This window comes from Anaeromyxobacter oryzae (genome assembly GCF_023169945.1).
GTDB classification, from domain to species: domain Bacteria; phylum Myxococcota; class Myxococcia; order Myxococcales; family Anaeromyxobacteraceae; genus Anaeromyxobacter; species Anaeromyxobacter oryzae.
This window is the reverse complement of record NZ_AP025591.1, coordinates 5,868,512-5,924,084: the sequence shown is the minus strand read 5'-3', so window position 1 is coordinate 5,924,084 and position 55,573 is coordinate 5,868,512. Positions and strand designations below refer to the sequence as shown.

Genomic DNA, 55,573 nt, shown 5'->3' with positions numbered 1-55,573 from the left:
CGGGCGGCCGCTCTTCCTCGAGGGGGAGGCGGGCGTGGGCAAGACGGAGGTGGCGAAGGTGCTCGCGCGCACCCTCGGTCGGCGGCTCATCCGCCTCCAGTGCTACGAGGGGCTCGACCTCGCCCAGGCCGCGTACGAGTGGAACTACCCCCGGCAGATGCTCGAGATCCGCATCGCCGAGGCGGCGCACGAGACGGACCGCGCCCGCATCGAGCACGACCTCTTCTCCGAGCGGTTCCTGGTGAAGCGGCCGCTGCTGCAGGCGCTCGAGCCGGATCCGGCGGGCGCGCCGGTCCTGCTCATCGACGAGCTCGACCGGACCGACGAGCCGTTCGAGGCGTTCCTCCTCGAGGTGCTCTCGGATTTCCAGCTCACCATCCCCGAGATCGGCACCGTCTCCGCGCCGGTCCCGCCCATCGCGATCGTCACCTCGAACCGCACCCGCGAGATCCACGACGCGCTGAAGCGCCGGTGCCTCTACGCCTGGATCGACTACCCCGACGCGGCCCGGGAGCTCGCGATCCTCCGGCGGAAGGCGCCGGACGCCGCAGACCGACTCGCGCGCGAGGTGGTCGGCTTCGTCCAGCGGCTGCGGGCGAGGGACCTCTTCAAGCTGCCCGGGGTGGCCGAGACGCTCGACTGGACCCGCGCGCTCGTGGCCCTGGACCGGACCGCGCTCGATGCGGAGACCGTCGACGCGACGCTCGGCGTCCTCCTGAAGTACCAGGACGACATCGCGCGCGTCCGCGGCGCGGAGGCGGAGGCCATCCTGCGCGAGGCGGCGGGGGCCGCGCCGCCGTGAGCGCGCGCTCGCCCGCGGTGCCGGCGGGCGGCGGCCACCTCCCGTCGCACGTCGTCCGCTTCGCCCGCGTGCTGCGGCGGGCCGGGCTCGCCGTCGGCACGGATCGCGTCGCGGTCGCGATGGCTGCGGCCGCCGAGGTCGGCCTCTCGCGAGAGGAGGACCTCTACTGGGCCCTCCACGCGGTGCTCGTGAGCCGCGCCGAGCACCGCCCGATCTTCGACGAGGCGTTCCGGCGGTGCTTCCGCGGCGTGCTCGCCGGGCCGGGGGGTCCGGACGGGGCCGGCGCCCGCGCGCCCCCGCCCGCCGCGCACCGCCGCGTCGCGGACGCGCTCGCGGCGGAGGGCGGCGGCGCGAGAGCCCTCCCGGCGGCGCCCGGCGGGGAGGAGACGGCCGCGCTCGCCTGGTCGGATCGCGAGGTGCTCCGGACGAAGGACTTCGAGCAGATGTCCGCGGCGGAGCTGCGGGAGGCGGAGGAGGCCATCGCGCGGATGCACCTTGCGATCCGCGACCTGCCGGTCCGGCGCCTGCGCCCGGACCCGCGCGGCGACCGCGTCGATCCGCGCGCGACGCTCCGGGCCGCGCTCCGCGCCGGCGGCGGCGGCATCCCGCTCCGGTGGCGCTCGGCGGCGACGCGCCCGCCCGCGATCGTCGCCCTCTGCGACGTGTCGGGGTCGATGGCGCGCTACGCCCGCATCTTCCTCCGGTTCCTGCACGCGCTCGCGCGCGACCGCCGGAGCGTGCACGTGTTCACGTTCGGGACGCGCCTCACTCCGGTGACCCGCCTGCTGCGCCACCGCGATCCCGACGAGGCGCTCGCCGCGGTCGGCCGGGCCGTGAAGGACTGGGACGGCGGGACGCGGATCGGCGCGGCGCTCCGCGAGCTGAACCTGCGCTGGGCGCGGCGACTCCTCGCGCAGGGCGGCGTCGTCCTGCTCCTCACCGATGGGCTCGACCGCGACGACGCGCGGGGGCTCGCCGCGGAGGCGGAGCGGCTCCGGCGCGCAGCGCGCCGGGTGATCTGGCTGAACCCGCTGCTCCGCTGGGCGGGGTTCGAGCCGCGCGCCGCGGGGATCCGCGCGCTCCTCCCGCACGTGGACGAGCTCCGGCCCGTCCACGACCTCGAGAGCCTCAGCCAGCTGGCGGCGGCGCTGTCCGGTCCGGCGCGGCCCGCGCCCGGCGCCCGGGCAGGAGCCGGCGCAGGAAGCGCAGCACGAGCGCGGCGAGCGCGCTGAGGACGAGCGGGATCAGGCGGACCGGCCCCGCCGGGCGGGCGAGCGGCGCCGCGCCAGGCGCACCGGGCGCGGGCGCCCCGCCGCCCACGGGAGCCGCCCGGGCCGCCTCCGCCTCGAGCGTCGCCCGCACGCAGGCGGCGAACTGCTGGAAGAGCTGGTGCGAGACCTGCTCGATCATCCCGCGCCCGAGCTGGACGACGCGCCCGACGACGTCGACGTCGGCGTGCACCGTCACCTCGACCCCGCCTCCCGGCCGCTCCACCAGCGCGCTCGACATCGCCATCTTCGCGGCGCCGGCGCCGGTGCTCTCGCGTCCCTCACCGGTCATCTTGACGGTGCGCGCCGCCTCGTCCACGTCGACGAGCCGCACCGTGCCCCGGTACGCCACGGTCATCGCGCCGACCTTCACCTTCACCGCACCGTGGAACGTGCGCGCGTCGGCGACCTCGGTGAGCTCCGCGCCCGGGAGGCACGTCACGACGCGCCGCGGATCGACGAGGTACGCCCAGACCGCGGCCGCCGGCGCCTTCACCTCGAACCGCTCCTCGATGCGGAACCCCATCGTCAGCCCCTCGCTCGAGCGAGCGCATCGCCGAGCGCCTCGAACGGGAGCAGCACGCACCCGTGCCGGCTCGGGACGTCCCGCACCGGCGTGAACACCTCGAGCTCCGCCCAGCCGGCCGCCGGGCGCGCTCCGGCGAGGAGCGCGGCGACCTGCTCGCGCGCGTCGGCGACCTCCGCGGCGGGCCGCCCCGGCGCGGTCCGGCCGAGGAGTGCCGCCGCCGCCTCGCACAGGAGGCACCCGCGGACGCGGTGGGCGAGCGCCGCGATCCGGCCGTCCTCGAGGACGACCTCGAAGGTCACCCGGTCGCCGCACATCGGGTTGTCGCGCGTCGCCGCCCCCGCCGGCGCCGCGAGGGCGCCGGCCCCGGTCCGCGCGCGCGCGAGGGCGACGAGGGCGTCGTGGTAGAGGGCGTCCGACGTCATCCGGCGGGGACGGCCGCGGTTCCGCCCGCCCTGCGCTCGTCGAAGGGCGCGCCCTCCGCCCGCGCGGCGCGGAGCGACGAGACCAGCTCGGCGAGGATGGACACCGCGATCTCGCCGGTGGAGACCGCGCCGATGCGGAGGCCGACGGGCCCGTGGATCCGGGCGAGGTCGGTGTCCCCGAAGCCCATCCCGCGCAGGCGCTCGCGCCGCGCGGCCTGGGTCTTCTTGCTGCCGAGCGCGCCGACGTAGAAGGCCTCCGACCGCAGCGCGCTCGCCAGCGCGGGATCGTCGATCTTCGAGTCGTGCGTCATCGTCACGACGGCGGTCCGGCGGTCGAGCCCGAGCTTCGCCATCGCCTCGTCGGGCCACTCGGCGACGAGGGGGAATCCCGCGAACCGCCCGGCAGTCGCGAACGCGCGCCGGGGGTCGAGCACCACCACGTCGTAGCCGGCGAGGCGCGCCATGGGCGCGAGCGCCTGGGCGACGTGGACCGCCCCGACGATCACGAGCCGCACCGGCGGGTTGTAGACGCGCAGGAAGACGCGGCGACCCCCGACCTCCACCTGGCGAGACGCATCGTCGAGCGCGGCCGCGCGGGCCGCGTCGCGCAGCGCGGGATCCCCGTCCGCGGCGGCCTCGAAGGGCCGGACGAGGCGGACGTCGCCGCGCTCGAGATCCGTGGCGAGGACGACGGCGCGGTGTGCCGCGAGCTCCGCGACGACCGCCCGGAGGAGGTCGCGCGTCATTCGAGCCTCTCCACGTACACCTGGATCGTGCCGCCGCAGGCGAGCCCGACCTCCCAGGCGCGATCGTTCGTGACGCCGTACTCGAGCAGGCGCGGCTTGCCGTCGGCGATCGCGGCGAGCGCCTCCCCGACGACCGCGCCCTCGATGCAGCCGCCGGACACCGACCCGAGGAACTCGCCCCGCTCGTTCACCGCCAGCTGGCTGCCCGACGGGCGCGGCGCCGAGCCCCAGGTGGACACCACCGTCGCGATCGCGACGCCCAGGCCGGCCTCGCTCCAGGCGTCGGCGCGCTCCAGGATCTCCTGCTCGTCGGACATGCTCGCTCCCGCGGGGCGGCTGGCGCCCGATCCGCGGCCGTCAGCTCGTCGTTAGAGGCGACACGCCCGTCGCGCGCGTCACAGCGGTGACCTCGCCCCGCCCCCCCGGTACGGGGCGATCCCGTGCGGCCGGCGACGCGGCGCGGCGGGCCGGTCCACGCCCCGATATCCGCGCGGCCGTTTTCTGGCCCGCGCGCACCGCTCCGCTACCATCCCCGTCACCCGTCATGCGCCTGTCCATCCTCTTCCTCGCGGCCGTCGTCCTCGTCGCCGTCGTCCTGTAGCCGGCGACCCGGGGTCCGGGCTTGCGGCGGCCGCGCCGTCGCGGTACAGGCCCGGCCATGTCCCTCACCTACCGCGACGCGGGCGTCGACATCGACGAGGGCGATCGCCTCGTCGAGCTGATCAAGCCCCACGCCCGCCCCACCCTGCGCCCGGAGGTCCTCGCGGGGATCGGCGGCTTCGGCGGGCTCTTCGCGATCGACGTCAAGAAGTACAAGGAGCCGGTGCTCGTCTCCGGGACGGACGGCGTCGGCACGAAGCTCAAGGTGGCGTTCGCGGCGAACCGGCACGACACCATCGGCCAGGATCTCGTGGCGATGTGCGTGAACGACATCGCCGTGGTCGGCGCCGAGCCGCTCTTCTTCCTCGACTACTTCGCGACCGGGAAGCTCTCCGCGGACCAGGGCGCGGAGGTCGTGAAGGGCATCGCGCACGGCTGCACGCTGGCCGGCTGCGCGCTCATCGGCGGCGAGACCGCGGAGCTGCCCGGGTTCTACGCGAAGGGCGAGTACGACCTCGCCGGCTTCGCCGTCGGTTGCGTCGAGCGGTCGCGGATCGTGGACGGCACCGGCGTGCGCGCGGGCGACGTCGTGATCGGCATCGCGTCCTCGGGCCTCCACTCGAACGGTTACTCGCTGGCCCGGAAGGCGCTCCTCGACAAGTACCCCCTCGGCCAGCGCTTCGACGTGCTCGGCGGGAAGACCCTCGCCGACGCGCTCCTCGAGCCGACCCGCATCTACGCGAAGGACGTGCTCGCGGTGCTGGAGACGGTGCCGGTGCGGTCGTTCGCGCACATCACCGGCGGCGGCCTGCCCGGAAACGTGCCGCGGAACATGCCGGACGGCACGAAGGCGGTCATCGAGGAGCGGCGCTGGCCCAGGCCCGCCATCTTCGATCTCGTCGAGAAGGAGGGGCAGGTCCCGCGCGAGGAGATGTACCGCACCTTCAACATGGGGCTCGGGCTCGTCGCGATCGTCGCCCCGGGCGACGAGGCCGCGACGCACGCCGCGCTGAAGGCGCGCGGCCTCGAGTCCTGGACGGTCGGCGCCGTCGAGCAGGGCGGCCCCGGGGAGGCCACCTGCGAGGTGGTGCGGTGATCCGCCTCGGCGTCCTCGCCTCCGGCGGTGGCACCAACCTGCAGGCGCTCCTCGACGCGTGCGCCGCGGGGCGGATCGACGCGCGCGTCGCGGTGGTGCTCTCGAACGTCCCCACGGCCGGCGCGCTCGAGCGCGCCCGCGGCGCCTGCGTCGCGACCGAGGTGCTCCCGTCGAAGGGCGTCTCCGACCGCGAGGCCTATGACCTCGCCGTCGTGGACGCGCTCCGCCGGCACGACGTCGACCTCGTGTGCCTGGCGGGCTACATGCGCCTCGTGACGCCCGCCTTCCTCCGGGCGTTCGGGCCGACGCCCGCGTCGCGCGGCTGCCCGCGCGTGGTGAACGTGCACCCCGGCCTCCTCCCCTCCTTTCCCGGCCTGCACGCGGCGCGGCAAGCGCTCGCCTACGGCGCGCGCGTCGCCGGCTGCACCGTCCACTTCGTCGACGAGGGCACCGACACGGGGCCCATCATCGCGCAGGCGGTGGTGCCGGTGCTGCCGGGCGACGACGAGGCCTCGCTCCAGGCGCGCATCCAGGTCGAGGAGCACCGCCTCTACCCGCAGGCCGTGCACTGGTTCGCGCAGGGGCGCCTCGCGCTCGACGGACGCGTGGTCCGCGTCGACGGCGTGCCAACCTCCCGCGGCCCCGCGCCGCTCGAGAACCCGCCGGTCGAGATCTGAGCGGCGCGCGCCGAGCGCGCGCCCGTGGTCGTTTCCGTTTCCGTCGCTCGGTGAGGGTGAAGGTGCTACCGGGTGCGGTGGCGCGAAGTCGCCGCGCGTCATAGACTCCCCGCCCACCGTGGCGCAGACCTTCAGGCCTCCAGCGACCCAGCGCATCTACGACGTCTGCATCGTCGGCTCCCAGCTCGGCGGCATCGTCGCGGGCGCCCTCCTCGCGCGGCGCGGCTTCCGCGTGCTGCACGTCGCCCATCACGACCTCGGGCCGACGTACTCCGACGCGGGCTACGTCCTCCCGTGGGGCCCCGCGGCGGTGCCGAGCCCACGCTTCATGCCCGCGGCGGAGGCGGCGCTCGCCGAGCTCGGCCTCGCCACGGACGTGGCCCGCGCCCTCGAGCCATCCGAGCCCGACCTGCAGCTCCTGCTCCCGAAGCACCGCGTGGACGTCTCCCGGGACGTGGCGATCCTCCGCACCGAGCTGCGCCGCGAATGGCCGAACGAGGCCGAGGCGCTCGAGGGCGGCTTCGCCGCGCTCACCGCGCTGTTCGAGTTCGCGGGCTTCTTCCTCAAGGCCGCGCCCCCGCTGCCGCCGGAGGGCTTCGGCGAGCGGCGCACCGTCAAGAAGGCTCTCAAGCTCGCGTCGACGGCGCCGAACGCGCCGAAGGACCCGGTGGGCGTGGCGCGCCCGTTCGTGGGGCTCGAGGAGCACGAGCTCGTCCAGAGCCTCGGCATCGCGCACCGGTTCCTCACCTACCTCGACGGCCCGCCCTCCCCGCTCTCCCAGGTCCGCCTCCTCGGCGGCGCGCTCCGCGGCACCCACCGGCTCGCGTTCGGCCAGGCCATGCTGCGGGAGCTCATCCGCAAGCGGATCGCCGAGTCCCGCGGCGAGCTGCGCGGCGGCCCCGGCGAGCCCGCCGCCGCGTCGGCGCTCGAGATCGAGGGCGGCCGCGTGGCGGCGGTCCGGCTCGCCGACTCCCCCGACGCCCACGTCGCGCGCGCCTTCATCCTCGCCACCGACGCCGAGAGCGCGCGGCGGCTCGTCCCCCCCGGCGAGGCCGACGCGAAGCCGGTCCGCGTGCTCTCCGAGATCCGCGCCCGCCGGCGGCTCTTCTCGCTGAACCTCATCGTGAAGCAGGCGGCGCTGCCGCCCGCGCTCGGCGAGAACGTCCTCGCCCTCCGGGACCCCGCGGGCGGCGACGGCATCGAGAACGCGATCTTCCTGCAGGTGCTGCCCGCCCGCCGCGACGGCAAGAAGGGCACCGCCGAGGCGGTCGCCGACGAGCGCGTGGTGTGCGCGAGCGCGTTCCTCCCGGCCGAGACCACCGCCCGGGAGGACCTGGTCCGCTCCTCGGCGCGCATCCGCGAGGCCGTGGCGGACGCGATCCCTTTCTTCGAGCGGCACCTCGTCGCCGAGTCCGCGCCGGCGCTGAACGCCCCCGCCGGCCTGGCGGAGGGCGCGCGCCTGCTCGCCCACCCGCTCTACGAGACCGAGCTCGACTCGACGCTCGGGATCACCGGCCTCCCGGTGCGCGGGCCGTGGAAGAACCTGTTCTTCGCCGGCCGCGAGGTCATCCCGGGCCTCGGCATCGAGGGCGAGTTCTTCGCGGGCATCCAGGCCGCCGCGCACGTCGCGGCCGCGCTCGGGCGCAAGGACGTCCTGAAGTGACCCCTTGCCTTTCGAGCGCGGATCGGTAATATCCCGCGCTCCTTAACGGTTTTGGAGTCCGACATGGCACGCCGCTGCGAGATCTGTGGGAAGGGCCCGCTCGTCGGGAACACCGTTTCCCACGCGAACAACAAGAACAAGACGCGCTCGCTCCCGAACCTTCGCTCGGTGCGCGCGAACCTCGCGGGTGAGGTGAAGCACATCCGCGTCTGCACGCGCTGCCTCAAGGCCGGCAAGGTCATGAAGGCGGGCCGCGGCCGGTCGACCGCCGCGCAGGCGTAGAGGGTCCCTCGCCCGGGGCCCACAGGGTGAGCCGCGCAGTGCGCGCACGCCGCGAGCGTCAGCTCCCCGTCACCGAGGCGCCCCACCCCAGAGGCTCGGATCTCGAGCGGCTCCCCGCGGGCCGCCTCCTCGCCCGGCTGCACGCCGGCGACCGGGAGGCGGTGCGCGCGGTGGGCCAGGCCCTGCCGTCGCTCGCGTCCCTCGCTCGCGCCGTCGCGGACGCGCTCCGCGCCGGCGGCCGGCTCGTGTACGCCGGCGCCGGCACGTCCGGCCGACTCGGCGCGCTCGACGCCGCGGAGTGCCCTCCCACGTTCGGAGTGTCCCCGTCCCGCGTCGTCGCCCTCGTCGCCGGCGGTCCGAGGGCGCTCCGCCGCGCCGTCGAGGGCGCGGAGGACGACGCGGCCGCGGCGCGGGCGGCCGTGCGACGGACGCGGGTCGGCCCGCGCGACGTGGTGGTCGGCATCAGCGCCTCGGGCCGGACGCCGTTCGTCGTCGCGGCGCTCGCGGAGGCGCGGCGGCGCGGCGCGCGGACGGCCCTCGTCACGTCGAGCCCGGGCGCGGGCGCGCCGGTGGATCACCGGGTCGTGCTCGCCACGGGCCCCGAGCTGGTGGCGGGGTCCACCCGGATGAAGGCGGGCACGGCGGCGAAGATGGCGCTCGGGCTGCTCTCGACAACGGTGTTCGTGTCGCTCGGCGCGGTCCGCGGTGGGCGGATGGTCGATCTGCGGCCCACGAACGCGAAGCTGCGGGACCGGGCGGTGCGGAACGTGGTGGCGCTCGCGGGAGTGGACGCGCGCGCCGCGCGGGCGCTGCTCGAGCGTTGCCGGTGGAGCGTGCGGCGGGCGGTGGAGGCTGCGGCGGGAGCGGGATCGCGGTCGAGATCGAGGGCGTCGTCGGCGAGATCGAGCGCGGAGTCGAGGGCGAGCGCGGAGTCGAGATCGAGCGCAGAGTCGAGGGCGAGGGCGGAGTCGAGATCGAGCGCGGAGTCGAGATCGAGCGCGGAGTCGAGGGCGAGGGCGAGGTCGAGGGCGTTGAAGGGATCCTCCCTCTCCCCCCGCGGAGCGGGGGGAGAGGGCCGGGGTGAGGGGGGCCGCTCGCGTTCACCGTCGGGCACGGGAACGGGCCGGGGGCCACGGGCCACGGGACGCGGGTCACGGGGACGGGCTCGGTGACGGTAACGGTAACGGTAACGGTAACGGCGACCGCATCGGTGACGCTGGGGTCGTCGCGTTGGAGGGAGGAATCACGATGGCCAAGCAAGACAAGTCGCTCGCACCCTCCGAGCTGGCCCAGGCCCGCTCCGCGCTCGCGCAGGCTCACGGCCGGAAGCGGCTCGACGTGATCCTCGGCGCCCGAGATCCGCAGGCGCTCGTCCGCGCCCTGCCGGCCGACGAGCTGTACTTCACGATCCGCGACATCGGCCTCGGCGACGCCGCGGTCCTCGCCCAGCTCGCCTCGCCGGAGCAGTTCAAGATCTTCCTCGATCTCGACGCGTGGACGGCCGACGGGTTCGCGCCCCGGAAGGCGCTGCCGTGGCTCCGCGCCGCGCGGGCCGGGGCGTACCGCGATCCGAAGGCGTCGGCCCGGTGGACACGCAAGCTCCAGGCGCTCGACCTGGAGGTGCTCTTCCTCCTCTTCCGCGACGCGCTGCGGATCCACGACCTCGAGCAGGACCCGGATCCGGAGTTCGAGAGCGATCGCTTCATGCGGACCCCGGAGGGCAAGTTCGTCGTCGAGTTCGTCGTCGAGGGCACCGAGTACGCCGCCGTCCGCGGCCTGGTCGACGACCTCTACGCCGAGGATCCCTTCAGGGCGTCGCGCCTGCTCTCCGCGATCCGGTGGGAGGCGCCGAGCGAGCTCGAGGAGACCGCGCTCCGCTGGCGGACGGGGCGCCTCGCGGACCTCGGCTTCCCGACGATGGAGGAGGCGCTCTCGTGGTTCGCGCGCCCGCCGCGCACGCCGGCGGCGCACGCGCCCGGCGCGCCCGCGCGGCCGCCCGGCTTCTTCCTCGCGACGCTCGCCACCGGCGCCCTCCTCGACGGCGCGGCCGCGGCCCTCCCGCCGGAGGAGCGCGACGTCCTCGATCAGGAGATCGTCGCCGCCGCGAACGCGGTCCTCGTCGCCGACCAGGTGGACGTCGCCGACCTGGAAGCGGTTCGCGACGCCTTCGAGCGCGCCCGCGCGCTGCTCGAGCTCGGCCTCGAGCAGCTCGCCGGCCGCGATCCGGCGCGCGCGGCCGAGGTGCTCGGCGCGACGCCGGTGAAGCGGATCTTCCAGGAGGGGTTCGGGCGCGTGCTCGCCCTCAAGTGGCGCGCGGACCGCCTCCTCGCGGGCGGCGCCGCCGGGACGCGCGAGGCGCCGCTCCTCGACGCGCCGCTCGGCGAGGCGGTGGCGGCCCTCGCCGGGAAGCGCCCCCGCTACTTCCCCGGCCTCGAGGCGCTGCGGGAGGACTGGGCCACGCCCGCCGCGGCCGCCTTCGAGCCCCGCGCGTTCCGCTCGGCCGACGACCTCGCCCGCGCGACGGCAGCGCTCGACCTCGCCGAGGGCCTCGCCGCGCTCGCGCGGACGCTCGGCCTCGCGGTCCGGACCGAGGGACCGCTCGCGCCGCGCCTCTCGACGCTGTACCTGACCGCGCTCGCGAACGAGCGGCTCGGGCGCCCCTTCGCGCCAGCTCCCCTCGCCGCGGCCGAGCTCCCGGCTGCAGCGCGGGCGCTCGCAGCGATCGACGACCCGCGCCTCGCGACCGGCGGCGACGCCGGGGCGCTCCTCCTCGCCCTCGCCCGTGCGCGGGCGGAGGAGCTCCGGCCCGCGGCCGAGGGCGGGACGGTCCGCCCGGAGCACGTGTCAGCGGTGCTCGTGCGCGACTGACGCGGCACCCCTCGACTCCGCCGCGGTTCGCGCGGCCACGCTTCCCCTACCCCGCCTCCCCGATGAACGTCGCCTCGCGGGCCCACCGGATCGCCTGATCGAGCTGCTCCTCCGAGAGCACGCCCGCCTCGCGCAGCATCCGCACCTCGGTGCGCATGTTCGTGTCGAGCAGGTAGGGACCGTCGGTGTTGATCGTGAACCGCACGCCGCGCTCCCAGAACCGCGCCAGCACCTGGCCGAGCTCGTCGAGGGACGCGACGGCGCGCGTCGCGAGGTTCGACGAGGGGCAGATCTCGAGCGTGACGCCGCGCTCCCGGAGCAGGTCCATGACCCGGTCGTCGCGGGCGGCGCAGATGCCGTGCCCGATCCGGTGTGGCTCGAGCTCCTCGACGACGGCGCGGACGCCCTCCGGGCCGGTGCCGGCGGTCTCGCCCGTGTGGACCGTCGTCTTGAGGCCGGCCTTTCGCGCCCGCGCGTACAGCTCGCGGTAGCGCTTCACCTCGGTCGGCATCAGCTCGACGGCGTGCTTCTCCGTGCCGGCGAGGTCGATCCCCACGACGCCGCGCTTCCGGTACTTGATGGCCTTCTCGACCAGGATCTCGTTGAGCGCGAGCGGGAACTCGCGCGCGAGGCAGAAGATGAGCCCCGCCTGCACGCCGTACTCGAGCACGGCGCGGTCCATCCCGCGGAGCGCCGCGTGGATGATGTGGTCGAGGTCGCGCTCCCCGCCCACGTTGCGCTTCATCGGGTTGAACCGCAGCTCGATGAGCGAGACGCGGGAGGAGCGGTACTCCTTCCCGATCACCTCGTAGACGCTCCGCTCCATCGCCTGGGGCGAGGACTGGATCTTCTCGGTCCAGGTGTGGAGGACCGCGAGGTACTCGTCGAGCGACTTCACCTTGCCTGGCCGGGCCGAGACGAGCTCCTTGAACTCCCAGTAGTCGGAGACCGGGAGCTTGAAGCCCTGGTCGTGCGCGATGGACCAGAGGATGTGCGGCGCGACGGCGCCGCCGACGTGGATGTGGAGGTCCGAGAGCTCGCGAGCCATGCGCGGGAGATACCGCGCACCTCCGACGGAAGCTCACTCTTTCGAGTCGTCCGGCGCCGCCCCGGGCACCCCGAGGCCGAGGCCGCACTCGGGGCACTCCACCTCCCCCGTCCCCCCGATGGCGAAGCGGTGCCCGCACGCGGGGCAGGTCACCTCGCCGCCCGCGTCGAGATCGATCTCCGCCTGCCCTCGCTCGGCGGCGGCGGTCGCGTCCGGATCCTCGAGCAGCCCCGCCCAGTCCTTCCGGAGCAGGTCCCGGGCGGCGCCCACCTCGTCCGCCGGGACATAGAGGTTCCAGAGCGGGTGCACCCGCTCCTCCGGGCGCGCCGGCGGCACCTTCTCCATCTCCGGCGCGAGCCCCTTGTCCTCGAGCAGCGTCATCATGTCGCGGATGGAGGCGAACGCGGAGCGGGACAGGAGCGCGAGGCCTTCGCCCGCGGCGTCGCAGGTGACGCAGCGTCCCTCCTCGTCGAGCGGGGTCGGGGGCGTGGCGCACCGATCGCACAGCTGCATGATCACCTCCAGCGCGCCGGGGGCGCGCGCGGCGGAATCATAGCCGCGGAGGACCGCGCCGCGAGGAATCAGCGGCTCGCCGGGGAACGCAGCGGCTCGGGGCGACGCGTCGCGGCGTCGGCCCGCGCTGCGGCTGGTACCGGACGGGCGGCGCGCGGCGAGGTGGCGTCGATCACCTGCACGACGGCGTCCGCGCGCGGTTCCATGGCCTGGTGCGGCCGACCGCCGCCGTGCAGGACCGCGACGGCGAGGAGGACGGGCGCGAACAGGAAGCGGTACAGGGCCATGACCGGCTCCGCGGTGCGGCGAGGGAGAGCTGCCCTGGACGGTTAGCCACGAAGCGGCGTGCTCACAAGCAGCCACGGATGGGGGACACCTGCGGCATGCTGTTCTATACTCCGCCGCCCATGATCATCGACGGCAAGCAGATCGCGGCGAAGGTGAAGGCGGAGGTCGCGGAGGGGGTGAAGGCGCTGAAGGCGAAGGGCGTCCACACCGGCCTCACCGTGGTGCGGGTGGGCGAGGACCCGGCTTCCGCCATCTACGTCCGCGGCAAGCGGAAGGACTGCGAGGAGGTCGGGATCCACTCCGACGAGCACCACCTCCCCGCGACCGTCACGCAGGCGGAGCTGCTCGCGCTCATCGCGAAGCTCAACGCCGACCCGAAGGTGCACGGCATCCTGGTCCAGCTGCCGCTCCCGAAGCACGTGGACGAGCGCGCGATCCTGGACGCCATCTCGCCCGCGAAGGACGCCGACGGCTTCCACCCGTTCAACGTCGGCGCCCTCTCCATCGGCATCCCTGGCGTCCCCCGCCCCTGCACGCCCGCCGGCGTGATGCGGATGCTCGAGGAGGCGAAGGTCGATCCGAAGGGCAAGCGCGCCATCGTCATCGGACGCTCCAACATCGTCGGGAAGCCGATGGCGGCGATGCTCCTCGAGAAGCACGCGACGGTCACCATCGCGCACTCGCGCACGCAGGACCTCGCCGGCGAGGTGGCCCGCGCGGACATCGTCGTGGCCGCCATCGGCAAGGCCGAGCTGGTGAAGGGCGACTGGATCCGCGAGGGCGCCGTGGTGATCGACGTCGGCATGAACCGGCTCGCGGACGGCAAGCTCGTCGGCGACGTCGAGTACGCGGCCGCCGCGCGCCGCGCGTCGGCGATCACTCCGGTCCCGGGCGGGGTCGGCCCGATGACGCGCGCGATGCTGCTCGTCAACACGGTCGAGCTCGCGCGGCGCACGCTGCCGTGACGCCGCGGTGGCGCGCCCTCGCCGCGGCGCTCCCCGTCGCGGCCGCGCTCGCCTTCTCCGGCCAGGCCGGCGCGCAGGGCGTCACCGTCCGCCGGGGCGCCGCGCTCCACCCCGCACCCGCGCCGCGCCCGCTCGCCGGCCCGGTCGTCCGGGTCCTGCACCTCGCCGACTTCGGCGACCGCACGCGACAGCAGGGCGCCGTCGCCGCGGCGGTCGTCCGCGCGCACCAGCGCGCGCCGTTCGATCTGGCCGTGTTCCCCGGCGACAACCTGTACGAGTGCGGCCCCGACGCCGCCCTCCCCGGCGCGGCCGCCTGTGCGTTCGCGCCCGACGGAAACACCGTCTCGCCCGGCTTCTCGCCGCCGGCGGATCCCGGGTTCGCCCGGCACGAGGCGCCGCTCGCGGCGCTCGCGGCCTCGCGGCGTGCCCCGCGGATCTGGCTCGCCCTCGGGAATCACGACGTCGCGCGATGCGGCGCCGGGGAGCCGGCCGCCGTGCAGCGCCTCAAGGCGTGCCTCGAGGTCGCGCACGCGTCGCCGCTCTGGAGCATGCCGGGGCGGCACTACGTCGTGGACGCGGGACCGGCGCGCTTCATCGTCGTCGACTCGAACCTCCTCCGCGGCGACTACGGCGGCTTCTCCTTCGAGGACGAGGTCGCCTTCGTCGCGGGGGCGGCGGCCGGCTGCGACCGCCGCGTCTGCTTCGTCGTCGGTCACCACCCGCCGGCGATCGCGGGCGTGCACCGCGACGACTCGCGCATGGCGGCCCAGGTCGAGCGGAGCCGGAGGCTCCTCGCCGCCGCGGGCGGGAACGTGCGCGCCTGGCTCGGTGGCCATGACCACGACCTGCAGCACCTCCGGACGCCCGAGGGGCTCGACGTGCTCGTGTCCGGCAACGGCGCGCGTGGCCGTCCCGAGGAGCGGTTCGAGAGCGTCTCGGTCCCCGCGGCGGAGCTCCTCTTCGGCTCGGGGGCGTGGGGCTACGGCGTGCTCGAGGTCGGTGCCGACGGGTGGCGCTACCGCTTCGAGGGCGTGGACGGGGCGCCGCTCCACTGCTGCGCCGCGACCGGCCGCGGCCCGTGCGCGCCGGTCTCCTGCCGGTGACCGCGCCGGCCGCTCCCTCGCCGCGGGCCCCTTCCGGTGCCCAGGCCGCTCCGCGCGCCAGGCCGTTGCGGCACGCCGGCCGTGCTGCTAGTGCAAGGGCGCGTCCGGACAGGGCGAAGCGCGCCGGCGGTGCTTGACCGTCGGGTCAGCCCCGATACAATCCGCCCGCCCTCCACTCCCCCACGAGGCTTCATGGCCCTCCGCACGCCTCTCCACGACATCCATGTTCGGTCCGGCGCACGGATGGTCGAGTTCGCCGGCTGGGACATGCCGGTCCAGTACGAAGGCATCCTCGCCGAGCACGCCGCGGTACGTACGCGCGTCGGGCTGTTCGATGTCTCGCACATGGGCGAGGTCGTGTTCCGCGGCCCGAAGGCGCTCGAGGCGCTGAACCGGGTGTTCACGAACGACCTCTCGAAGGTCGCCGACGGCCAGGCGCAGTACGGCTGCCTCTGCCGCGAGGACGGCGGCATCGTGGACGACGTGGTCGTCTACCGCCGCGCCGCGAACGACCTGCTCGTGTGCGTGAACGCGTCGAACCGCCAGAAGGACTTCGACTGGCTCGCGGCGCACGCGGGCGGCGCGGACGTGAAGAACGAGTCCGACGACTGGGCGCAGCTCGCGCTCCAGGGACCGAAGGCCGCGGAGCTGCTGCAGCGGCTCACGAAGGTGAACCTCTCGCAGATGAAGTCCTACCGGTTCGGCCACGGCGAGGTCGCCGGCGTCGCGTGCATCGTCGCGCGGACCGGCTACACCGGCGAGGACGGGTTCGAGCTCTTCTGCGCCTCCGCCGAGGGGCCGCGGCTCTGGGAGGCGCTCATGGCCGCGGGCAAGCCGGAGGGGATCGCGCCGTGCGGACTCGGCGCCCGCGACTCGCTCCGGCTCGAGATGGCGTACCGGCTCTACGGCTCCGACATGGACGACGGGACGACGCCGCTCGAGGCCGGCCTCGCCTGGGTCGTGAAGCTCGACAAGGGCGACTTCGTCGGCCGGGACGCGCTCCTCCGCCAGAAGGAGCAGGGGCTCACGCGGAAGCTGGTCGGCTTCCAGCTGGTCGAGCCCGGCATCGCACGCCACGGGTACCCGGTGCTGCAGGACGGCCGGAAGGTCGGCGTCGTGACGAGCGGGACGAAGAGCCCGTCGCTCGGGACGTCGATCGGGCTCGCGTACGTGCCGCCCGCCCTCGCCGCCGAGGGCTCGTCGTTCGCCGTCGAGATCCGCGGCAAGCCGGTCGCCGCGCAGGCCGTCAAGACGCCGTTCTACACGCGAAAGTGACCTGGAGGGAGTGACATGGATTTCCCGGACGAGCTCCGCTACACGCGCGAACACGAGTGGGCGAAGAAGAAGGGTGGCAACATCGTGGTCGGCATCACCGACTTCGCCCAGGACCAGCTCGGCGACGTCGTCTTCGTCGAGCTGCCCGACGTCGGCGACCCGGTGAAGAAGGGCGAGTCGTTCGGCGTCGTCGAGTCGACCAAGGCCGTCTCCGAGCTGTTCGCGCCGATCAGCGGGAAAGTGGTCGAGGTGAACGACCCGCTGTCCGACGCGCCCGAGACGATCAACGAGGACCCCTACGAGGAGGGGTGGATGATCGTCATCGAGCCGGCGGATCCGAAGGAGCTCGAGGCCCTGATGGACGCCAAGACGTACAAGGCGTTCGTCGAGGAGCAGGAGTAGGTCCACCGCTCCCGGGCGTTCCCCTGTCGGCGGCGCGGAGCTTCGCGCCGCGGAGCCATCCATTGCGCTACCACCCGCACACGCCCGAGGACATCCGGGCGATGCTCGACGCCATCGGGGCGAAGAGCGTCCCGGAGCTGTTCGACTCCATCCCGGAGAAGCTCCGGCTCGGGCGAGCCCTCGACCTGCCGCCGGCGCTCGACGAGATCGCCCTCTTCGCCGAGTTCGGCCGCCTCGCGGGCCGGAACGAGACGGCGCACCCGCCGTTCGTGGGCGCGGGCGCCTACCCGCACCACGTCCCGCCGGTGGTCGACCAGCTGCTCCTCCGGGGCGAGTTCTTCACCGCGTACACGCCGTACCAGCCGGAGATCTCGCAGGGCACGCTCCAGGCGCTGTTCGAGTGGCAGACGTTCGTGTGCCTGCTCACCGGCATGGACGTGTCGAACGCCTCCATGTACGACGGCGCCACGGCGACCGCCGAGGCGGCGCTCATGGCCGCGCGCATCACCGGCCGGAAGAAGATCGTCGTCTCCGCGGCGCTGCACCCCGAGTACCGGAAGGTCCTCGCGACGTACCTGCGCTCCACGCGCGACGAGATCGTCACCGTGCCGTTCGGTTCCGACGGCCGCACCGACCTCGCCGCTCTCGAGAAGGCGGTCGGCGCGGACACGGCCTGCGTGCTCCTCGGCTACCCGAACTTCCTCGGCGTCGTCGACGCGCTCCCCGAGGCGGCCGCCATCGCGAAGAAGGCGGGCGCCCTCACCGTCTCGGTCACGGCGGAGGCGGTCGCGCTCGGGTTGCTCCAGGCGCCGGGCGCGCTCGGCGCGGACGTCGCCGTCGGGACGTTCCAGAGCTTCGGCAACCCGCTCTCCTTCGGCGGTCCGTTCCCGGGCTTCTTCGCGACGCGCGAGGCGAACGTGCGGCAGATGCCGGGCCGGATCTGCGGCGCGACGACCGACAAGCAGGGTCGCCGCGGCTTCGTCCTCACCCTCTCGACGCGCGAGCAGCACATCCGCCGCGAGAAGGCGACCTCGAACATCTGCACCAACTCCGGCCTCTGCGCCCTCGCATCGACGATCCACCTCGGCCTCCTCGGCCGGAACGGTCTCGCCGAGCTCGCGCGGCTGAACCACGGCCGCGCCCGGATGCTCCGCGACGCGATGAAGCGGTCCGGCTTCGGGACGGTGTTCACGGGCCCGGTCTTCAACGAGCAGGTGTTCGACGTGGGCGACGCCGAGGCGGTCGTGGCGCGGCTCGCCAAGAAGGGCCTCGTCGCCGGCGCGCCGCTCGGGCGCTGGTACCCCGATCACCCGCGCGCGAAGGGCGCCCTGCTCTGCGTCGCGACCGAGCTGCACGGGCCCGAGCTCATCGAGCTCTTCGCGCAGGCGGTGAGGAGCTAGCCATGGCGAACCCCACCGGCTGGAAGCCCACGATGGAGAACGACGCGAAGCCCGGCGCCGCGGCGCCGACGGGCGCAGGGCTCGGCGGCGCGACCCGGGGCCTCGTGTACGAGGAGCCGCTCCTCTTCGAGCACGGCTCGCGCGGGCGCACCGGCGTGTCGCTCCCGCCCGCGCCGAAGGACTACGACCCGGCCCAGGAGATCCCGGCGGCGCTGCTCCGCGGCACGGTCGAGGGGCTCCCGGAGCTCTCCGAGCTCGAGATCGTCCGGCACTTCACCCGCCTGTCGGTCTGGAACCACGGCATCGACACCGGGTTCTACCCGCTCGGCTCCTGCACCATGAAGTACAACCCGAAGTCGAGCGAGGCCCTCGCGCGGCTGCCCGGGTTCGCGAACCTGCACCCGCTCGCGCCGCCCGAGCTCGCGCAGGGCGCGCTCGAGCTCATGTACCAGCTCGAGCGGGCGCTCTCCGAGATCGCGGGGTTCGACGCGACCACCCTCACGCCCGCCGCGGGCGCGCACGGCGAGCTGTGCGGCCTCATGCTCATCCGCGCCTACCACGAGGCGAAGGGGAACCCGCGGAAGAAGGTCCTCATCCCCGACACCGCCCACGGCACGAACCCGGCGTCCTCGGCGCTGAACGGCTACGCGGTCGTCCAGCTCGCCTCCGGCCCCGACGGCCGGCTGCACCCCGAGACCGTGCGCGCCGCCATGGACGAGGACGTCGCGGCGATCATGATCACGAACCCGAACACGCTCGGCGTGTTCGAGAGCAACATCGCCGAGATCGCCGAGATCGTCCACGCGAAGGGCGGCCTCGTGTACGGCGACGGCGCGAACATGAACGCGCTGCTCGGCGTGGCGCGCCCGGGCGACATGGGCTTCGACGTCATCCAGTACAACCTCCACAAGACGTTCGCGACGCCGCACGGCGGGGGCGGCCCGGGCTCCGGCCCCGTGGCGGTGAAGGCGGCGCTCGCGCCGTTCCTCCCGCTGCCCGTCGTGGTGAAGGAGGGCGAGACGTACCGCCTCGTCACCGACGTGAAGGAGCGGCCGAGGACCATCGGCCGCCTCCGCGAGTTCTGGGGCAACTTCGCGATGTTCGTCCGCGCGTGGGCGCTCGTCCGCGAGTACGGCCCGGAGGGCGTTCGCGCCACCGGCGAGCTCGCGGTCCTGAACGCGAACTACGTCCGCGCGCGGCTGAAGGACACCTTCAACCTGCCCTACGAGACCGCCTCGCTCCACGAGGTCGTCTTCGACGACAAGCACCAGCAGGCGGCCGGCGTCACGACGATGGACATCGCGAAGGCGCTCATCGACCAGGGGTTCCACCCGCCGACGATCTACTTCCCGCTCGTCGTGCACGGCGCGATCATGATCGAGCCGACGGAGACGGAGTCGAAGGAGACGCTGGACGGGTTCGTCGCCGCGATGAAGGCCATCGCGGAGGAGGCGAAGACGGACGCGGCGGCGGTCAAGGCCGCGCCGGTCCGCCCGGTGCGCGCGCGCCTGGACGAGACCCGGGCGGCCCGGAAGCCGATCCTGCGCTGGCGGCCCGGGATGAAGGTCGAGTAGGTCGGCGGCGGCCGCATTATGGGATTTCCGGGCGCCCTCACGGCGTCCGGAGGTCGTCATATGCGTACGCGATCGATCGTGCTCCTGGCCCTGCTCGCGCTGCCGGCGCTCGCCACCGCGCAGTACGATCCGAACGCCCCGCCGCCCCCGCCGCCCCCGTACGGGCCCCCGCCGTACGGTCCGCCGCGTGGCAGGCCACCGCAGCACGACACGGGCCTCGTGGTCGCTGCGCGGGTCGGCTACGCGTTCCCCGGCGGGAAGATCTCCGACGAGGGCGACCCCCGCCTCGACGACCTCCTCGAATACAAGATCCCGATCTGGTTCGAGCTGGGCTACCGCTTCAACCCGGCATTGTGGGGCGGCTTCTACTTCGAGTATGCGCCGATGTCGGTGAACCGGGACTTCTGCGTGGCGGGGCGGTCCTGCGACGGCCAGAGCTTCCGGTTCGGCGTGGACATGCAGTTCCACCTGGCCCCCCACCGTCCGGTCGATCCGTGGCTCGGGTTCGGCATCGGCTGGGAGTTCATCTCGGCCGACGCCTTCGACTCGACGGTCGGGAACATCTCGACGTTCAGCTACGACGGCCTCGAGTTCCCGCTCCTCGAGGCGGGGCTCGACCTCGCGCTGTCCCCCCGGTTCGCGCTCGGTCCGTTCATCTCGTACAGCATGGCCGAGTTCTCGAGCTTCAACATCTCGACGCCGGGGTTCGCGGACATCTCCGGCGACATCCACGGCCGGGCGTTCCACTCCTGGCTCCAGCTCGGCCTCAAGGGGACCTTCAAGCTGTAGGGAGCTCCCTCAGGGAACGGCGGGGCCGGCCGGCTCGACCGCGCCCACCCTCTCGCCGGGGTCCACGGTGTCACGCGCGGCGGCGCGGCGGGGGACGAAGCGGCGCCACATGAGCGCGAGCCCGGCCGCGAGGACCAGCGACGCGGCGAGCGCCCACGGGTTGCCGGGCGCCTCGCGGACGCGCACGAGCACCGCGGGGACCTCGCGGACGGCCCGGAGCTGGAGCGGGCGGTTCCCCGCGAGCGCCAGCTCGCCGTCGTCGCGGAGCCAGCGCGCCTCGACCGCCCCCGACGGCCCCCGCGCCCGCACGAGCGCCGCGCCGCCACCGCCCGCGATCGTCGCGACGCGGAGCGCCTCGATCCGCTCCCCGGCGACGAGGCAGCCCTGCCCTTCCGCGAGGACGCACCCGTCCCCGCCCGAGCCGAGCTCGGCGACGCGGACCTGACCGAGCTCCGAGAGGAGCGCCAGGCGCGCGCCGGCGCCCGACGAGAGCGGATCGTTGTAGCCGATGGCGTCCTCGCGCTCTCGCCCGTCGGCGCCGCGGACGAGGACCTCTGCCCGCGCGTCGCGGGGCATACCGCCTGGCAGCGTCTCGACGTCCAGCGACGCGAGCCGGACCTCGCCGAACCCCGGCACCGGCTGCCACCCCTCCGTCAGGATCACCTCGCCGCGCTCGGCGCCACGGAAACCGCCGACGGCGTGCGCCGCGAGCGCGAGGAGGAACCCGACGTGAACCACGGACGGTGCGTAGGACGACGGCGCGCGGACGCCGGCGCGCCACCGCCGGCTCACGGTGTCCCAGGTCGCGAGCACGGTGTTCAGGGCGTACAGCGCCGCGACCGGGAGCAACAGGTAGAACCAGAGGTGGACCCACGACGGCGGCGCGAAGAAGCCGCGCAGGTCGTCCATGCCGATGCCGGCCGACGCGCCGTCGCGCGTGCCGGCGAGGACGAACGAGCCCACCGCGAGGAGGACCACCGTCGCGAAGCCGCAGGCGAGCCCGAGGCCCTGCGAGCGCAGCCAGGCGAGGCGGTCCGGACGGTCGAGGCGGCTATCCGAAGGCATGCGAGGACCGCCCGAAGAAGAAGGAGGTGCCGACGTAGGCGACGAGCACGAACCCGAACCCGACCGCCGCGAGCGCCGGGCGGATCCAGGTCCGGCCCTGGAGCGAGGGCGTGAGCCGCACGTGCACGAACGCCGCGTAGTGGAACCACAGGATCACCGACCAGATCACCTTCGGATCCCACATGAACCAGGCGCCCCACGCGACGACGCCCCACACGCCCCCGGTCACCATCGAGAGCGACCACAGGCCGAAGCCCCACAGCGCGAGCCGGTCCACGAGGGCGACCCAGGCGGCGTCCCCGTCGCGCCACCACGCCGCGGCGGCGGCCGCCGCCGCCGCCCACGACGCGTAGGAGAGGAACGAGAGCGGGATGTGGAGCGGGTACCAGACCGTTCGCATGAGGGGCGGCGGCCAGCGGAGATCGCCCGGCATCGAGAGCGCCGCCGCGAGCGCGGCGCCGAGCACCGCGAGGAGCGGCACGAGGTACGCGCGCGCGGGGCGGAAGGCGACGACCGCGAGGAGCGCCGTCGCGAGGGCGGCCGCGTTGAACGACTCCATCTTGTTCGTGAGCGGGAAGAAGCCGATCGCCAGGCCCCGCCCCGCGGTCGCCGCGAGGTGGATGGCGGCCCCCGCCGCGAGCGGCCAGCGCGCGAGCGCCGGCCGGACGAGGACGGCGACGGCGGCCAGCGCGTACACCGCGGCGGCGGCCCAGAGCAGCGCCCCGAGGACGGGGTGCGCGGCGGCGGCGAGAGCGGGATCCGGAGGGCCCATGGTCGCGGCGGAGGATAGCCGAGGTGGTCGGGTGCCGAGAAGCGGGCGACCGATCGCCGGCCGCGCGGGCGCGTCGCCGCCACCATCCGTGCGCGGAGCGATCTACTCCGGGTACGGCCGCTGCCCGGAAGCGTGCGGCAGCACGACCTGCACCCGCGACGCGTGGCGCGACTCGAGCGTGTAGTAGAACGTGAGGCGGATCTCGTCGTTCTCGACCAGCCCGCCGGGCGGGTTCGGGAATGGCGCGGCGGCGCGCGTGGCGCGCACGATCTCGTTGTCCAGGAAGTCGAGGCCGCTGGGCTCGAGCACCTTCACCATCCGGAGCGCGCCGTCCGGCGCGAGCACGATCTGGATGCCGGTCGTGCGGTCGCGCTGCGGGAAGATGGTGCCGTCCGGATCCCGCGACAGATAGGCGCGGTTGGGATCCCACTCCCGGTAGATCGAGAGGCCGACGCGGTTGATGAAGGTCGCGTACTTGAACCCGCGGGTGTTCAGGGCGGTCGCGTCACCCTCCGTCACGTTCTCGAGGCGATCCGGCGACGGCCCGCCGGCGATCCGTGCGAGGCTCTGCGGATCCGGGATCAGCCGCGCGTCCATCCGGCCGGACCGCCGCTCGCCGCCGCCGTCGGGCGCGCCCGGCGGCCCCGGCACCGCGAGGCTGTCGCCGGTCCCGGGCACGCGCTGGCGATCCTCGCGCGGCACCACCGAGAGGAGCTCGCCGGAGCCGCGCTCATCCGGCTTTGGCGCGAGCGCGAGCCGCTCCTGCGCCGGCTGCTTCGGCGCGACCGGCCGCACCGCGCCGGTCCCGCCCTTCGGGCCTTCCTTGCCGGCCTTCGCCTCCGCCGTCTTCCCGCCCTCGCCCCGCTGCTCGACCGGCTGCGGCGGCTTCTTCGCGCCGTCCGACGGCATCGGGAGGGTGTTCTCGTACGCACGCGTACCGGCGAAGCGCGACCGCGTCTCCTTGTCGACGGTGTTGTCCCGATCCGAGAGGAACCTCGAGTCCTTCGGCGGCGTGTTGTTCTTCGACGGCGCGACGTCCACGATCTGCCCCGGCATCTTCTTCGGCTCCGGCGGCGGCGGCGCGGGGGGGGGCGGCGGCACGGGGACCGTGGGGGCGCGGAGAGGCTGCTGCGGCGGCTGGGCGCCGCCCGCGATGGCGCGGTTCGCCGCCCACTGCTGGGCGCTGAGCGGCGCGAGCGCGACGCGGGTCTCCCGGGGCGCCTTCGGCATCTCGAACGCGCCGACGCGAACGAGGAGCCAGATCGCGAGCGCGTTCAGCGCGAGCGAGACGACGACCGCGGCCGCAGCGCGCACGCCGGGCCGGTCCGTCACCCTCCGCCGCCGCAGGCTCGGTCCGAGAAACGCCATTCGCCGGGATGTTAACAGCGCTGCCGGCGGTTTCATCCCTCCGAGCGCCCGGCCCCTCCCCGTCGGGGAAGCGGTTGACCCCCAGAACCCGGGCAGATAATCAGCGCGCGCGTGATCTCCGAGCCCTCCACCTCCCCTTCCGTGACGTCGTGGCGGAGCCGCGCCTGGCGGGTGGCGGTCGGTTCCGTCCTCGCCGCCGGCCTGCTGTACGTGGCGGCGGTCGGGCTGGTGTCGCGGCCGGCGTTCCAGGCGGCGCTCCGGGACCGCATCGAGCGACTGCTCCGGGCGCGGGTCGGCGAGGTCGCCGTCGGCCCGGACGTGCACGTCGATCCGCTCTTTTGCGTCACGTTCGGCCCGGTGACGATCCCCGGCACGCACCCCGCCGATCCGCCGGTGATCCGGATCGCGCGCGTCCGCGTCCGGGCCCGGCTCTGGGCGCTCCTCGCGGGGCGGGCGGAGCCCGCGTCCGTGCGGCTCCAGGACGTGCGGGTCGAGGCCGGCACCGGCGGCGAGGCGCTCCGGGAGCTCGCGACGCGCCTGCCCCGGCGCGCGCCCCACCGGGTCGCGGCCGCCGCGATCGCGCGGACCCTCCCGGACGACGCCGCGGACGACCGCGGCGAGGACCCGCTCCTCTCCGTCCAGGACCTGTCCGTCCACCTCCCGGTCGGAGGCCGCGACCTCGACCTCGGCCCCGTGGACGCAACGATCCGCCGCGAGCGCGCCGACGGCGCCGAGCGCGTCGCCGGCGAGATCCTCGTCCCGGGCGGCGGGCGCGGCGTCTTCTCCGTCCGCCGGGACGGGTCCGGGTGGACCGGCGAGGCGCTCCTCGGGGGGGTCCGCCCCGCCGCGCTCCCCGCCGCGTTGCGCGACTGCGCGGTCACGCTCGAGCAGGGCTCGCTCTCGCTCGACGTGTCCGCGGAGGTGCCGCTCGATCTCTCGCGGGCTCGGGTTCGCGGGCGAGTCACCGCGACCGACCTGGTCCTCGCCGGGAAGCGGCTGGGCGCGGATCCCGTGGGGCCGCTCGCCGTCTCCGCCTCGGGCGCGGTCGACTGGGACGGCGCCGACCGCCGGGTGACGGTCCGCGACGGGACGGTCACGCTGCCCGGCGGCCTCGCGGTCGCGGTCGCGGGCGACGCCCGGCTCGGCCCCGGCGTGCCCTTCTCCCTCACCGTCCGCGCGGACGGGGTGGACTTCGCCGCCGTGGTCGCCGCATTGCCGCCGTCGCTCGCGCTGCCCGAGGACGCTCCACGCCCGGGCGGCACGCTCGACGCGCGCTTCGAGCTGGCCGGCCCGCTCCTCGCGCCCGCGGCGTGGACGGTCCAGGCGAGCCTCGACCTCGCGCGCATGCGCGAGGAGACGCGGCGCGCGCCCCCCGCCGCGCTCCGCGCGCCGTTCGTGTTCCACCCGGAGGTCGAGCGCGGGACGGCGCGCGCGATCGTGGTCGGCCCGCGCTCGCCGGACTTCGTGCCGGTCTCCGAGCTCCCGGTCCACGTGGTGCGGGCCGTGACCGCGAGCGAGGACGGCGGCTTCTTCGCGCACGAGGGGTTCGACTTCCAGGAGCTCCGGAACGCGTTCGCGGCCGGCGCGGAGAAGGGCCGCGTGGTCCGCGGCGGCTCCACGATCACCCAGCAGCTCGCGAAGAACCTCTACCTGTCGCGGGAGAAGACGCTCGCGCGGAAGGTCCGCGAGGCCGCGCTCACGATCGCCCTCGAGGCGACCGTACCGAAGCACCGGCTGCTGGAGATCTACCTGAACGTCGCCGAGTGGGGCCCCGGGATCTGGGGCATCGGCCCCGCCGCGCGCCACTGGTTCGGCAAGGACGCCCGCGAGCTCACGCCCAAGGAGGCCGCGTTCCTCGCCACCGTGATCCCGAACCCGGTCCGCTATCACGTGATGTGGGACCGCGGCACGCTCAGCGAGGCGTGGGAGCAGCGCGTCGACGAGCTGCTCCTCAAGATGCTCGAGCAGGGCGCGATCACCGACGACGCGCTCGCGACCGCGCTGCGCGAGCCCGTGGTGTTCGCCCGGCCCGACGCGCTGGCGCGCCCCTAACCCTGCCCTGGTCCCCGGTCGCGCGCGGCGCGCTCCAGCGCCGCGAGCCGCGCCTCGAGCGCCGCGACCCGCCGCGACGCCTCCCGCGCCCGCGCATACGCCGTGATGGCGAGCGCCCAGGCCCCGAGCCCGAACGGCAGCAGCACCGCGAGCGCGAAGAGGATCTCCACCGGGCCCATGCGACCGCGGGTGGGCCCCCCGGGTCAAGCCGCCCGCGCCGGACCTCGACGTCAGGCCGCCGCGGCGGGGGTGGCGCGCGGGCGCCCCTTCCGCCACGCCTGGAGCCGCTCCCACGCGACCGAGATCGCCCAGGTCAGCGCGACCATCGCGACCATGCCGCTCACCGTCGCTCCGAACGAGAGCGCCTTCCGGAGCGGCGTCGCGCCGAGGCGCACGGCGAGCCCGTCCATCAGCACGCCGTACGTCAGCTCCACGGACGCGATGTAGCCGACGAGGGACTGGCGGCCGAGCGTCGAGAGCCACGCGAGCGGTCGCTCCGCGCGGTCGGGCACGAGCTGCAGCAGCCCGGTGAACCCGGCGCAGATCCCGAGGCGCATCGCGAACCACGCGGGCGAGGTGCGCCAGAAGCTCTGGTACGCGTAGAGGTCCGGCCCGCGATCCACCGCCCACCCGAGCGCGAACAGCGCGGCGCCGAGCCCGAGCCAGCGCAGGGGGCGGCGGGGACCCGCCGCGAGCGGCGCGACCGCCGCGCCCGCGAGCAGGAACGCCACCCAGTTGAACAGGCTGAAGTTCGCGCGCGGCCAGCTCGCGTAGAGGTAGGCGAGCCCGACGTCGACGGCGCGGTTCGGCGCGACGCGCGCGGCGGCGTCAGCCGCCTGCCCGGCGCGCGGGAGGTCGTAGTGGCGGAGCACGTCGGCGATCGGCGGCGTCGCGAGCACGATCCCGAGCGCGGCGGCGCCGGCGAGGAGCGCGCCGAGCCGGCGCGGGCGCCCGACGGCGACCGCCGACAGGGCGAGCCCGACCGCGATGACGTTCAGAATGTCGACCTTGAGGAGGTCCTGCCAGCCGTCCGGCCTGCGCCACGCGCCGCCGAGCAGGTACTCGGCGAGCCGGAACCCGTAGGCGACGCCGAGGAGCCAGACCGCCCGGCGGAGCGCGCCTCGCCGGCGGTCGGCGGGCGCGACGCCCTTTCGCTCCTGCGAGGCGTCGGCGAGCGCCTGCGAGAGGCCCGCCATGTAGAGGAAGCCCGGGGCGGCGAAGCCGCCGAGCATCAGGAGGGCGGCGTACGGTCCGCCGTGGCGTGCCGCGGGCGAGAGCCACGCGTCGAGCACGTGCACCTCGACCATGAACAGCACGGCCAGGCCGCGCTGCCAGTCGAGCCAGAGCTTGCGCTGGGAAGCCGCCATGGGGGCGCGCACCTCGATGAGCGCTCGGCGCCAGGGCCCCTCGCCCCGTCGCGGCAGCTACTTGTCGCGGTAGGTGATGCGACCGCGGGTGAGATCGTAAGGGGACAGCTCGAGCTTGACGCGATCGCCGGGGATGATGCGGATGTGGAACTTCTTCATCTTCCCGGACGCGTACGCGAGGACCACCGGGCCCTGGTCGACCTTCACCCGGTACATGCCGCCGGCGAGCGCCTCCTCGACGGTGCCCTGTACCTCGATGCCAGCTTCCTTCTCGCTCATCGGACCTTTCCGAGGGGAGCCCCCAGCACGGGGCGGGCGGGCTCCTCTATAAGCGCGAGCGGCCTCGGTCGCCCGAGGCCGCCCGTTCGGTCAAACGATCGCAGGGCCTACCCGCGGCGGACGTTCGCCGCCTGGAGGCCCTTGGGGCCCTGGGTGACCTCGAACTCCACCCGCTCGCCCTCCTTGAGGGTGCGGAAGCCATCCATCTGAATGGCCGTGTGGTGAACGAAGACGTCCTCCCCGCCCTCCTGGGAGATGAACCCGTAACCCTTCGCGTCGTTGAACCACTTCACGGTGCCGTTCGCCATCGCTTCACGCTTCCTTTTGAGTCCCGGAACGGGCCGACCGCCGGCCCGCGGAGCCGTGGGGCACGGACCCTCGGCTCGGTCGCGAAATATCCCCGATACGAACGCGAACCGTCAAGCGAGGAGGCGCCAGAATTGCGCGGCAAAAGTGGACTTCCGAGGTCGGTCACGCCCGCGCGAGTTTCACTCAGGGAGAGCACCGAGGAGGACCCGGGCTCGCTCGCCGACGTCAGCGTCCGCGGCGAGCCCCTCCAGCATCCCCCGCGCCTCCCCGCGGGCATCCGGGAACGACAGGAGCGACTCCGCCCGCGCGAGCCGGATCCACGGATCCGCGGGCGCGAGCGTCGTTGCGACCTCGGCGCAGAACCGCGCCGCGAGCGGCTGCGCGAGCTTGCGGTGGGCCGCCGACAGCAACGCCCATGCTCCGGCATCCCTGTGGTTCGTCACGACCAGCCCCTCGAGGATCGCGCGGGCGATCTCGGTACGCCCGGCGGCCAGCTCCGCCTCGGCGAGGCACGCGACGGCGTCGCCCAGCTCCTGCGTGATCCCCTGCTGCTCCGCGAGCGTCGGCGCCGGCTCCGCGACGGGCGGCGCGCCCATGATCCGCTCCAGCATCTCCCGGAAGTCGTTCACGGTCGGTCTCCTCACGCGCGCACGTTGTTGATGATGGACATCCGCGTCTGGTGCATCGAGCCGAGGATGTTAGAGACGAGCCCGAACATCTCCTTCTGCTTCTCCATCACGCGCTGGAGCTCCATGATCTGGACCTGATCGATCTCGGGCGTGCCGCTCGACGACGAAGACGAGGAGGACCCGCCGCTCGACGCACCTCCGCCACTCGACGATCCGCCGAGGGCGTCGAGGGTCGTGGAGAGCTGCGACGCCGCGCCCACGATCTGCGGACCGAGCTGCATCAGGGCGGGGGCCGCCTGCGGGAACCCCAAGGCCGTGGCGCCCGCGGCGAGCGCCGGGCCGGCCACGACCTTCGCGACCGACTGCACCTCCTTGATGTCGAGGAGCGCGAGCCCGGGCGCGGCGACGGCCTTGAGGACTCCGCCCAGGTTGCCGAGCAAGCTGGACTTCTTCTTCGAGCCGCTGCTCTTGCTCGCGCTGCCCGAGGCGGGGGTGCTGGCCGCCTTCGTCTGGATCTCCTTCAGCTTCTTGTCGAGCTCCTTCTCGTACTTGTCCGAGACGTACATCATCAGGCGGAAGAGCCGCTCGTCCACGCTCAGCTTCGTGTCCGAGAGGAACCCGAGCGGGGCCTTCGCGGTGGGGGCCTTCGCGGTGGGGGCCTTCGCGGTGGAGGCCTTCACGCTGGCGGCGGTCGAGGCGCTCGGGGCGTACCCGACGCTCGCCGTCCGCCTCGCGATCGTGCGGCGGGTCGACGTCGCAGCGGCGCCCTTCCCCGACGCGGTCGTCGTCCCGAGGTCTCCCGCCTCGCCCTGCGAGAGGAGGACCCCTGCCGACGCGGAGCGCGGTGGGGCACCGGCGGACGCTCGCGCGGAGGTCGTCGCTCCCGGATCGGGTGGGGCGGCAGCGGCGGGCGCCGGGGCCGAGGTCGTGGCTGCGATCATGGCTCGAGGTCCTTTCGGTCGCGCGGGGGTCGGAGACGCCCGCGGGGTTCGACCCGCGCGAGAGCGCGCCCCGTGCCAGCGGCGCGCGCCGCGATCCCGCGGGGTTGGGCGAGCGACGGGTCCACGCCGGCACCCACGCGTCCGCGCGGCGGCCCGTTTGACGCCCGCGCGGCCGGCGCCCTAGATTGCCCGCGCATGCGCACGCTCGGCGTCGACCTCGGCCGCGTCCGGATCGGGCTCGCGGTGTCGGATGACGTGCTCCGCACGGCGCGCGCCCTCACCGTGATCACCCGGCGTGGAGAGCCGCGCGACCTCGCCGCCATCGCGGAGATCGCGCGCGACTACGAGGTGACCCGCGCGGTGCTCGGTCTGCCGCTCAACATGGACGGCACCGAGGGCGCGTCCGCCCGTCTGGCGCGGGCGTTCGCGCCGAAGCTCGCCGCCGCGCTCGGCGTCCCGGTGGAGCTCTTCGACGAGCGGCTCTCCTCGTTCGAGGCGGAAACGCGCTTGCGCGACCGGGGCGTTTCGTCGAAGGATGCGAGGTCGATGATCGACGCGGAAGCGGCGGCGGTGATCCTCCAGGGCTGGCTCGACCGGAGCGCGGCGTGAAGCGGCTCCTGCGGCTCGCGCTCGTCCTCCTCCTGCTCGCGATCGTGGCGGTCGGCGCCGCCGGCTTCGCCACCTGGCGGAAGCTCGAGGCGTTCCGCTCGACGCCGTACGGCGACCCCGACGAGAAGGTCGTGATCGTCCCGCCGGGCGCATCCGCCCGGGCGGTCGTCCGGCTCCTCGCGCACTCGGGCGTCCTCGCGGACGAGTCGCGGGCGTGGACGTATTTCCGTTGGGTGAAGCGCGATCGGCGCCCCTTTCGCGCCGGCGAGTACGCGTTCCAGGGGCCGCTCACGCCGGATCAGGTGCTCGAGCGCGTCTTCGAGGGGCAGGTGAAGCTGCACCGGTTCACGGTGCCGGAGGGGCTCCGCATCGACGAGATCGCGGACATCGTCGGGCGGAGCGGGCTCGCGCGCGCCGAGGACTTCGCCGCGGTGGCGCACGACCCCGCGGTCGCCCGTGCGCTGGGCCTGCCGTTCGACGGCCTGGAGGGCTTCCTCTTCCCGGACACGTACGCCTTCGCGAGGGGCACCTCGGCGCGGTCGATCGCGGAGGCGATGGTCGCCCGCTTCAAGGACGAGTACGCGAAGGCGGACGCGGCCCGCAAGCCCGGCGTCACGTTCGACATGGGACAGGCGGCGACGTTCGCCTCCATCGTGGAGAAGGAGACCGGACGGCCGGAGGAGCGCGCGCGGATCTCGTGCGTGTTCCGGAACCGCCTTCGCATCGGGATGCGGCTGCAGACCGATCCGACGGTGATGTACGCGACGCTGCTCCGCACCGGGCACTGGTCGAAGAACATCACCCGCGCCGACCTCGTCGCGCCGCATCCTTACAACACGTACACGACGGCCGGGCTCCCGCCCGGGCCCATCGCGAACGCCGGCGCCGCCGCGCTGCAGGCGACGCTCGCGCCCGACGACTGCGCCGACCTCTACTTCGTCTCACGGAACGACGGCACGCACGTGTTCTGCCCCGATCTCGCGTGCCACAACGCGGCGGTCCACGCCTGGCAGGTCGAGTTCTTCCGCCATCCGCGTGATCCGCGCCCCGCCTCGGCGCCTCGCGACGGCAGCGCGAGCCGCTGACGCGCCCGCTTCCCGCCACGCTCGGGACTCGACCGGGCCCGCGGACGGGGCGCGTCACACCCCGAAGGGTTTTGGAAAGATCGCGAGCGCCCCGCTCTGCAGGCCGCTCCTCCGCTCCTTATGCTCGTAGGGTCGGCGAGGTCGGCCGAGCGAGATCGAGGGACCGAGATGCGAGAGCCGAGAGAAGTGACCCAGCCCTCGGGCTGGGTTTCGAAGATCGCCAGCCTGCAGGATCGCCAGGGCTACTCCGAGCAGCACTGGGAGGGGTCCTTCGAGGACTACCTCGCCATCGTGCGGCAGAACCCGAAGGTCACGCGGACCGCGTTCCAGCGCGTCTACGACATGATCCTGTCGCACGGGAAGACGGAGTACATCGACAACAAGAAGAAGCTCATCAGCTACAACTTCTTCACCGATCCGGACTTCGGCGGGAAGGACGCGATCTACGGGCTCGACATCCCGCTCATGAAGCTCGTCAACGTCTTCAAGAGCGCGGCGCAGGGCTACGGCACCGAGAAGCGCGTCATCCTCCTGCACGGCCCGGTGGGCTCGTCCAAGTCGACCATAGCGCGGCTCCTGAAGAAGGGGCTCGAGGCGTACTCGAAGACGGCGGAGGGCGCCGTCTACACGTTCGCGTGGGACATCGAGCGGACCAACCCCGAGGGCCAGAGGCGCCGCGAGGTGATGCCCTGCCCGATGCACGAGGAGCCGCTCCACCTCATCCCGCACGAGTGGCGCAGCAAGATCTTCGCGGACCTCTCCCCCGCCGACTCCGGCTACAGCATCCCCGAGACCGGCGACCTCTGCCCCGCGTGCCGGTACGTCTTCAAGGAGCTGATGACCGAGTACAAGGGCGACTGGGAGAAGGTCATCCAGCACGTGAAGGTCCGCCGGCTCGTCCTCTCCGAGAAGGATCGCATCGGCATCGGCACGTTCCAGCCCAAGGACGAGAAGAACCAGGACTCGACCGAGCTCACGGGCGACATCAACTACCGGAAGATCGCCGAGTACGGCTCGGACTCCGACCCGCGCGCGTTCAACTTCGACGGTGAGTTCAACATCGCGAACCGCGGCATCATCGAGTTCGTCGAGATCCTCAAGCTCGACGTCGCCTTCCTCTACGACCTCCTCGGCGCGACGCAGGAGCACAAGATCAAGCCGAAGAAGTTCCCGCAGACCGACATCGACGAGGTCATCATCGGGCACACCAACGAGCCCGAGTACAAGAAGCTCCAGTCGAACGAGTTCATGGAGGCGCTGCGGGACCGCACGGTCAAGATCGACATCCCGTACATCTCTCGCCTCGACGAGGAGGTGAAGATCTACGAGCGCGACTACAACAGCCACAAGATCCGCGGCAAGCACATCGCGCCGCACACGCTCGAGATGGCCGCGATGTGGGGCGTGCTGACCCGGCTCGAGGAGCCGAAGAAGCACAACCTCACCCTCCTCCAGAAGCTGAAGCTCTACAACGGGAAGTCCCTCCCCAACTTCACCGAGGACAACATCAAGGAGCTCCGGAAGGAGGCGAACCGCGAGGGCATGGAGGGCATCAGCCCGCGGTACGTGCAGGACAAGATCTCGAACGCGCTCGTCTCGGACAAGGGCGATGGCTGCGTGAACCCGTTCATGGTGATGAACGAGCTCGAGGCGGGCCTCCGGCAGCACTCGCTCATCTCCTCCGAGGACCAGCGGAAGCGCTTCCGCGAGCTCCTCACGGACGTGAAGCGCGAGTACGAGGACGTCGTGAAGAACGAGGTCCAGCGCGCGATCAGCGCCGACGAGGACGCGATCACGAAGCTCTGCGCGAACTACATCGACAACATCAAGGCGTACACCCAGCGGGAGAAGGTCCGGAACAAGTACACCGGCCAGTACGAGGAGCCCGACGAGCGCCTGATGCGGTCGATCGAGGAGAAGATCGACATCGCGGAGAGCCGGAAGGACGACTTCCGCCGCGAGATCATGAACTACATCGGCGCGCTGGCGATCGAGGGGAAGACCTTCAACTACCGGACGAACGAGCGGCTGCACAAGGCGCTCGAGCTGAAGCTCTTCGAGGACCAGAAGGACTCGATCAAGCTGAAGAACCTCGTCGCCTCGGTCGTCGATCGCGAGACGCAGGAGAAGATCGACGTCGTGAAGCAGCGGCTCATCAAGAACTACGGCTACTGCGAGGTCTGCTCGACCGACGTCCTCAACTTCGTCGCGTCCATCTTCGCGCGCGGCGACGCGAAGGACTGACGCGCGCGGTCTCGCGAGGACGGGCGTCCACGACATGTCCCTCAAGATCAAGCAGGATCACGCCCGCTTCCGCGACATCGTGCGCGGCCGGATCAAGCGCAACCTGAAGAAGTACATCCAGAAGGGAGAGATGGTCGGGAAGAAGGGGAAGGACTTCATCACGATCCCCGTCCCGACCATCGACATCCCGCACTTCCGGTTCGGCGAGCGATCCCAGGGCGGCGTGGGCCAGGGCCAGGGCGACCCCGGCGATCCGCTCTCGCCCGCCGACGGCCAGGCCGGGAGCGGCCAGGCCGGCCAGGGCGAGGGGCAGCACATCCTCGAGGTCGACGTCTCGCTCGAGGAACTCGCGGACATCCTCGGCGAGGAGCTGTCGCTCCCGCGCATCCAGCCGAAGGGCAAGGACCGCATCGTCGCGACGAAGCTCCGGTACACCGGGATCTCGCCGTCCGGCCCCGAGTCGCTCCGGCACTTCAAGCGCACCTACAAGCAGGCGCTGCGGCGCCAGATCGCGAGCGGCTCGTACAACCCGAAGCGCCCGGTCATCGTGCCGGTGCGCGAGGACCGCCGCTACCGCACCTGGAAGCACGTCCCGCTCCCCGAGACGAACGCGGTCGTCATCTACATGATGGATGTCTCGGGGTCGATGGGCGACGAGCAGAAGGAGATCGTCCGCATCGAGTCCTTCTGGATCGATACCTGGCTCCGGAAGCACTACAAGGGCCTCGAGACCCGCTACATCATCCACGACGCGGTGGCCCGCGAGGTGGACCGGGACACGTTCTTCCACACGCGCGAGTCCGGCGGGACGATGATCTCCTCGGCGTACAAGCTCGCCCTCGAGCTCATCGAGACCGAGTACGCGCCGTCCGCCTGGAACATCTACCCGTTCCACTTCTCGGACGGCGACAACTGGAGCGCCGACGACACGCGGCTCTGCATCGAGCTGCTCCAGAACCGGATCCTCCCCTCGGTGAACCTCTTCTGCTACGGGCAGGTCGAGAGCCCGTACGGCTCGGGGCAGTTCATCAAGGATCTGAAGGAGACCATCGGCGCGCGGGAGAACGTCGCGCTCTCGGAGATCGCCGACAAGGAGGCGATCTACTCCTCGATCAAGGCCTTCCTGAGCTCGGGCAAGTAGGCGCGCCGCCATGGACAAGCACACCCAGCTCCCCGCCCGCCTCTACGACATCCGCAAGCGCGTCGAGGCCTTCGCCCACGAGTACGGGCTCGACTTCTTCGACACCGTGTTCGAGGTCCTCGGCTTCGACGAGATCAACATGGTCGCCGCCTACGGCGGCTTCCCGAACCGCTACCCGCACTGGCGCTTCGGCATGGAGTACGAGCGGCTCGCCAAGGGGTACGAGTACGGCCTCTCGAAGATCTACGAGATGGTCATCAACAACGACCCCTCGTACGCGTACCTGCTCGAGTCGAACATGGACGTGGACCAGAAGCTCGTCATGGCCCACGTGTTCGGGCACGTCGACTTCTTCAAGAACAACTTCATGTTCCGGCACACCAACCGGAAGATGATGGACCAGATGGCGAACCACGCCACGCGCGTGCGGCGCTACCAGGACAAGCTCGGCGTCGAGATGGTCGAGGACTTCATCGACCGCGCCCTCTCCGTCGAGAACCTGATCGACTACCAGTCACCGTACGTGAAGCGCCGCCCCGACCACGGGGACGCCGAGGGCGAGGAGCAGCGCCAGGTCGCGAAGGGCTTCAAGACCGACCGCGAGTACATGCGGGAGTACATCAACCCGCCCGCCTTCATGGCGGCGCAGCAGAAGAAGCTCGACGAGGACGCCGCCCGGAAGAAGAAGTTCCCCGAGCGGCCGGAGCGGGACGTCCTCCTGTTCCTCCTCGAGAACGCCCCGCTCGAGCGCTGGGAGCACGACGTCCTCTCGATCGTCCGCGAGGAGGCGTACTACTTCGCGCCGCAGGGCCAGACCAAGATCATGAACGAGGGCTGGGCGACGTACTGGCACTCGAAGATCATGACGGAGAAGGCGCTCGACGCCTCCGAGATCATCGACTACGCCGACCACCACTCCGGCACGCTCGCGACGCACCCCGGCCAGCTCAACCCCTACAAGCTCGGCGTCGAGCTCTGGCGCGACATCGAGGATCGCTGGAACAAGGGGCGCTTCGGCAAGGAGTACGACGAGTGCGACTCCTTCGTGGAGCGCAAGCACTGGGACAAGAAGCTCGGGCTCGGCCGCGGGAAGATCTTCGAGGTCCGCAAGCACTACAACGACGTCACCTTCATCGACGAGTTCCTCACCCTCGAGTTCTGTCTGGAGCAGCGGCTCTTCACCTTCGGCTACAACGAGAAGCACCAGCGCTGGGAGATCATGGAGCGCGACTTCAAGAAGGTGAAGGAGAAGCTGCTCCACATGCTGACCAACTTCGGCCAGCCGGTGATCGCGGTCGAGGACGGCAACTTCGAGAACCGCGGCGAGCTCTACCTCGTGCACAAGCACGACGGCGTGGACCTCAAGCTCGACTACGCGCGGGACACCCTGCGCAACGTGCAGTCGCTGTGGCGCCGGCCGGTGAACCTCCACTCGAAGGTGGAGGGGCGGGGCACCCTGTTCCGGTTCGACGGCAAGGAGCACTCGGATCGGCGCGCGGAGCTGTAGCCTGTAGTCGGAGGTGGGCGCGCCTCCCGGGGAATTTCGGTTTCGCCGCGGGTCCTGCTAGATTCGCGCCCGAATGTCCGACCGCCGCCCCGACGACGTCCCCCGCCGCCGCGCACCCGTCATCATCGCCGGCCTGGGCTTCCTCGCCATCCTCGGCGTCGCGCTCGCAGGCGCCGCCGGCCGGCTCCGCGCCGGCTCGACGCCCGCCGAGACCGCGCCGGCGGTCGCGGCGGCCCCCCTCGTCGCCCCGACACCGGCGAGCGCGCCCGCGATGCGGCCCGCGCCGCCGCCGGAGAAGTTCAGCGCGATCACGGTCCGGCTCGGCCGCAACCAGACGGTGGCGCAGGCCCTCATGAAGCTCGAGCTGCCGGTCGCCGAGGTGAAGGCGGTGGTGGCGTCGCTCACCGGCCTGTTCCCGTTCCACCGCGCGCGCCCCGGCGATCAGCTCCGGATCGAGCGGCGTGACGGCGACCCGGCGCTGCACCGGCTCAGCTACAGGCAGGGCGCCGCGGACGAGTGGATCGTGGAGCGGCTGCCGGACGGGACGCTCCGCGGGACGAAGCGCCCCGTCGTCCTCACGACCGAGGTCGCGCGGGTGGCCGTCCAGATCCAGGGCTCGCTCTGGGCGTCGCTCGAGCGAACCGGCGAGGATCCCGAGCTGGCCGTGCTCGCCTCGGACGTGCTCGCCTGGGACGTCGACTTCTACCAGGACGTCCGCGCCGGCGACTCGATGCGGATGGTGGTCGAGAAGGTGTACGCGGACGGCAAGCTCCTCCGGTACGGGGAGGTCCTCGCCGCGGAGTACGCCGGCTCGACGACCGGCCGGAAGCGCCTCTTCCGCTGGACGGATCCCGAGGGGCAGACGAGCTACTACGACGACGAGGGCAACAGCGTCCGTCGCGGCTTCCTCAAGTCGCCGCTCAAGTTCGCGCACGTCACCTCGGGCTTCGGGAACCGGAACCACCCGCTCCTCGGGTACATGCGCGCGCACGAGGGCGTCGACTACGGCGCGCCCATCGGCACCCCGGTGTGGGCGGTGGGCGACGGCCGGGTGGAGCAGGCGGGCTGGAACGGCGGCTGCGGGAAGTCCGTGATCCTGAAGCACCGCAACGGGCTCGAGACGGTCTACTGCCACCTCTCGCAGGTCGCGGTGTCGGCCGGCAAGCCCGTCGCGCAGAAGCAGATCATCGGCTACACCGGCTCGACCGGCCTCTCGACCGGGCCGCACCTCCACTACGGCGTGAAGCAGGGCGGGCACTACGTGAACCCGCTGCAGCTCAAGATCCCGCGCGACGCGCCGGTCCCGGCGAAGTGGCTCCCGGACTTCCACGAGAAGGTCTCGCCGGTACGGGCGCAGCTGGAAGCCGAGGACGTCACCTAGGGGGCTGCGCCCCTCTCCCCGCCTGCGGCCCTGACGATTCATCACATCTCGGACCGCCGCGACCGTCGCCGCAGGGACGCTCGTCTGTGTTGGCGAGCGGGGAAGGGGCTCTAGAAGAAGGGGGACGGCCGGGGCGTGGCCGCGGGGCGAGACGTCGCCGCGTGGATCGGCCACCAAGAAGCCTGCGTCGCGACGACGGCGATGGGGCCTGGCCAGCCGGAGGCTTCGGGAGGGCGCTCCGGCGCGCCTGACGGTCACGTCGGCCCGGTCAGGGCCGCGGCGGGAACTTCGGAGCGCGCACCCGCCGAGCCGGCGTCGCGGCGCCCCGTCGCCGCGGTGGCCTTGCGGGCCGGCGCGTACCTGTCCATCCATGCATCGCCGAAGATTTTCCGTGCGGCGAGCAAGTTGTGCCGAGCGCAGAGGAGGCGAACGTTCTCGATCGTCGGCTTCCCGCCGAGCGCCTTCGGCTGGATGTGGTCGTACTGGAGACGTTGGCGCGAGCCGCAGACGCCGCCGTTCTCGAGAGCCCACTGGCAGCAGCCGCCGTCCCGCACCCACACCGCCCGCTTCACCTCCGCCGGGATGTGGTCCGGTCTCGACGGCCGCTTCTCGCGCCGCGGCTTCTCGACCAGGCCCTTCCGCTTCTTGGCCCGGTCGAGGAGGAGGTCGAGCGCGGCCTCGAGTATCACCTCGGTGCTCGCCCCCGGGTGCGAGTGGGAGAGCGCGTCCCTGGCGTCGGCAACCTTCGCCTCGAACCGCTTCGTGACGGTGAGGTGCATCCGACGGAGGTCGGCGGTGAGCGGCTCGAAGGTCGGCGGCGTCGTCCGGGAAATCGGGGCATTCACGGTCCGTGTGGCCACTTTGGCATCGACGAGTTCTGCCGGCGAACCGGGCGCAATGACACAGGCGGTCGCCGGCGCGCCGAGCTCGAGCACTGCGGCGGGTTCCGGGTCGCGGACTGGTGGCGCCGCGGCCGCGACGCGAACAGTCGTCACGACCTCCCGACGCGGAGGCCGCTCCACCGGCTTCAGCTCAGCGACGACCGCCCGCGCCTCCTGCTTCGAGAGGTGGAGGAACCGGGGGATCACCTGGTCCCGGTTCTCCGGCGTGAGCACCTGGGCGAGCTCGCCGACGGTGGAGAGGCACAGCTTGCCGTCCTCGAGCGGCTCGACCAGCTCGGGGAAGCGCTGGATGAGCTCGGCGGCGGTCTTCCGGTAGAAGGCCGCGCTCTTCGACAGCCCGAGCTCCCGGTTCAGGTAGGTGAAGAGGCTCGGGTAGCCGAGCTCGACCCACAGCCGCTTCTCGTCGAAGCCGGCCAGGGCGACGAGGAAGGCCGCCATCGCGTGGTGCTCGCGGCGGAGGAGCTCGGAGAGGCGGTTCGAGGAGTCGCGGGCGTTCATGCGGGCATCGTCTCACGCGAATTCTCACCCTCCGCAAACGCACGGATTCGAGCACTGGCGCGAGAATTGGCGAGCCGCCTCGCGCCGCGGTTCGGACGCCGCTCGCGACGCGCAACGCGCGCGGGGCGCTGCGGGAGAGGCGTCCTCGCGTGGGCGCGACGCGCGATCCGCGAAAGCGCCGGAGACGTGTCAACCGCCCGACGCGATCGGTTGGGTTCCCCCGAACGCGCCCGCATCCGCGTCTCGCGCCAGGAGCTCGCCGTCATCGCGACGCAGGCTTCTTGGTAGCCGATCCACGCGGTCGACGTTTCCCCACCGCGGACCCGCCTCGGCCGTCCACCTTCTTCTCAGCCCGATCCCCGCCTCGACGACCGACCACCCGACGCCCGCGCGGTCACGGACGCCGACGCGCCCGGCTCGCGTGAGATCTGATGAATCATGAGGCCTGCGGCGGGGTCCGACCGCCCTGCGTTCCGCCGCTCAGCCGCGGCCCTTCAGCACCTGCGCGAGCGCCGCGCGGAGCGCGTCGAGGCGCAGCGGCTTCGAGAGGCACGGCGCCGCGCCGCCCTGGATGGCGCGGCGCGCCTCGTCGGTGAACGCGCCCGCCGTCATGAAGATCACGCGTCCGGCCAGCGCCGGGTCGAGGCGCACCGCCTCGCGCTGGAGATCGAGGCCCGTGAGGTCGGGCATGACGAGGTCCGAGAGCAGGACGTCGAACCGCTCGCCCTGCTCGAGCAGCCGGAGCGCCATCCGCGCCGACGCGACGGTCGTCACGTCGTGCTCGCCCGCGAGCGCCCGCGCGAGGTAGGTCCCCACGAGCCGCTCGTCGTCCACGACGAGGACGCGGCTCCGCGGCACCTGCACCGGTCCGGCGGGCGCCGCCGAAGCCGGGACGACGGCCCCGCGCGCGACGGGGAGCAGCACGCGGAAGGTGCTGCCGGCGCCGGCGTGGCTCCTCACCTCGATGGATCCGCCGAGCCCCTCGAGGATGCTCCGGCAGATGCTGAGCCCGAGCCCCGTGCCGACGGTGGCCGGCTTCGTCGTGAAGAACGGCTCGAAGATGCGGGAGAGGACGTTCGCGGGGATGCCCGCGCCGGTGTCGCTCACCTCGACGGCGACCCGGTCGCCCGGGAGGACCCGCGCCGAGAGCCGGATCACGTTCGACGTGACCGAGCCCTCCCGGATGGACTGCGCCGCGTTCACGAGCAGGTTCACGAACACCTGCCCGAGGCGGGCCGGGTTCCCGGCCACCGGCGGCAGCGGCGGCACGTCGCGCTCGAGCCGCGCGCGGTGGCGGATCTCGTTCCAGGCCATGCCCACGCAGGACCGGAGCACCGCCTCGAGATCCGCGGGGCCCTGCTCGTCGGCGCCGGGGCTCCGGGCGAACATCCGGAGATCCTCGAGGATGAGCCGCAGCCGCTCGGCGCCCTCGAGCCCCTCGCGCAGCGCGTCGCCGAGCTCCGGCGCCGTGCCGGGAGGGAGCTGCTCCGGGATCGCGCGCGCGAGGAACTCGAGGTTCCCGGTGACGTACGCGAGCGGCGTGTTCAGCTCGTGCGCCACCCCCGCCGCGAGCGTGCCCACGGAGATGAGCCGGTCGGCGAGCGCGAGGCGCGTCTGCACCTCGCGCCGCTCCGTGACGTCGCGGAGCACGGCGAGGGACAGGCCCGGGAGGATCCTCGGGACGAGATCCCACTCGACGACGCGCGTCCCGCTCGGCGTCGTGACCGGGACCTCGCGCTGGTGCCGCGGGCCGTTCCGGGCGGCGAGGTCGACGTCGGTGCGGACCACCTCCGCCGGCCGGCGGCCGCGGAGCGCCTCGAACGAGGCGCCGAGGATCCGCTCCGCCGCCGGGTTCACGTCCACGCAGCGACCCTCCTCGTCGACGATCGCCATGCCGTCGCGGGCGTGGTCGAACACCGCGCGCGCGAGGCGCTCGCGGCCGCGCAGCGCCTCCTGGGCGGCGCGGGCGTCGATGGACGTCGCGACGACGTTCGCCACCGTCTCGAGGAAGTGCAGCTCCTCCGGCGAGAAAGGCCGCGGCGTCCGCCCGGCGACGACGAGGACGCCGTGGGCGCGATCCTTCCCGCGCACCGGCACCGCCGCCGCGCAGGCCGCGCCGGCGGCGGCGAGGAGCGGGTCCGCGAGCCGGCCGTCGCGCGCGACGTCGAACGCGTGCTCCGGAGCGCCGCCCGCGCGCGCGAGGCCGGCGATCGTCATGACGACCGGGACCCGCTGTCCGCGCCAGCCCGGCGGAAGCCCCGCCTCGGCGCGGACCTCGAGCCCCCCCTCCCCCGGCTCGAGGTACGCGCCCGCGTGCAGCTCGAGGGCCGCCGGCGCCAGCGACGCGGCGGCCGCCACGAGGTCCGAGATCTGCGGCAGCCCCAGCGCGAGCTGCGAGAGCCGCGCGATCGCCGCGGCGCGCCGGAGCTCCGCGTCGAGGCGCTGCTCGCCGCCCGCGCGGCGCCCGGGGTCGCGCCGGGCCTCCGCGTCGCGCCAGCGCGCGATGATGAACCGCGGCGCCTCGCGCGGCCAGGCCCGGGCGCTGAACTCGACCCACTTCTCGCGGCCGTCGGCGCAGCGGATCCGGATCTCGATGGGGATGCCGTCGTCGAGCGGCGCGGAGCGCGCGCTCGCGAGCGCCGCGAGGTCCTCCTCCTTCACGAAGGACCAGGCGTTCTTCCCGACGACGTCCGCCGGCCGGTACCCCGCGAGCCGCTCGACGGCGTCGTTGATGGAGAGGATGTCGGCGGCCGGCGAGAGCACGCCGATGGTGTCGTCGCACATCGACGCGACTGCCGCGTGGAGTCCGTCGGCCAGCTCCGGGACGTGGCGCTGCAGATCCGGCGGCGCGCCTTCGCCCGCGCGCAGGCCCCCGGCGAGCTCTAGCTCCGAGATGCGGCGATACAGCGTCGCGAGCTCTCGGAGCAGCTCGGGAGTGGTCGTGAGGGCCATGTACGCTCCGGTGCGTGGACCCGGAATCCTACCGGGCCCCGACCACCGGTGTATGCCCCACGAAAGCAGGAGCGCGAGAGGTACGACCCCCGCCGACCCGGACGGTCCGTCCGGGATCGGCGATAGGCCGTGCGTCCGGGGCAGCGCTAGCGGCGGCGCCGGCGCGCCCGCTCGGCGGCGAGCTTCTTCCCGTTCCAGTCCTTGCCGTCGAGCGCGGCGACCAGGCCCTCGACCGCATCCGGCTTCACTTCCACGAAGCTGTGGGTGCGCCGGACCTCGACGCCCTCGAGCTCGACGCCGGGCGCGAGCGACCCGACCGCCTCGCGCACCTTCCCGGCGTCCACGCCGTCGGCCTCGCCGAGGGTCACGAACACCCGCCCGCGGCCCGGGCGCTCGGACGCCGCCTCCGCGGCGACCTCCACCGCGGCGCCGTTGCCGGCGGCCCCGGCCTCCGCGGCGGCGACCTCGACCGTCGGCGTCCGCTCGCCCCGAGGCTCCTCGGGACGACGCTCGTCGCGCCCCCGCCGGCGGCGGCCCTCTCCGTCGCGCCCGCGCTCCCCGCTCCGGGCACGCTCGCCGTCGCGCGCCTCGCCCTCGCGGGCCTCGCGCGGCGCCTCGCGATCGCGGCTCCGCCCCTCGCGCCCCTCGTCACGACCGCGGCCGCGCCGGCCGCGGCCTTGCTCCGGCTTCGCCTCGCGTTGCTCGATCTTCTCGCGGCGCTCGTGCTCCTCGCGCTTGTGCTCGGCCTTCTGCAGGTCCGTCATCTTCTCGATGCGGTGGTGCGTGAAGAAGTACTTGAGCGCGAAGGCGACGAGGTACTCGCCGTCCGGGCGGTTCCTCAGCTCCTGCGAGAGCGGGATGAACGCCTCGAAGATCGACGCGCTCATCGCCTCCTTCAGCTCGCCGACGTGGCGCTCGGTCCAGACCTTCCGCGCCTCCTCCGGCGTCGGGAGCGCCTTCTGCTCGAACGAGATCCCGAACTTCTTCTGGAGCGCGGTGAGCGTGTGGATCTCGGCGCCCGAGACGAGCGAGAGGCTCGTGCCCTTCTTGCCGATGCGGCCGGTGCGACCGACGCGGTGCAGGAACACCGCCGGGTCCTCGGGCAGGGAGTAGTTGATGACGTGGGACAGGTCGGAGATGTCGATGCCGCGCGCGGCGATGTCGGTCGCCACCATGAAGCGGACCTCGCCCCGCTTCACCTTCGCCATCACCCGCTCGCGCTCCTTCTGCGGCAGGTCCCCGTTCAGGAGCTCCGCGTCGAAGCCGTTCCGGTTCAGCACCGCGGTGACGAGCGAGGTGTCGCTCCGGGTGTTGCAGAACACGATCGCGGTCTCCGGCTCCTCGATCTCCAGCATGTAGAGGAGGTTCCGGGGCTTTGGGTACGCGTCGACCGTCGGGTACATCACGTTGTGGATGTTCTCGACGGTGTACTCGTCGCCGGAGAGCAGGATCGTCTCCGGATCGGTGAGGTATTTGTGGATGATCTGCTCGATGTCCGCGGGCACCGTCGCGGAGAAGAGCAGCTGCTGGCAGTCGTCGGGCAGGTGATCGAGGATGCGCGTCACCTCCTCGAAGAAGCCCATGTTCAGCATCTCGTCCGCCTCGTCGAGGCAGCAGGCCATCGCCGCGTCGAGGTTCAGCGTCCGCCGGCGGATGTGGTCGTAGATCCGGCCCGGCGTGCCGACGACGATCTCCGCGCCGGCCTCGAGCTTCGCGAGCTGCTCGCCCATCGACGCGCCGCCGTAGATCGCCACGACCGAGAGGTCGCGGTGCTTCGCGAGGGCGGCGAACTCCTCCGCCACCTGCAGCGCCAGCTCGCGCGTCGGGCACATCACCAGCGCCGAGGGCTTCCGCCGGCCCTCGGGGATGCGCTCGAGCAGCGGGATCGCGAAGGCGGCCGTCTTCCCGGTGCCCGTCTTCGACCGGACGATGACGTCCTTGCCGTCCCGGAGCGGCCGGTACGTGGCGGCCTGCACCGGCGTGGGCTTCTGGTACCCGCGCTCCGCGATCGCGCGGCGCACCCCTTCCGAAAGCCCGAGGTCGTCGAAGGAGGTCTCTGCGACGTAATCCGAGGGCGCCACCACGGGCGCCCCACCCATCTCGTTCTCCATGTGCTCCACTCTTGGTTCGAGCGGCGCATGGCGGCTTCGTCCTGGGACCGCGTGGGCTCCCGACCTTCCGGTCGGGGGGCCGCGCCGTTCCCCGAAACGCGCCATGCGCCGGCGTCTAGGCCGTTTCGCGCCTTGCGCGAGAGGCCGGACATCTATATCACAACGATTTGTCGCGGCCGCCACTTCCGCGCCCGCCGCGGACAGCGCGCCGCGCGCCTCGCGCGACGCCCCACGACCCCGATGCCGGACGATCCCCGCGACCGAGACGACACCGCCCCCCGGTCCAGGCCCGCCCTGCCCGCGCGCGGCTCGGACGCCGACGCGCCCGGCGCGGGCGGGCTCGTCCGCTACGACCCGCTCCGCGCGTACATGGCGGAGGTCGCCCGCCACCCCGTGCTCTCCCGGGAGGAGGAGCACGACCTCGCGGTCCGCTACCGCGAGAGCGGCGACGTCGACGCCGCCTACAAGCTCGTCGCCTCGAACCTTCGCCTCGTGGTGAAGATCGCGCACGAGTACCGCCGCACCGCGTTCCAGCTCCTGGACCTCGTCCAGGAGGGGAACATGGGGCTCATGCAGGCCGTGAAGAAGTACGACCCGTGGAAGGGCGTGAAGCTCTCCTCGTACGCGGCCTGGTGGATCCGCGCCTACATCATCCGGTTCCTCATGGAGAACTGGCGGATGGTGAAGCTCGGCACCACGCAGGCGCAGCGGAAGCTGTTCTTCAACCTCGCGAAGGAGCGCGAGAAGCTGCTCGCCCGGGGCATCGAGCCGACGCCGCGGCTCCTCGCGAAGAACCTCCAGGTCGAGGAGAAGGACGTCGAGGAGATGAGCGCGCGGATGGCGAGCGAGGACCTCTCGCTCGACGCGCCGCTCGGCGACGACGACGAGTCGCGGCAGACGCGGCTCGATCGCGTGGCGTCCGACGGCGCGCCCGCCGCCGACGCCGCGATCGCCGACGAGGAGCTGCGGCGCGTCTTCCGGGAGAAGCTGCAGAAGTTCGCGGGGACGATCACCGACGAGAAGGAGCGGTACATCTTCGAGCACCGGCTCCTCCCGCCGGACGGGACGCCGCCGCTCACGCTCCAGGAGATCGGGGACCGCTTCAAGCTCACCCGCGAGCGCGCCCGCCAGATCGAGGCGAAGCTCACCGGGCGCCTCCGCGAGTACCTCCGCGACGAGATCCCGGACTTCGAGCTCCTCGGACCGCCGGAGTCCTAGTCCGCGTCCGCGAGCCGCTCCGCCGGCGGCCGCGCCCTCGGGCCCGGTCCCGCCGGCCCGCGCGCGAGCTGGTACGCGGACCCTGCCACCGCGAGGACGAGGGCGACGCCCGCGAGCGCCGCCGGGTGCCTCGCGAGCTCCTCCGCGGGTGCGCGCGAGCCCGCCAGCGTCACCGCGCCGAGCACGGCCGCGAGGCCGCCGCCCAGCGTCGCGAGCGCCACCGCCACGGATCGCGCCGCGACGACCCCGAGGGCGGCGCCGACCAGGGCGCCCACGCCGGCGCCGGCGTGGGCGCTCCCGGCGACCGGGACGTGCACGCCCGCGAGGCCGCCGCAGAGCGCGCAGGCGAGCGCCGGGAACGCGGCGGGCCAGAGCCCGCTCGCCGCGCCGCCGAGGAGGGCGCCGACCGCGGCCGCCACCGTGGGCGACGCGTCGCCACCCCCGGCGAGCAGCGCCCGCACGGCGAGGCCCGCGAGCGCGCCGACCGCCGCTCCGCCGACGACCGCAGTGGGACGGCGGAGCCGATCGGCCGCCCCGAGCGCCGCGACGCCCGCGACGAGGAGCGCCGCCCCCGCGAGCGTCCCGAGGCCGCGCGCCTCGGCGGCGAGGCGCGTCACGACGGCCAGGGCCTGCGCGACGAGCGGCTCCATCACCGGCCGCCCAGCAAGGCCCAGAGCGTCACCGCGGCGGCGAGCGCCGCGGCGCCGGCCCCGACCACGACGGCTGCGGGCTCGGGCCGGAGCGACCGGAGCACCGCCTCTGCCTCCGCCCGCTCCTCCCGCGAGGCCCCCGCGTCCGCGAGGCGGCGGCGGCCCTCGGCGCGCGCGCCCCCGTGATCCCCGCTCTCCAGGAGCGCCCCGAGGGCATCCACCCGCCGGGCCCGCGACCCGTCGTCCGTCCGCGCCATGGCGGCGGACTGTAGCACGCGTCCAGCCGGCCGAACCCGGCCGGGTGGATCTCGCGGGCGCCGTTCGCCGATCCGTCCTAGACTGTGGGAACGCGCCAGAGGAATGCGCGTACCGCCGGGCGGTTCCCCCGAAGCCGATGATCCGTCGCCCCCGCCTCATCTCGCGCCGCGCCCTCCTCCGGGGCGCCGCGGCCGCGGCGCTCGCCGCGGCCCTGCCCCGCCGCGGCTCCGCGCTCCCCGCCCCCTCGCTCCTCGCCATCGGCCACGTCCAGCACGGCGGGAACTGGAACCCGCGCCCCTCCGCGATCCGTCGCCTCGGATGGGAGCTCGGCCGGCGCACCTCGATCGAGCCCGCGCCGGACTCGGTTCCGGTCCGGCTCGACCGCCCCGGCCTCCACCGGTGGCCGATGCTCTACCTCGCGGGCGCGGGCCCGTTCCCGGCGTTCTCCGAGCCCGAGCGCGCGGCGCTGCGGCGGCACCTCCAGTACGGCGGGTTCCTGCTCGTGGACGCAGCGGACGGCTCGGACGGCGACGGCTTCGACGCCTCCGCGCGGCGCGAGCTCGCGGCGGTGCTCCCGACGGCGCCGCTGCAGCCGGTGCCGCGCGAGCACGTGCTGAACAAGACGTTCTACCTCCTCGATCGCCAGGGCGGCCGCGTCCTCGTGAAGCCGTGGGTGGAGGCGCAGGCGCTCGACGGCCGGCTCGCGGTCGTCTACACGCAGAACGACCTCGGCGGCGCGTGGGCGCGCAGCGAGCTCGGCGAGTGGGAGTACCCCTGCACGCCCGGCGGCGAGGCGCAGCGGGAGACCGCGTTCCGCGTCGGCGTGAACCTCGCGATGTACGCGCTCTGCACCGACTACAAGGACGACGCGGTGCACCTGCCGTTCATCATGCGGCGGCGGAGCTAGCAGCCCTTGGATCCCGCGTACAACGCGTGGCGGCTCACCGCCCTCTCCCCGCTGCCGCCGTGGGCGCTCGCGCTCCTCGGCCTCGCGGCGCTCGCGGCGGTCGCGCTCGCCTGGCGCGGCCTCCACGGCGAGGCGCGGCCGCGGCGCCGCCTGGTGCTCGTCGCGCTCCGCGCCGCGTCCGCGGCGCTCGCCCTCTTCCTCCTCGTCGAGCCGGCGCTGGAGCTGCTGCAGACGGCGCGGGTCCGGAACCGCTTCGCGGTGCTCGTCGACGCGTCCCGGTCGATGGCGTTCCCGGTGGAGCCCGGCGGCCCGCCGCGCGCCTCCGCCGCGGGCGCCTTCCTCGCCGATCACCGCGCGGAGCTCGCGCGGCTGCAGGACCGGGTGGACGTCGAGTGGTACGCGTTCGGCGGCGACGTCGCCCCCGTCGACCCCGCCGCCGCCGCGCGGGGGCTTCCCCCCACGGGCGGCAAGACGGACCTGCTCGGCGCCCTGGACGCGGCCGCCGCGGGCGGCGGCGGCGCTTCCCGGAAGCTCGCGGGCGCGCTGATCCTCTCCGACGGCGCCGACAACGCGGCGCTCGCCGGCGGCCTCGACGGCGCGTCGCGCGCGAAGCTCCGGGCGCTCGGGTTCCCGGTCAACACGGTCGCGGTCGGCCGCGGCGCGCCGCGCGACCTCGCCATCGAGCGGCTCGCGGTCGACGACTTTGCGTTCGTCCGGAACACCGTCACGGTGGAGGCGACGCTCCGCGCCCGCGGCTTCTCCGACGAGGACGTGGAGCTCGTCCTGCGCCGCGAGGGCAGCGTGGTCGCGCAGGCGCACGTGAAGCTCCAGCGCGGCAAGGACCGGTACACCGTCCCGCTCACCTTCGCGCCGGACCAGACCGGCACGTTCGTGTTCACGGTGGCGGCGCCCGTCTTCCCGGGCGAGGCCGTCGTGGAGAACAACCAGCGGTCCTTCGTGCTGCGCGTCATCCGCGACCGCGTCCGCGTCCTCCTGGTCGCCGGGCGCCCGAGCTGGGACGTCCGGTTCCTGCGCGGGCTGCTGAAGCAGGATCCGAACGTCGATCTGGTGAGCTTCTTCATCCTGCGCTCGAACGCGGATCAGCCGGGCCCGCAGGAGGAGCTGTCGCTCATCCCGTTCCCGGTCTCGGAGATCTTCGGCGAGCAGCTCAAGACGTTCGACGCGGTGCTGTTCGTGAACTTCGCGTACGGGCCGTACCGCGGCCTCGAGATCGACCGCTTCCTGCCGAACGTCCGCGAGTACGTCCTGAACGGCGGCGCCCTCGCGATGATCGGCGGCGAGCAGAGCTTCGGGGACGGCCACTACGGCGAGACGCCGCTCGCGGACGTGCTCCCGGTCGCGCCGCTCGACGGGACCACCGAGGCGGAGACGGAGGTCCATCCCCGGCTCACCGCCGAGGGGAAGCGCCACCCGGTGACCGCCCTCGCGCCCGGCGAGGGCCAGAACGACGCGGTGTGGGCGGCGCTCCCGCCCGTCACCGCCGTGAACCTCACGCGGGCGCTCGCGCCGGGCGCCGGCGCGACGGTGCTCCTCGACGCGCCCGGGGTCGAGGTGGAGGGCCGGCCCGCGCCGCTCGTCGCCGTCCGCGAGGTGGCTCACGGCCGGACCCTCGCCGTGACGACGGACGCCACGTGGCGCTGGGGGTTCGTCGCGGCGGAGTCCGGCCAGGGCAACCGCGCGTACCTCCGCTTCTGGAATGGCGCGCTGCGCTGGCTCGTGCGCGACCCGGCGCTCGCGCCGCTCCAGGTGGAGCCGGACGCGCCGGCGGCGGAGCCCGGCGCTCCCGTCGGGCTGACCGTCTCCGCGCGCAATCCGGACTGGGGCCCCGCCGAGGGCAAGAAGGTCTCGGCCGAGCTGGTCTCGGACGACGGCCGGTCGGTGGCCCGCGGCGAGGCCGTCGCGGGCGCCGACGGGACGGCGCGGATCGAGCTCGTCCCGCCGGGGCCGGGCGCCTACAAGGTCGTCGCGCACGGCGACGGAGGGGCGGAGACGGCGACCGCGGCGGTGGCGGTCCGCGGCGCCGGACCGGAGGACGCGGACGTCGCGCCCCGCCCCGAGCTCATGTCCGCCATCGCCGAGGCGACGGGCGGCCGCGCCTCGGCGCTCCCGGGCGGCGATCTCCCCGACCTCGCGCTGCAGGAGGCGGACGTCGTCGAGATCGGCCGCCGGAAGGCGGTGCCGATCTGGGATCGCTGGTGGACGCTCGCCGCCCTGGCGGGGGCGCTCGCAGCCGAGTGGGTCCTGCGCCGGCGCTGGGGGTACTGGTAGGCCGGCCCCTCACCTCGCAAAGCTTTCTCGCGGGGGGCTCCGGGACGCAGGCCTTTCGTGCCTGGATCGCGAGCACGCTCCTCGGCATGCGCCGCATCGGCGGTCGAACTGGTCGATCTGCACGGGAGGCGCTCGGCCGAGCGTACGGCACGCGGGGTGCACTCTCGGGAAGCGTCGCCGCTTCACGGGCGTCGCGGTACACGGACCGCGACGCTGCCTCACCGCCGGCCCGCCGACCCTCGGCGTGGCCGGCGCGTTTTTTTTCGCAGGTCGGGGCGGATTCCCTTGCTCGTCGCCCGCCGATCGCGGAATACCGCCCGGTGGGAAAGGCGCGTCGCCGTCCCCAAACTGTCAGGCCTGCGGAGGGCCTCATGAAGATCGCGAAGGGCAACGTCGTCGGCATCGACTACTCGCTCCACCTCGGGGACGGCCAGGTGGTCGACGCGTCGGAGCCGGGAGATCCGCTCACCTACCTGCACGGCGAGGGGCAGATCGTGCCCGGGCTCGAGTCCGCGCTGGAGGGGCTCGACGTCGGCGAGAAGAAGCAGGTCGTCGTCCAGCCGGCAGAGGGCTACGGCGAGCACGATCCCCGGGGCGTGCAGCAGGTCCCGCGCGGCGCGTTCCCGCCCGGGTTCGACCCGCAGGTCGGGATGGAGCTCACGGCGGAGGGTCCCAACGGCGATCCCGTGCCGTTCTCCATCCGCGACGTGAAGCCCGACTCGGTGACCATCGACCTGAACCACCCGCTCGCCGGGAAGACGCTCCACTTCGACATCACCGTCCGCGAGGTCCGGGTGGCGACGGACGAGGAGAAGGAGCACGGGCACGCCCATGGCCCGCACGGGCATGGGCACGAGCACGGCTAGCGTCGGGCGTGCCGCCCCGCCCCGCGGGCAGCGCCCGCGGGGTGCCCAGACTGCCGACTCCCCGTAGCGCCTCCGCGGCGCCTCCTCATGGGGTCGGCGTCACGTCGTAGGTCCAGGTCTCGCCGGGGTGGAGCGTGAAGCGCTCCCCCACCTTCGCCTCCCCGCGCCGCGCCTCGACGCGGTGGACGCCTTCCCAGAGCTCCACGCGTACGTTCCCGCTGCCCGCGCGGCGGCCGTCCACGATCACCTCCGTGTCCGGCGGCGCGGTCACCGACAGCACGCCGCGCCCGAGGGCGAAGCGTACCGGCGTCGCCGGGCCTCGAGCGGTGACGCGGCGCTTCGTATCGACCCCCTGGGCTGCGTCGCGGAGGCGGACCTCGTGGTCACCGGCGGCGACCGGCACCGTGATCGGCGGGCGGCCGACGCGCTTGCCGTCCACGAAGACGTCGACCGCCGGCTCCGCCGAGATCGCGAGCGAGGGCGGGTCGGCGCGGCGTGGCGGAGCGGGCGAAGGCGCCGCGGGCTGTCTGGCGGGGGCCGCAGGCGAAGGCTGCGCCGGAGCCGCAGGCTGTGGCGCCGGCGCCGGCGCCGGCGGCCGGTCGGGCGCGGCGGCGCGCTCGGCCGGAGCGGCCTCGAGCCCAACCGGCGCGGATGCGTCGGGCGGCTGCGGCGCGCGCCCGAGGGTGGCGAGCGCCGGCAGGTGCCGGGAGAGGACGACCCCGGCGCCGAACCCGAGCGCCGCGGCGAGCAGGCCGACCAGCAGCGGCAGGCGCGAGCGCGGAGCGGCCGCGGCGGGGACGGGGAACGTGATCGCGGCGTCAGCCCCGCTCCCCATCGGAGCCGCCTTCGTGCCCGTACCCGTGCCCGGGAACGTGCCCGGCCTCTCCGTGCCCGTGCCCGTGCCCGTGCCCGTGACCCGCGTCCCGTGGCCCGTGGCCGCTGGCCCGCTTCCCGTGCCCGCCACGAGGGCGGTCGGGTTCAGGCTCGGGTTCGTCGCGGTCGGATTCGGCCGGGGGATCGGCGTGGCCTTCGGGCCAGGGTCCGCGGACCCGGGGCCAGGTGACGCGGGCACGGGAGTCGGGCTCGCGTTCGGGTCCGGGGAGGACGTGGTCGCCACCGCCCACGGCGGAGCGGTCTCCTCCTCCACGATCAGCTCGTCCGCATCCGACGCGCGCGCCGCCTCGTCCCCTGCGGTCAGCTCCGCCCTCGCCTCGGCCAGCCGGCGCGCGAGCGCCATCCGGCCGGCGCCGTCGGACGGGAGGATCGCCTCGAGGTACGCGGCGACGTGCTCGTGCGGCGCGAGCGGCAGCGCACCGCCGATCGCCTCCCCGAACGCGGCCGCGCTCTTCGCGCCCGCGTCGACGGGCACCGCGCCGAGCGCCGCGTCCACCACCGCGGCGAGCGCGCCCGGGACGCCGGGGCCGTCGAGCGGGCGCGGCGGCTCGGCGGACGGCTCGCCGGAGAGGCACAGGTGGAGGATCGCGGCGAGCGCGCGGACGTCCGCGGCTGGCCCGCCGGCGCCCGCGCCGGCCGCCGCCCCGGACACGCGGGTCACGCCGTCGGAACCGATCGAGAGCCACGCCGGCGAGAGCGCGCCGTGGGTGAGCGGGTGGCCGTCCCCCGCGTCCACCGCGTGCAGGGCGGCGACGCCGGCGGCCGCGTCGGCGACGACGCGGGCCGCGACGTCCGGCGGGAGCCGCCCGCCCGCCTCGAGCAGCGCCTCGAGGGTGACGCCGTCGGGAGCCTCCGACGCGAGCGCGAGGGCGTCGCCGACCGTCTCGAGGCCGAGCGACGGAACGAGGTTCGGGTGGCGCACGCGCGCCGCCGCCTCCGCGTCGCGTGCGAGCGCGGCGAGCCGGGCGGGATCGTCCGCGAGCTCGGCGGGCGCGAGCGCCAGGATCACGGGGTGCGGCGCGCCGCCGGCGCGGTCGAGGTGGAGCGCGCGGCGCCACGCGCCCGCGGGCGGCAGGTGTGCGACGAGGTGGTGGCGTCCGGTCGGGGGCACGGCGGCATCGTAACATCGCCGGCGACGTCCCTTCACGCGCGGCGGAAGGATCGCGCGTCCTCGAGATCGCGCGGGTGGCGGGCCCGCACCCTCCCGGCTACCATGCGCGCGTGCCGCGCTACCGGGCCGTCGTCACCGACCTCGACAACACCCTGTACCCGTGGGTGGACTTCATCGTCCCGGCGCTCGAGGCGATGGTCGACTCGCTCGTCGCCACGACCGCCCTCCCGCGGGTGCGGATCGTCCAGTCGCTGAAGGCGGTCTACTCCAAGTACGAGTCGAACGAGTACCCGTTCGCGATCCAGGAGTCGGAGATCTTCCGGCCCTACGAGGCGGACTTCGACTCCTTCAACGCCCTCGTCCTCGAGCCGGCGCGCCACGCGTTCGCCACCGCGCGCGACCGGTACCTCCAGCCCTACCCGCTCGTGCGCGAGACCCTCGACCGCATCCGCGGGCGCGGCCTCCGCGTGGTCGGCCTCACCGACGCGCCGCGGAACGCCGCGGAGCTGCGCCTCAAGCACCTGAAGCTCGACGGCCACTTCGACGCCCTGTACACGCTTCCCCGCTTCCCGCTGCCCGAGAACGTCGCGGCCGAGATCCGGCGGAAGGAGGAGGCCGGGCACTACCGGTCTCGCACGCCGGTGTTCGAGCTCCCGCGCGAGGCGGAGAAGCCCGACGCCTCGGGGCTCCGGAAGATCCTCGCCGACCTCGGCCTCGACGGGCGCGAGGTGCTTTACGTGGGCGACAACGTGAAGAAGGACATGCCGGTGGCGGAGGCGTGCGGCGCGCTCGGGGTCTGGGCCGAGTACGGCACGTACGTCTCGAAGGAGTACCGCGACCGGCTCGCGGTGATCTCGGCGAAGAAGGTCACCCAGCGGCACGTCGCCGACGAGTCCCAGGCGCGCTGGCCGCTCGCGATCTCCAGCTTCGCGCAGGTCCTCGACATCCTCGACGGAGCGACCTGGTCCGCGCCGCGGGCCGCCGCGCGCCGCGGGAAGGGAGCCCGATGAAGATCGTGGCCCGTTACGACGACCTCGCCGGCCGCCGCGCCCTCGTCACCGGCGGCTCCTCGGGGATCGGCCTCGGGGTCGCCGAGGCCCTGCTGGACCAGGGCGCGAAGGTCGCGATCCACTACCGGTCGAACCGGGCCGCCGCCGAGGCGCTCGCGGCGCGCCACCCCGGGCGCGCGTTCCCGGTCGGCGCCGACCTCGGGACGGAGCAGGGCTGCGTCCGGTGCGTCGCGGATGCGAGCCAGGCGCTCTGCGGCCTCGATCAGCTCGTCCACTCCGCGGCGATCTGGAACGAGGGCCCCATCGGCGCCATCACCGGACCGCAGCTCGAGGAGATCTTCCGGGTCAACACCTTCAGCGCGTTCTACCTGGTCCGCGAGGCGCTGCCGCACCTCGGCCGCGGCGGGCGGGGGAACGTGATCTTCATCGGCTCGACCGCCGGGCAGCGCGGCGAGGCGCGCCACGGCCACTACGCGGCGACGAAGGGGGCGCTGCAGTCCCTCGCGATGAGCCTCGCCGTCGAGCTCGCCCCGTCGACCCGGGTGAACGTGGTGTCGCCGGGCTGGGTCCGGACGCCGATGGCCGAGCCGGAGCTGCGCACGGTCGGCGCCGCGATCGCGGGCGCGCTCCCGAACCGGCGCGTGGGCGAGGTCGAGGACGTGGTGCACGCCGTCCTGTACCTCGCGAGCGAGGCGTCGGGGCACCTCGTCGGCGAGGACCTGTGCGTCTCGGGCGGCGCGCTCCTCGTCGTGCCGCGCGGCCAGATCGTAGCGCGGGAGGGCTGACGGCGCGGCCTTCCGTGGCGGCGCGGGGCGCGCTCCGATAGAACCCGGCCATGCGCTTCCGCCACCACGTGTTCGTGTGCGAGAACCACCGCGATCCGGGCGATCCCCGCGGCGCGTGCGGCAACAAGGGCAGCGAGGCGATCCGGAAGGCGCTCAAGGACGAGCTCGCGCGGCGCGGGCTGAAGAGGCAGGTCCGGGCCAACGCGGCGGGCTGCCTCGACGCCTGCGCCTTCGGGCCGTCCATCGTCGTCTACCCGGAGGGCGTGTGGTACGGCGGCGTCACGCCGGCGGACGTGCCGGAGATCGTCGAGGAGCACCTCGTCGGCGGCCGGCCGGTGGAGCGGCTTCGGATGCGGAAGCTCGAGGGCGGCGAGTGAGGCGCCCTGCGACGCGCCTCAGTTCATGAGCGAGCCGCGCCCGCCGCGGAGCCCGACGAGGATCTCGCGGACGTCGTCCGCGTCGTTCGCGCCCGGCGCCGACCTGAGGTACGCGTCCAGATCGCGCGCCGCCGCGGCGGCGCCGCCGAGGCGCGCCGCAGCCAGGCCGCGGTCGCGGAGCGCCTCGAGCTGCCCCGGGGCGAGGAGCAGGATCCGGTCCAGCACCCAGAACGTCCGCACGTCGTCCTTCCGCTCCTGGTAGATGCGCCGGAGGTTGTGGAGCATGCGGGCCAGGATCTGCCGCGTCGACACCGCCGCGAGGTAGCGCGCGTCGAGGTCCTTGCCGCCGCTGCGGGCCTTGTAGCGGGCCATGCACTCGTCCGCCGAGAGCATCTCGCCGCCGTGGTACGCGTCGAGGAACACCTCCGCGCCGGACGCCGAGACGTACTTCGCGAGGAAGTGGCCGGGGAACCCGACCCCCGCGAGCTTGAGCCCCGCGCGCCGGGCGACCTCCATGTAGACGGCCGAGAGGCTGATCGGGATCCCGAGGTGGCGGTCGAGGACGTCGTTCAGGAACGAGTTCCGCGGATCGGAGTAGTCCTCCTCGTTGCCGCGCAGCCCCTCCTCGTCGTGCAGCACCTCGCGGAGCGCGCGGAGGGTCGACGCGGCCCGGGCACCCTGCCCCGCCGCGCGCCCGACGCGCTTCCCGAGCACGTCCAGGCGCGCGAGGTACGCACCCGCGTCCAGGTCCGGGTACTCCTCCTGCGCGATGGCGAGCGCAGCCTCGTCGAGCGGCACCGGATCGAGGCCGATGAGCGCCGCGAAGCGCGCGCGGGCCGCGCTCTCGAGGTCCTCGCTCATCGTGGCCTCCGCGCCGCGAGGTCCTCGAAGAAGGCGCGCTCCCCCGCGGCGAGCTCGCGGGCCCGGGCGGCGACCTCCGCCGGCACGCCGGCGCCGGGCGAGTCTCCCGCCTCGCGCAGCCCGGCCGCGAGCCGCGCCCAGTCCGCGGCCAGGGCCTCCATGCGCGCCGCGAACCCGAGCGGCGCCAGGCCCGGCAGCACCGCCTCCGCCTCCCGGAGGAACCGGCCGTAGAGGGCGCGGAAGATCCCGCCGCCCGTGCCGCGCAGCTCGATCACCTGGTACGCGAACCGGAAGCACCAGCGCCGGTCGGCCTCGTCGTTCGCGCGGAGGTGCCACTCCGGCAGCTCCGCCGCGAAGCGCTCGAGCGCGGAGATCCCCGCCGCGCCATCGGGATCGAGGAGCATCTCCGTCGCCTGGCGCCGGAGCGCCTCCGGGATCGCCTCTGCGAGCGGCCGCGCGGGGCCGCGGGGCGCGATCTCCAGCCAGGGCCGGCCCTCTACCCCGAACGGCGGGGCGATCGACGCCCGCGCGCGGTCGAGCGCGTCGAGCGCGACCTCCTCGAGGCCGGGCCGGTCGGTGTCGGCGACGAGGGCGATGCCGCGGTCGAGGTCGTAGCCGGCGAGGACCACGCGGTGGCCGCCGAAGCGGGTGCGCGTCTTCCAGTACGGCAGCTCGGCGAGATCGGTCGACAGCACCGGCGCGACGCCGCGAGCCAGCGCTGCCCGCACGCCGTCCCAGGCGGCGTGCGCATCCTCGGCCGAGCGCTCCGCGCACGGGACGCCGAGCGCCTCGCAGGCGGCCACCTCGAGACGCGCCGAGCGGCCG

General features: G+C 73.9%; 53 protein-coding genes (2 of these 53 cut by a window edge). 29 read left to right on the top strand and 24 right to left on the bottom strand.

Features of this window, described 5'->3' with window-relative positions:
• Both AMOR_RS25940 and AMOR_RS25935 read left to right on the top strand, forming a co-directional pair.
• Positions 1-802: the 3' portion of an AAA family ATPase gene (locus AMOR_RS25940; RefSeq protein WP_248355510.1), read on the top strand. It extends 77 nt beyond the left edge of the window; 802 of the gene's 879 nt are visible here — the last part of the coding sequence; the start codon falls outside the window, past its left edge; its stop codon occupies positions 800-802.
• A complete protein-coding gene (locus AMOR_RS25935; RefSeq protein ID WP_248355508.1) occupies positions 799-2,034 on the top strand; it encodes a vWA domain-containing protein in 1,236 nt (411 codons plus the stop codon). The genes AMOR_RS25940 and AMOR_RS25935 overlap by 4 nt, the downstream gene beginning before the upstream one ends.
• Here AMOR_RS25935 and AMOR_RS25930 read toward each other — a convergent pair.
• From AMOR_RS25930 to AMOR_RS25915, 4 genes are read right to left on the bottom strand one after another with little or no spacing between them, the layout of a single operon-like run.
• Entirely contained in the window at positions 1,931-2,596 is a 666-nt protein-coding gene (locus tag AMOR_RS25930; protein WP_248355506.1) for an SRPBCC family protein, read from the bottom strand. The genes AMOR_RS25935 and AMOR_RS25930 overlap by 104 nt on opposite strands.
• Positions 2,597-2,598: 2 nt before the next feature.
• The gene (locus AMOR_RS25925; protein ID WP_248355504.1) at positions 2,599-3,021 is read right to left on the bottom strand and encodes an iron-sulfur cluster assembly scaffold protein; all 423 of its coding nucleotides are present in this window, start codon (positions 3,019-3,021) and stop codon (positions 2,599-2,601) included.
• Entirely contained in the window at positions 3,018-3,767 is a 750-nt protein-coding gene (locus tag AMOR_RS25920; RefSeq protein WP_248355502.1) for an XdhC family protein, read from the bottom strand. Before AMOR_RS25920 ends, AMOR_RS25925 begins: the two co-directional genes overlap by 4 nt.
• Entirely contained in the window at positions 3,764-4,084 is a 321-nt protein-coding gene (locus tag AMOR_RS25915; protein ID WP_248355501.1) for an XdhC family protein, read from the bottom strand. The genes AMOR_RS25920 and AMOR_RS25915 overlap by 4 nt, the downstream gene beginning before the upstream one ends.
• Before the next feature lie 341 nt (positions 4,085-4,425).
• On the opposite strand from AMOR_RS25915, the gene purM reads away from it, so the two are divergent.
• From purM to AMOR_RS25885, 6 genes are all read left to right on the top strand, one after another.
• Positions 4,426-5,463, top strand: coding sequence for a phosphoribosylformylglycinamidine cyclo-ligase (purM, locus tag AMOR_RS25910; RefSeq protein ID WP_248355499.1), 1,038 nt, complete (start codon positions 4,426-4,428; stop codon positions 5,461-5,463).
• Positions 5,460-6,140: a phosphoribosylglycinamide formyltransferase gene (gene purN / locus AMOR_RS25905; RefSeq protein ID WP_248355497.1), complete on the top strand. Its 681-nt coding sequence runs from the start codon at positions 5,460-5,462 to the stop codon at positions 6,138-6,140. The genes purM and purN overlap by 4 nt, the downstream gene beginning before the upstream one ends.
• Positions 6,141-6,258: 118 nt before the next feature.
• Complete coding sequence (locus AMOR_RS25900; protein ID WP_248355495.1) at positions 6,259-7,803, top strand: NAD(P)-binding protein; 1,545 nt, start codon at positions 6,259-6,261, stop codon at positions 7,801-7,803.
• 63 nt (positions 7,804-7,866) lie between these two features.
• Entirely contained in the window at positions 7,867-8,085 is a 219-nt protein-coding gene (gene rpmB / locus AMOR_RS25895; RefSeq protein WP_248355493.1) for a 50S ribosomal protein L28, read from the top strand.
• 26 nt (positions 8,086-8,111) lie between these two features.
• Positions 8,112-9,257 carry an N-acetylmuramic acid 6-phosphate etherase gene (locus AMOR_RS25890; protein WP_318653831.1) on the top strand — a complete coding sequence of 382 codons (1,146 nt, stop codon included), beginning with the start codon at positions 8,112-8,114 and terminating at the stop codon, positions 9,255-9,257.
• 76 nt (positions 9,258-9,333) lie between these two features.
• Positions 9,334-10,953, top strand: coding sequence for a DUF6178 family protein (locus AMOR_RS25885; RefSeq protein WP_248355491.1), 1,620 nt, complete (start codon positions 9,334-9,336; stop codon positions 10,951-10,953).
• A gap of 46 nt (positions 10,954-10,999) precedes the next feature.
• Here the strand turns inward: AMOR_RS25885 and AMOR_RS25880 are convergent, their stop codons facing one another.
• The 3 genes from AMOR_RS25880 to AMOR_RS25870 form a co-directional block, all read right to left on the bottom strand.
• On the bottom strand, positions 11,000-12,001 hold the full coding sequence (locus AMOR_RS25880) for an amidohydrolase family protein (protein WP_248355489.1): 1,002 nt from the start codon (positions 11,999-12,001) through the stop codon (positions 11,000-11,002).
• A 33-nt stretch (positions 12,002-12,034) separates the two neighbouring features.
• The gene (locus AMOR_RS25875) at positions 12,035-12,514 is read right to left on the bottom strand and encodes a hypothetical protein (protein ID WP_248355487.1); all 480 of its coding nucleotides are present in this window, start codon (positions 12,512-12,514) and stop codon (positions 12,035-12,037) included.
• Positions 12,515-12,582: 68 nt separating this feature from the next.
• Positions 12,583-12,801, bottom strand: a complete 219-nt coding sequence (locus AMOR_RS25870) for a hypothetical protein (protein WP_248355485.1) — start codon at positions 12,799-12,801, stop codon at positions 12,583-12,585.
• Positions 12,802-12,921: 120 nt separating this feature from the next.
• Between AMOR_RS25870 and folD the strand changes: the two genes are divergently transcribed.
• The 7 genes from folD to AMOR_RS25835 all read left to right on the top strand — a co-directional run bounded on the left by folD (position 12,922) and on the right by AMOR_RS25835 (position 20,310).
• Entirely contained in the window at positions 12,922-13,767 is an 846-nt protein-coding gene (gene folD, locus AMOR_RS25865) for a bifunctional methylenetetrahydrofolate dehydrogenase/methenyltetrahydrofolate cyclohydrolase FolD (RefSeq protein ID WP_248355483.1), read from the top strand.
• On the top strand, positions 13,764-14,870 hold the full coding sequence (locus AMOR_RS25860; protein WP_248355482.1) for a metallophosphoesterase: 1,107 nt from the start codon (positions 13,764-13,766) through the stop codon (positions 14,868-14,870). Before folD ends, AMOR_RS25860 begins: the two co-directional genes overlap by 4 nt.
• Positions 14,871-15,062: 192 nt before the next feature.
• Positions 15,063-16,145, top strand: coding sequence for a glycine cleavage system aminomethyltransferase GcvT (gene gcvT, locus AMOR_RS25855; RefSeq protein WP_248355480.1), 1,083 nt, complete (start codon positions 15,063-15,065; stop codon positions 16,143-16,145).
• 15 nt (positions 16,146-16,160) lie between these two features.
• The gene (gene gcvH, locus AMOR_RS25850) at positions 16,161-16,547 is read left to right on the top strand and encodes a glycine cleavage system protein GcvH (RefSeq protein ID WP_248355478.1); all 387 of its coding nucleotides are present in this window, start codon (positions 16,161-16,163) and stop codon (positions 16,545-16,547) included.
• A 62-nt stretch (positions 16,548-16,609) separates the two neighbouring features.
• On the top strand, positions 16,610-17,947 hold the full coding sequence (gene gcvPA / locus AMOR_RS25845) for an aminomethyl-transferring glycine dehydrogenase subunit GcvPA (protein WP_248355476.1): 1,338 nt from the start codon (positions 16,610-16,612) through the stop codon (positions 17,945-17,947).
• A gap of 2 nt (positions 17,948-17,949) precedes the next feature.
• Positions 17,950-19,521: an aminomethyl-transferring glycine dehydrogenase subunit GcvPB gene (gcvPB, locus tag AMOR_RS25840; RefSeq protein ID WP_248355474.1), complete on the top strand. Its 1,572-nt coding sequence runs from the start codon at positions 17,950-17,952 to the stop codon at positions 19,519-19,521.
• Positions 19,522-19,581: 60 nt separating this feature from the next.
• Positions 19,582-20,310 carry a hypothetical protein gene (locus AMOR_RS25835; protein WP_248355471.1) on the top strand — a complete coding sequence of 243 codons (729 nt, stop codon included), beginning with the start codon at positions 19,582-19,584 and terminating at the stop codon, positions 20,308-20,310.
• 9 nt (positions 20,311-20,319) lie between these two features.
• Here the strand turns inward: AMOR_RS25835 and AMOR_RS25830 are convergent, their stop codons facing one another.
• The 3 genes from AMOR_RS25830 to AMOR_RS25820 form a co-directional block, all read right to left on the bottom strand.
• Positions 20,320-21,375 carry a hypothetical protein gene (locus AMOR_RS25830; protein WP_248355469.1) on the bottom strand — a complete coding sequence of 352 codons (1,056 nt, stop codon included), beginning with the start codon at positions 21,373-21,375 and terminating at the stop codon, positions 20,320-20,322.
• Positions 21,362-22,147 (bottom strand): cytochrome c biogenesis protein CcsA, encoded by a 786-nt coding sequence (ccsA, locus tag AMOR_RS25825; RefSeq protein ID WP_248355468.1) that lies wholly within the window; start codon positions 22,145-22,147, stop codon positions 21,362-21,364. The genes AMOR_RS25830 and ccsA overlap by 14 nt, the downstream gene beginning before the upstream one ends.
• 102 nt (positions 22,148-22,249) lie before the next feature.
• Positions 22,250-23,515: a TonB family protein gene (locus AMOR_RS25820; protein ID WP_248355467.1), complete on the bottom strand. Its 1,266-nt coding sequence runs from the start codon at positions 23,513-23,515 to the stop codon at positions 22,250-22,252.
• Positions 23,516-23,626: 111 nt separating this feature from the next.
• Here AMOR_RS25820 and AMOR_RS25815 point away from each other — a divergent pair, with 111 nt between their 5' ends.
• Positions 23,627-25,567 carry a transglycosylase domain-containing protein gene (locus tag AMOR_RS25815; RefSeq protein ID WP_248355465.1) on the top strand — a complete coding sequence of 647 codons (1,941 nt, stop codon included), beginning with the start codon at positions 23,627-23,629 and terminating at the stop codon, positions 25,565-25,567.
• Here the strand turns inward: AMOR_RS25815 and AMOR_RS25810 are convergent.
• The 6 genes from AMOR_RS25810 to AMOR_RS25785 all read right to left on the bottom strand — a co-directional run bounded on the left by AMOR_RS25810 (position 25,564) and on the right by AMOR_RS25785 (position 29,092).
• A complete protein-coding gene (locus AMOR_RS25810) occupies positions 25,564-25,737 on the bottom strand; it encodes a hypothetical protein (RefSeq protein WP_248355463.1) in 174 nt (57 codons plus the stop codon). The genes AMOR_RS25815 and AMOR_RS25810 overlap by 4 nt on opposite strands.
• A 60-nt stretch (positions 25,738-25,797) precedes the next feature.
• Positions 25,798-26,934 (bottom strand): acyltransferase family protein, encoded by a 1,137-nt coding sequence (locus AMOR_RS25805; RefSeq protein WP_248355461.1) that lies wholly within the window; start codon positions 26,932-26,934, stop codon positions 25,798-25,800.
• Between the two features lie 57 nt (positions 26,935-26,991).
• Positions 26,992-27,213 carry a translation initiation factor IF-1 gene (infA, locus tag AMOR_RS25800; RefSeq protein WP_059437797.1) on the bottom strand — a complete coding sequence of 74 codons (222 nt, stop codon included), beginning with the start codon at positions 27,211-27,213 and terminating at the stop codon, positions 26,992-26,994.
• A gap of 107 nt (positions 27,214-27,320) precedes the next feature.
• The gene (locus tag AMOR_RS25795; protein WP_248355459.1) at positions 27,321-27,521 is read right to left on the bottom strand and encodes a cold-shock protein; all 201 of its coding nucleotides are present in this window, start codon (positions 27,519-27,521) and stop codon (positions 27,321-27,323) included.
• A 180-nt stretch (positions 27,522-27,701) separates the two neighbouring features.
• Complete coding sequence (locus AMOR_RS25790; RefSeq protein ID WP_248355457.1) at positions 27,702-28,166, bottom strand: hypothetical protein; 465 nt, start codon at positions 28,164-28,166, stop codon at positions 27,702-27,704.
• The gene (locus AMOR_RS25785) at positions 28,163-29,092 is read right to left on the bottom strand and encodes a hypothetical protein (protein ID WP_248355456.1); all 930 of its coding nucleotides are present in this window, start codon (positions 29,090-29,092) and stop codon (positions 28,163-28,165) included. Before AMOR_RS25785 ends, AMOR_RS25790 begins: the two co-directional genes overlap by 4 nt.
• Positions 29,093-29,287: 195 nt before the next feature.
• Between AMOR_RS25785 and ruvX the strand changes: the two genes are divergently transcribed.
• The 6 genes from ruvX (at position 29,288) to AMOR_RS25755 (ending at position 37,059) form a co-directional block, all read left to right on the top strand.
• Positions 29,288-29,701: a Holliday junction resolvase RuvX gene (ruvX, locus tag AMOR_RS25780; RefSeq protein ID WP_248355454.1), complete on the top strand. Its 414-nt coding sequence runs from the start codon at positions 29,288-29,290 to the stop codon at positions 29,699-29,701.
• The gene (gene mltG, locus AMOR_RS25775) at positions 29,698-30,786 is read left to right on the top strand and encodes an endolytic transglycosylase MltG (RefSeq protein WP_248355452.1); all 1,089 of its coding nucleotides are present in this window, start codon (positions 29,698-29,700) and stop codon (positions 30,784-30,786) included. The genes ruvX and mltG overlap by 4 nt, the downstream gene beginning before the upstream one ends.
• A 168-nt stretch (positions 30,787-30,954) precedes the next feature.
• Positions 30,955-33,030, top strand: coding sequence for a PrkA family serine protein kinase (locus AMOR_RS25770; RefSeq protein WP_248355450.1), 2,076 nt, complete (start codon positions 30,955-30,957; stop codon positions 33,028-33,030).
• A gap of 34 nt (positions 33,031-33,064) precedes the next feature.
• Positions 33,065-34,171 (top strand): DUF444 family protein, encoded by a 1,107-nt coding sequence (locus AMOR_RS25765; protein WP_248355449.1) that lies wholly within the window; start codon positions 33,065-33,067, stop codon positions 34,169-34,171.
• A gap of 10 nt (positions 34,172-34,181) precedes the next feature.
• Positions 34,182-35,678: a SpoVR family protein gene (locus AMOR_RS25760; protein WP_248355447.1), complete on the top strand. Its 1,497-nt coding sequence runs from the start codon at positions 34,182-34,184 to the stop codon at positions 35,676-35,678.
• 73 nt (positions 35,679-35,751) lie between these two features.
• Entirely contained in the window at positions 35,752-37,059 is a 1,308-nt protein-coding gene (locus AMOR_RS25755; protein WP_248355445.1) for a peptidoglycan DD-metalloendopeptidase family protein, read from the top strand.
• Between the two features lie 254 nt (positions 37,060-37,313).
• Here the strand turns inward: AMOR_RS25755 and AMOR_RS25750 are convergent, their stop codons facing one another.
• From AMOR_RS25750 to AMOR_RS25740, 3 genes are all read right to left on the bottom strand, one after another.
• On the bottom strand, positions 37,314-38,459 hold the full coding sequence (locus AMOR_RS25750) for an HNH endonuclease (RefSeq protein ID WP_248355443.1): 1,146 nt from the start codon (positions 38,457-38,459) through the stop codon (positions 37,314-37,316).
• 480 nt (positions 38,460-38,939) lie between these two features.
• Complete coding sequence (locus tag AMOR_RS25745) at positions 38,940-41,411, bottom strand: PAS domain S-box protein (protein ID WP_248355441.1); 2,472 nt, start codon at positions 41,409-41,411, stop codon at positions 38,940-38,942.
• Between the two features lie 146 nt (positions 41,412-41,557).
• The gene (locus tag AMOR_RS25740; protein WP_248355439.1) at positions 41,558-43,522 is read right to left on the bottom strand and encodes a DEAD/DEAH box helicase; all 1,965 of its coding nucleotides are present in this window, start codon (positions 43,520-43,522) and stop codon (positions 41,558-41,560) included.
• Between the two features lie 240 nt (positions 43,523-43,762).
• Between AMOR_RS25740 and AMOR_RS25735 the strand changes: the two genes are divergently transcribed.
• Positions 43,763-44,740 (top strand): sigma-70 family RNA polymerase sigma factor, encoded by a 978-nt coding sequence (locus tag AMOR_RS25735; RefSeq protein ID WP_248355437.1) that lies wholly within the window; start codon positions 43,763-43,765, stop codon positions 44,738-44,740.
• Here AMOR_RS25735 and AMOR_RS25730 read toward each other — a convergent pair.
• Positions 44,737-45,390: a hypothetical protein gene (locus tag AMOR_RS25730; RefSeq protein ID WP_248355436.1), complete on the bottom strand. Its 654-nt coding sequence runs from the start codon at positions 45,388-45,390 to the stop codon at positions 44,737-44,739. The two genes, AMOR_RS25735 and AMOR_RS25730, sit on opposite strands and share 4 nt — an antisense overlap.
• A complete protein-coding gene (locus tag AMOR_RS25725; protein ID WP_248355434.1) occupies positions 45,390-45,647 on the bottom strand; it encodes a hypothetical protein in 258 nt (85 codons plus the stop codon). The genes AMOR_RS25730 and AMOR_RS25725 overlap by 1 nt, the downstream gene beginning before the upstream one ends.
• A gap of 137 nt (positions 45,648-45,784) precedes the next feature.
• On the opposite strand from AMOR_RS25725, the gene AMOR_RS25720 reads away from it, so the two are divergent.
• The 3 genes from AMOR_RS25720 to AMOR_RS25710 all read left to right on the top strand — a co-directional run bounded on the left by AMOR_RS25720 (position 45,785) and on the right by AMOR_RS25710 (position 49,710).
• Positions 45,785-46,555 carry a DUF4159 domain-containing protein gene (locus AMOR_RS25720; protein WP_248355433.1) on the top strand — a complete coding sequence of 257 codons (771 nt, stop codon included), beginning with the start codon at positions 45,785-45,787 and terminating at the stop codon, positions 46,553-46,555.
• Positions 46,556-46,561: 6 nt separating this feature from the next.
• Positions 46,562-48,844 (top strand): glutamine amidotransferase, encoded by a 2,283-nt coding sequence (locus AMOR_RS25715; protein WP_248355432.1) that lies wholly within the window; start codon positions 46,562-46,564, stop codon positions 48,842-48,844.
• Positions 48,845-49,215: 371 nt separating this feature from the next.
• Positions 49,216-49,710: an FKBP-type peptidyl-prolyl cis-trans isomerase gene (locus AMOR_RS25710; protein WP_248355430.1), complete on the top strand. Its 495-nt coding sequence runs from the start codon at positions 49,216-49,218 to the stop codon at positions 49,708-49,710.
• 85 nt (positions 49,711-49,795) lie between these two features.
• Here the strand turns inward: AMOR_RS25710 and AMOR_RS25705 are convergent, their stop codons facing one another.
• Positions 49,796-51,715, bottom strand: a complete 1,920-nt coding sequence (locus tag AMOR_RS25705; RefSeq protein WP_248355428.1) for a PEGA domain-containing protein — start codon at positions 51,713-51,715, stop codon at positions 49,796-49,798.
• A gap of 110 nt (positions 51,716-51,825) precedes the next feature.
• Here AMOR_RS25705 and AMOR_RS25700 point away from each other — a divergent pair, with 110 nt between their 5' ends.
• Genes AMOR_RS25700 through AMOR_RS25690 form a run of 3 tightly spaced genes read left to right on the top strand, consistent with a single transcriptional unit; the run spans position 51,826 to position 53,887 of the window.
• Positions 51,826-52,725, top strand: coding sequence for an HAD family hydrolase (locus AMOR_RS25700; RefSeq protein WP_248355426.1), 900 nt, complete (start codon positions 51,826-51,828; stop codon positions 52,723-52,725).
• Positions 52,722-53,510, top strand: coding sequence for an SDR family NAD(P)-dependent oxidoreductase (locus AMOR_RS25695; RefSeq protein ID WP_248355424.1), 789 nt, complete (start codon positions 52,722-52,724; stop codon positions 53,508-53,510). Before AMOR_RS25700 ends, AMOR_RS25695 begins: the two co-directional genes overlap by 4 nt.
• Before the next feature lie 50 nt (positions 53,511-53,560).
• Positions 53,561-53,887, top strand: a complete 327-nt coding sequence (locus AMOR_RS25690) for a (2Fe-2S) ferredoxin domain-containing protein (RefSeq protein WP_248355422.1) — start codon at positions 53,561-53,563, stop codon at positions 53,885-53,887.
• An 18-nt stretch (positions 53,888-53,905) separates the two neighbouring features.
• On the opposite strand, the gene AMOR_RS25685 is transcribed toward AMOR_RS25690, so the two are convergent.
• Complete coding sequence (locus tag AMOR_RS25685; protein ID WP_248355420.1) at positions 53,906-54,748, bottom strand: SirB1 family protein; 843 nt, start codon at positions 54,746-54,748, stop codon at positions 53,906-53,908.
• On the bottom strand, positions 54,745-55,573 hold the 3' portion of the coding sequence (locus AMOR_RS25680) for a BtrH N-terminal domain-containing protein (protein ID WP_248355418.1). The gene runs 176 nt beyond the window's last position; the window shows 829 of its 1,005 coding nt (coding positions 177-1,005); the start codon falls outside the window, past its right edge; the stop codon is at positions 54,745-54,747. The genes AMOR_RS25685 and AMOR_RS25680 overlap by 4 nt, the downstream gene beginning before the upstream one ends.

Coding starts and splice junctions, on each gene's coding strand:
- AMOR_RS25915 (WP_248355501.1), bottom strand. CDS start 4,084: ATGTCCGACGAGCAGGAGATCCTGGAGCGCGCCGACGCCTGGAGCGAG.
- gcvH (WP_248355478.1), top strand. CDS start 16,161: ATGGATTTCCCGGACGAGCTCCGCTACACGCGCGAACACGAGTGGGCG.
- AMOR_RS25735 (WP_248355437.1), top strand. CDS start 43,763: ATGCCGGACGATCCCCGCGACCGAGACGACACCGCCCCCCGGTCCAGG.
- folD (WP_248355483.1), top strand. CDS start 12,922: ATGATCATCGACGGCAAGCAGATCGCGGCGAAGGTGAAGGCGGAGGTC.
- infA (WP_059437797.1), bottom strand. CDS start 27,213: ATGAGCGAGAAGGAAGCTGGCATCGAGGTACAGGGCACCGTCGAGGAG.
- AMOR_RS25725 (WP_248355434.1), bottom strand. CDS start 45,647: ATGGCGCGGACGGACGACGGGTCGCGGGCCCGGCGGGTGGATGCCCTC.
- purM (WP_248355499.1), top strand. CDS start 4,426: ATGTCCCTCACCTACCGCGACGCGGGCGTCGACATCGACGAGGGCGAT.
- AMOR_RS25765 (WP_248355449.1), top strand. CDS start 33,065: ATGTCCCTCAAGATCAAGCAGGATCACGCCCGCTTCCGCGACATCGTG.
- AMOR_RS25835 (WP_248355471.1), top strand. CDS start 19,582: ATGCGTACGCGATCGATCGTGCTCCTGGCCCTGCTCGCGCTGCCGGCG.
- AMOR_RS25920 (WP_248355502.1), bottom strand. CDS start 3,767: ATGACGCGCGACCTCCTCCGGGCGGTCGTCGCGGAGCTCGCGGCACAC.
- AMOR_RS25870 (WP_248355485.1), bottom strand. CDS start 12,801: ATGGCCCTGTACCGCTTCCTGTTCGCGCCCGTCCTCCTCGCCGTCGCG.
- AMOR_RS25795 (WP_248355459.1), bottom strand. CDS start 27,521: ATGGCGAACGGCACCGTGAAGTGGTTCAACGACGCGAAGGGTTACGGG.
- AMOR_RS25760 (WP_248355447.1), top strand. CDS start 34,182: ATGGACAAGCACACCCAGCTCCCCGCCCGCCTCTACGACATCCGCAAG.
- AMOR_RS25830 (WP_248355469.1), bottom strand. CDS start 21,375: ATGCCTTCGGATAGCCGCCTCGACCGTCCGGACCGCCTCGCCTGGCTG.
- AMOR_RS25785 (WP_248355456.1), bottom strand. CDS start 29,092: ATGATCGCAGCCACGACCTCGGCCCCGGCGCCCGCCGCTGCCGCCCCA.
- rpmB (WP_248355493.1), top strand. CDS start 7,867: ATGGCACGCCGCTGCGAGATCTGTGGGAAGGGCCCGCTCGTCGGGAAC.
- AMOR_RS25750 (WP_248355443.1), bottom strand. CDS start 38,459: ATGAACGCCCGCGACTCCTCGAACCGCCTCTCCGAGCTCCTCCGCCGC.
- AMOR_RS25755 (WP_248355445.1), top strand. CDS start 35,752: ATGTCCGACCGCCGCCCCGACGACGTCCCCCGCCGCCGCGCACCCGTC.
- AMOR_RS25930 (WP_248355506.1), bottom strand. CDS start 2,596: ATGGGGTTCCGCATCGAGGAGCGGTTCGAGGTGAAGGCGCCGGCGGCC.
- AMOR_RS25740 (WP_248355439.1), bottom strand. CDS start 43,522: ATGGAGAACGAGATGGGTGGGGCGCCCGTGGTGGCGCCCTCGGATTAC.
- ruvX (WP_248355454.1), top strand. CDS start 29,288: ATGCGCACGCTCGGCGTCGACCTCGGCCGCGTCCGGATCGGGCTCGCG.
- AMOR_RS25875 (WP_248355487.1), bottom strand. CDS start 12,514: ATGCAGCTGTGCGATCGGTGCGCCACGCCCCCGACCCCGCTCGACGAG.
- AMOR_RS25730 (WP_248355436.1), bottom strand. CDS start 45,390: ATGGAGCCGCTCGTCGCGCAGGCCCTGGCCGTCGTGACGCGCCTCGCC.
- AMOR_RS25720 (WP_248355433.1), top strand. CDS start 45,785: ATGATCCGTCGCCCCCGCCTCATCTCGCGCCGCGCCCTCCTCCGGGGC.
- AMOR_RS25880 (WP_248355489.1), bottom strand. CDS start 12,001: ATGGCTCGCGAGCTCTCGGACCTCCACATCCACGTCGGCGGCGCCGTC.
- AMOR_RS25885 (WP_248355491.1), top strand. CDS start 9,334: ATGGCCAAGCAAGACAAGTCGCTCGCACCCTCCGAGCTGGCCCAGGCC.
- gcvPB (WP_248355474.1), top strand. CDS start 17,950: ATGGCGAACCCCACCGGCTGGAAGCCCACGATGGAGAACGACGCGAAG.
- AMOR_RS25685 (WP_248355420.1), bottom strand. CDS start 54,748: ATGAGCGAGGACCTCGAGAGCGCGGCCCGCGCGCGCTTCGCGGCGCTC.
- ccsA (WP_248355468.1), bottom strand. CDS start 22,147: ATGGGCCCTCCGGATCCCGCTCTCGCCGCCGCCGCGCACCCCGTCCTC.
- AMOR_RS25770 (WP_248355450.1), top strand. CDS start 30,955: ATGCGAGAGCCGAGAGAAGTGACCCAGCCCTCGGGCTGGGTTTCGAAG.
- gcvT (WP_248355480.1), top strand. CDS start 15,063: ATGGCCCTCCGCACGCCTCTCCACGACATCCATGTTCGGTCCGGCGCA.
- AMOR_RS25925 (WP_248355504.1), bottom strand. CDS start 3,021: ATGACGTCGGACGCCCTCTACCACGACGCCCTCGTCGCCCTCGCGCGC.
- AMOR_RS25695 (WP_248355424.1), top strand. CDS start 52,722: ATGAAGATCGTGGCCCGTTACGACGACCTCGCCGGCCGCCGCGCCCTC.
- AMOR_RS25710 (WP_248355430.1), top strand. CDS start 49,216: ATGAAGATCGCGAAGGGCAACGTCGTCGGCATCGACTACTCGCTCCAC.
- AMOR_RS25690 (WP_248355422.1), top strand. CDS start 53,561: ATGCGCTTCCGCCACCACGTGTTCGTGTGCGAGAACCACCGCGATCCG.
- AMOR_RS25820 (WP_248355467.1), bottom strand. CDS start 23,515: ATGGCGTTTCTCGGACCGAGCCTGCGGCGGCGGAGGGTGACGGACCGG.
- AMOR_RS25745 (WP_248355441.1), bottom strand. CDS start 41,411: ATGGCCCTCACGACCACTCCCGAGCTGCTCCGAGAGCTCGCGACGCTG.
- AMOR_RS25805 (WP_248355461.1), bottom strand. CDS start 26,934: ATGGCGGCTTCCCAGCGCAAGCTCTGGCTCGACTGGCAGCGCGGCCTG.